Consider the following 57,145-nt stretch of genomic DNA (forward strand, 5'->3'; position numbering starts at 1 on the left):
AAGCTAAGTAAATACCAGAATATAAAATGTAGAAAACTAATTGCAACATATATATATAAATTATTTAAAAGAAAGAGGTAACATATGAAAACAACAGTACTGCTTATAAGGCATGGAGAAACAGAATGGAATACTTTAGGCAAGTTTCAAGGATGTACAGATATCGCGTTATCTGAAAATGGTATTAAACAAGCTAGATTGTTAAATGATAGGATTAAGGGAAATTTCGATTGTATTTATGCAAGTCCGTTAAGCAGAGCACTTGAGACAGCTAATATATTAGTGGGAAATACCAGTAAGGAAGTAATAATAGCGCCTGAAATAAGAGAAATTAATTTTGGGGAGTGGGAAGGTCTTACAGTGAAGGATATAAGAGAAAAATATCCAGAAGTTTTTAAGACTTGGAGAACTGATAAAAAGGAAAGCAAAATTTGTGGGGGAGACTCTAGTATTCTTAATGCTTCTAATAGAGCTAGAAACTGTATACTTAATATAGTTTCAAAACATAAAGGAGAAAAGATAGTAATTGTTGCTCATGGAGGGATTATTAAAGCAGGCCTTATAGGAATATTTGAGTGGGATATGACTATGTATCATAAGATTGCACTTGGAAACACATGTATTAACACAATTGTTTTTAATGAAGAGTTAAGTCCATCATTAATAGGATTAAATGATACTAATCATCTAGATTATGATGCAAAAACTGTATAGTTTAATAATTTTTTATTATGTAAGGTATACTTGACATGAAAAAAATAAAAGCTTATATTAATTATGTAAGGTTAACATTACAGGAGTGGGTTTAATGAAAAATAAATTGAAAGAATTAAGAGAGTCTTTTGGCTTAACTCAAGAACAATTGGGAGAGCTTGTGGGAACTTCAAGGCAGGCAATTAATGCTATTGAAACTGAAAAATATGAACCATCAATATGGCTGGCTTATGATTTATCACAAATATTTCATTGTCAAATAGAAGAAATATTTCTTTTTGAAGAAAGTGAAAGAAAATCAAGAGCACAGCAAAGCAGAGGTGTGATTTAAATGGCATTAAGAAAAATTAGGCTTTTTGGTGATGAGATATTAAGAAAAAAAAGTAGGGAAGTTGAAGTTGTAGACGATAAGATAAGACAAATTCTAAATGATATGGCTGAAACAATGTATAATACTGAAAATGGTGGTGGTCTTGCGGCACCACAAATAGGAGTATTAAGAAGGCTTGTTGTGATAGATATGGGGGAAGGATTAATAAAATTAGTAAACCCAAAGATAATAAGTGCAGAAGGCAGGCAGGAAGTTATAGAGGGATGTTTAAGTAATCCTAATGTGTTTGGAAAATTAATTAGACCAGAGAAGGTAACAGTAGAAGCACTTAATGAAAATGGTAAGAAAATTATACTAACAGGAACTAAAGATTTAGCAAAATGTTTTTGTCATGAAATAGATCATTTAGATGGAATTCTTTTTACAGATTTAGTTACGGAATATGTCAAGTAATTTTAGTAGATGCAGCATTAATATAAAAGTTGTGTGAAATTTAAATTTTTGATAACTAACCGAAAGGCAGGAGGCTTCTGCTATTTCAGTTAGTTATATTAATATATAGCTATATTAATTAATTTAAGAAAAATTTTTTAATATAAATCTAAGAAGCAAAGAAGTTGCGAATTAAGCATAAAAAGTGTATAGTGTAAAGACTGGAATAGATGGCAAGGAGGTTTATTCATTATGAATAATATTTATAATAAGGAATTATTATTATGTCCTATTTGTAAGGATAAAATAATCAAGGATGATTTAAAGAAGACATATAGATGTAATAACAATCATTCATACGATATAGCAAGAGAAGGCTATGTAAATTTATTAATCAGTAATCAAAAACGAAGTAAAAATCCAGGCGATTCTAAAGAAATGGTACTATCGAGAGTAGAATTTTTAAATAGAGGATATTATAAGCCAGTTTCTGATAAAATTAATGAAATTATTGTTGAAACTTTAGAAAAATCTGATGATAATAGATTTAATGTTATGGATTTAGGATGTGGGGAAGGTTATTATTTAACTAATTTGAAAAATTATATGAATAAAGGAAGTATAGCAGCGAATTTCTATGGCATGGATGTATCCAAAGAGGCTGTTAGATATGCGAGTAAAGCTAATAAAGAATGTATCTTTGTGGTCGGAAATAATTTTAATATACCTGTAGATGATAAATCCATAGACTGCCTTCTTTCTGTATTTAGTCCTATAGATATAAATGAATGTAATAGAGTACTAAAGAATAATGGAATTTTTGTCAGAGTACTGCCTAGAACAAATCATTTAATACAGTTAAGAAATATTATATATTCAGAAGTGCATTTAAATGATAAAGTGTATAAAGCAGACGAGCAGGATAATGACTATATTAAGGAAGCAAATGTTACCTTTGATGTTAATTTAAACAAAGAGGAAATATTAAGTTTATTAAAGATGACACCTCATTATTGGAAATCCACCCAGGAGAACAAAGAAAAATTAGAAGCATATGATTCAATGATTATTACTATAGATATGCGTATTGGTGTTTTTAAAAGAAAATAGCTTGGATATGTACTTAATTTTTAGTATAAAATTTAATTAAAAATCGTAAAATATTATACTTTTGTATAATATACTTCTTCATTATGTTAAAGTATAATAATTCTTGTAAAGAGAGATTTTATAGTAAAGAATTTTTATAACTGGTTAAGGGGTTTATAATAGTCAGTTATAAATTAGATAATGTTGATTTTTTAGGGCATTTATTATTATAGAATATTAATTTAATCCGGTATTTATTAATTCCTATATTTACAGTTCTTTAATAATAAATGAAAATCAACATTATCTATAAATTCTCTAAAAAATTAAGAACCTATAATAGATTTAAGGCAAAATCAAAAAATAATAAGTCAATTTGTTAGACTGCTTTTCGTCATACTGTGGCAGCAATGTTTCCTAACACACTAGCTGGGAGGGCACTTTGTCTCTTTGCCTGATGAAAAAATATCCATGACAACTTTGGACTTGTTATTTATTTTCATATAGCTAATAAAAAGTAAAAATAATTAATATTGTATATTGTGACCATAGTGGGGGATAAGTCCTTGTTATGGTCTTATTTTATATGAAGAAAAAAATGATTTTTTCTTTGTTTATTTAAATATTATTTTAATAGAAATATAAAAATGCTTAAGCAGAGAAATTTCCAATAATCATATAAAGCTATGAATATTGGAATATATGTACGAAGTATTACAAAAAAGTGTCAAGCTTAAAGGAAGAATATGAAAAAATATGGACTTATGATATAATTTTGAAGATGAGGAAGTTTAAATTGATTTAACATAAGTACGCTTTTTAGTGAGGAGGGAAATATGGAATTCACAAATTTACATGATAAAATGCAATTTCATAAATTTCAAAGTGAAATACAACAATATAATAATAATTGTTTTTATGATAAATCCACTAAAATATTACTTGGTGCTATAAATTGTTTTAATGATCATCCAGGTCTACATTATCTTCTGGCACTTACTTACTATAATTGCAAGGAATATTTAAAAGCAACTGAGTGCTTAAAAAAAGCTATTTATTATGATGAAAATAATAATAAATATCTAGGTCTTATAGGATGCTGCTTTTTTGAGATAAATGATTTTGAAAACTCTTATAATTATTCAAAAAAGGCCTATGAACTTGATAATTATAACTTAGATGCAATAATAACTCTTGGTAAGATTGAATTGCGCAGGCATAACTTTGATGAAGCATTTCAGTATGCAACTTTAGCAGTAAATATCGATAACGAAACTTTTCAAGCTATAAGATTATTAAGTAAATGCTACATAGCTCAAGGAGAAGATGAACGTGAGATTCTGAAGTTATTAAACAAAGCTAGAGCCTTGGGAAATGATGATGAACTTGAATTCGATATAATAAAGTTTTTATATATTAATGGTGATTATTTTGAATGCTTAAAAGAGTGTAGGAAAAGTATAGTTGAAAATTCAGATTCCTATATTGCTCAAAAGGCAGCAAAATATGTATCAAAAATATATGAAAAAGTTATGATTAATAAAGCTAAACTTAGGCAAGGTTCAGTCCTTAATAGTAAACCAGGTAAGAGTGAACCTAGTATTGGTGAAGACTTTAAAATTAATGAAAGCAGAGTAAAATCATCAATAGATGATATTATAGATATGGGATTGCAAAATGGAGATTTAAATGAGATAAGTGAAAATCATAAGGAAGAATATAAGAAAGATGAAGCTGTTAATTTAGAAAGAAATATAGAAAATAATTTTTCAAATGCAGAAACTGCTCAGAAGGATGAGAAAAATAAAAATTCAGTTTTATTGCAGGAAGCTTTAGATAAACTTGATTCTTTGATTGGATTAAATACTGTAAAAGCTGAAATAAAAAGAATTGTACAGCTTATTAAATATGAAAACAACAGGTCAAACGTTTTAGGAATCGAAAAGAATATCAATCAGAGTTATCATTTTGCTTTCTTGGGTAATCCAGGAACGGGAAAGACTACCGTTGCAAGACTGATTGGAGATATATTTTATTATCTGGGGATTTTAGAAAAAGGGCAATTAATAGAGGTAGATAGAAGTGAAATTGTAGGGCGTTTTATAGGTGAAACCGCAAAACTTACAAAAAAGGCTATAGATAGAGCTATGGGGGGAGTACTTTTTATTGATGAAGCATACTCTTTAGCAAAGGGAGGAGAGGGCAGTAATGATTATGGTGCAGAGGCCATAGAAGTATTAATTAAAGCAATGGAAGATAACAGAGCTAAATTTACTGTCATTCTAGCAGGATATACTGGAGAAATGAAAAATCTAATGAAGTTAAACCCAGGGCTTAGGAGCAGAATTAATTTAGAAATTGAATTTGAAGATTATAATGATGTTGAATTGGTTGAAATTGTAAAAAGTATGGCAAATGAAAATTATTATAAAATAAATGAAGACGGAGAAAAAGCCTTCTTAGAAAAAATAAAGATAGAGAAGGTAGATGATAATTTTTCTAATGCAAGAGCAGCTAGAAATATATTAGAGTCTGCAATAAGGGAGAAAGCATTTAGAATTGGAGATAGTGAAGTTTCAAAGGAAGAATTAGTTACGCTTACTCCTGAGGATTTTGGAATAAATCTTGAATTTTACGCACGTGATAAAATGTCAGAATTACAAGATGAATTAGATGCGCTTGTTGGACTTGACGATGTGAAAAGTATTTTAAAAGGAATAATAAATACTTTGGAGCTTCAACATAGAAAAAAGGAAATGGGAATAAATACTGAGGATATCTCATTAAATATGATATTTACGGGAAACCCTGGTACAGGAAAAACGACTGTTGCAAGAATTATAGGGAAAATTCTTAAAGCTATTGGTGTGTTAAAGAAAGGTCATATGGTTGAAGTTACACGAGCAGATTTAGTTGGAGAATATGTTGGCCAAACTGCACCTAAAACTTTAAATAAAATAAAAGAAGCTTATGGAGGGATATTATTTATTGATGAGGCTTATAGCTTAATTGGGGGCACTAGTAGTGACTTCGGAAAGGAAGCAATAGCAGCATTGATAAAAGAGATGGAAGATAGTAGAGACAAACTTGTAGTGATAATGGCTGGATATACAAAGGAAATGGAAGATTTAGTGAATTTAAATCCTGGAATGGAAAGTAGAGTGAAATTCACAGTAGAATTTTCGGACTATAATCCCGATGAATTAATGAAAATATTCGAAGGATTATGCGAAAAAGAAAGCTATATTCTTTCGAATGAAGCGAAAGAAAATTTAAAGGGTATATTTCAAGAGGAGTATAGTAATAAAGATAAGAATTTTGGAAATGGAAGATTGGTCAGAAAATATTATGAAAAAATAAAAATGAAACAAGCAGATAGAATCATTAAAGATGATATAAGAGATAGAGAAGGGTTACTTACAATTAGTGTAGAGGATATAAAAGCTTCTTATAATTATAAATAAATTTATTAGACTAGTTGACAAAATAGACGAACTGGTCTAATATTTATCTTATGAAGAAGAAAAAATATTTTTTTGAATAAAAAATAAACAAACTAGTCTATTAATATTTATTGAAAATATCAACATGAATTATGTAGGAGGAATAATAGTATGAGAGATGTAGTAATAGTAAGTGCAGTAAGAACTGCAATAGGAGCATATGGGAAAACATTAAAGGATGTACCAGCAGTAGAGTTAGGTGCAGCAGTAATAAAGGAAGCAGTCAAAAGAGCAAATATAAAATCAGAAGAAATTGGTGAAGTTATCTTTGGAAATGTTCTTCAAGCAGGGTTGGGTCAAAATCCTGCAAGGCAGGCAGCAGTTAAAGCAGGACTACCTGTAGAAATTCCAGCGTTAACATTAAATAAAGTATGTGGATCAGGTTTAAGAGCAGTTAGTTTAGCGGCTCAAATTATAAAAGCAGGAGATGCAGATATAATTGTTGCCGGTGGTATGGAAAATATGTCTGGTGCTCCATTTTTAGTGAAAAATGCAAGATGGGGCCAACGAATGGGACATGGAGAATTTATAGATGAGATGATTCAAGATGGATTATGGGACGCTTTTAATAACTATCATATGGGAATGACAGCAGAAAACGTAGCTGAAAAGTGGAATGTAACAAGAGAAGAACAAGATCAATTTTCATTAGAATCTCAACATAAAGCTGAGGAAGCAATAAAAAGTGGACAATTTAAGGAAGAAATAGTTCCTATAGTTGTAAAAACAAAGAAAGGTGAATTAGTTTTTGATACAGATGAATTTCCTAGATTCGGGAATACAATTGAAGCTTTATCAAAACTTAAACCAATTTTCAAAGAAAATGGCACAGTAACAGCAGGAAATGCGTCAGGTCTTAATGATGGAGCCGCAGCCTTAGTTATAATGAGTGCAGATAAAGCTAAACAGTTAGGTATAAAACCGCTTGCAAAGATCCTTTCGTATGGTTCAGCAGGATTAGATCCAGCAATAATGGGATATGGTGCATTCCATGCAACAAAAGCAGCTTTAGATAAAATAAACTTAAACGCTGAAGATTTAGATTTAATTGAAGCAAATGAAGCCTATGCATCACAAAGTATAGCAATAGCAAGAGATTTAAAGTTAGATATGACTAAAGTAAATGTTAATGGAGGGGCTATTGCCTTAGGTCATCCAATAGGAGCATCTGGTGCGCGTATATTAGTTACATTATTACATGCCATGAAGAAAAGGGATGCAAAGAAAGGACTTGCTACCTTGTGCATTGGTGGAGGACAAGGAACTGCATTAGTAGTTGAAAGAGAATAAATATAGTTTAATTTGTTAATTAAGATTTGGGAAGAGTACAATTCTTAAATTCTTATAAAGACCTATAAGATAGAAAACAAAAAGTTATCTATTTTATTAGGTCCTTTTGTTTTGAGAAACTAAAAAGTGAAATAACATTAAAATTGACATATTTATGAATAAAAACTATAATTAAGAAATGTTTGATCTATAAATATAAAAAACGAAAGAAGATTGAAAGAAATGGTTGATGATTATATTTTAATTTGAAGATAATGTTAGATTAAATTTGGTATATAGTTTACATAAGGGGGGGAAGAGTAGGAGATGAATATTAATGTTAGTAGAAGTTTTATACAGAAGGATCTTAATGCAGATAAAAATAAAAAAAGAGATATTGATAAAATAAGAACACTATTTGATATAGAGGCCAAAAATGAATTTACTTTAGATAATCAAACTTGGGATGACTTAATTATGGATGAAGTATTTTATAAATTAGATAGAACTTATTCAGCAGAAGGAGAATCTGTATTATATACAATGCTTAGAAATCCACTTATAGAGGAAATGGAATTAAAAGAAAGAGGGAAGTTAATAGAGATATTTAAAGAAAGTATTGATTTAACAGTGGAGATAAGAAGGATATTTTGTAATATGATTTATGATAAAAAAAATAGATTAATAGAAATGATGAATGGAATCCTTCACGTGAATAAATCAAAGTTCTTTATTTATTCTTTTTTGGGTGTATTGCCTATCTTATTGATAGCAGCAGCCATTATTCTTAAACAACCAGATTTAATGATGTTGGTAATGATAGATATTTTTGTTCAAATATATATTCATACAAAAGAGCATGAAAATATAAATGCTATTGGTCTTATATATTTAAGGGACTTAATTAGTGCGGCAAAGAAATTATCCAAAATTGAAAATGAGGAAATTCAATCATATATAACTAGGATTAGAGAAGTGTTACGAGAAGTAAAAAGTATTGATAAGTCTACTTGCTTAATTAGTATAGTAAATTCCTTTGATGGATTATTTGAACTAATTTCCATTCCGTTTTTAATAGAAGAAATTACGTATTATAAAGCTAATGAAAAGTTATTGGAGAAGAAAGATAAAATACTAAATTTATATTATATGATTGGAGAGCTTGATGCACTAATTTCTATTGCTATTTATGAAAATGAAAATAAAGAAAAATGCACTAGTCCTAAATTTATTAAAGAAACATCATTAAAAATAAGTGATGGAATACATCCACTTCTTAAGGAACCTGTTGGAAATTCTATTGATATAGCAAAAAAGGGAATTGTTTTAACAGGTACAAATATGTCAGGAAAATCTACATTTTTAAGAATGGTAAGCACCAATATACTTTTGGCACAAACTTTCAATTTTGCTTTAGCGAAGGAATATGAAGGTTGTTTATTAAATATTGTATCATCTATTAGCCCAAAAGATGATATTATCCATGGAAAAAGCTATTATTTAGCAGAAGCAGAAGCGATTTTAAGAATAATTAAGGCATCAGAAAAAGAAATTCCTGTCTTTTGTCCAATTGATGAAATCTTTAGAGGAACAAATCCTCTTGAAAGAATTTCTTCTTCAGCTGAGATTCTTAATTATATTAATAAAGGAAAAGCAATATGTATTGTTGCAACTCATGATAGAGAACTTTCAGAAATGCTAAAGGAAAATTATGATTTTTATTATTTTAGTGAAGAAATTGATGAGAAAAATGGACTTAAGTTCGATTATAAACTAAAAAGAGGTATATCTAAAACGAGAAATGCAATTAAACTTTTAGAGTATGTAGGTTATCCAAAAGAGATCTTAGAAAATTCATATAAGCGAATCGAGAGTATGGAAGGATATATTTAAAAGATTTTTAAATGAAAAATAGTAAACTTTAAATTTTATTTTATAAAATAGATGATTTCAAGTCATCTATTTTTTTACGTGAAAATAAGAATTTATTAGTCATCTCCAGAATATAATTTATTTGAATTAAGTAAAAGAAATGGAGTGACATAAGTGAGTAATGAGCCCCAAATAATCAAAAAATTAATTAAAAGAGACTTTAATAAACTTGGACTTACAATTTTAATGAAAGAAATAATTGCATATGTAGTTGCTATAGTATTTGCAATGATTGTTATGGCAGAGCAGACCGTAAGAAATCCAAATACTAGCTATGACCAATTAACAGGGATTTTAAACAATGGAACTTATAGCGGAGTAATGAGTATAGTTGCAGTTATGCTTTCATTCATTCCATTCTTAATCTATAGAGGAAGAAAGTTTTTTGAATATGACTTGAAGATAAAAAACAAAGATTTTACAATGAGAACTGTAATAATAGGACTAGTTATAGTATTATCAGCAAATAGCTTATTGGTGTTTTTTTCAGATATACTAGAATTAGGACTTAATTTTATGGGATTAAGTGCTAATTCAGCTCTAGAAGATTTAGAATCTTTAAATGAATTAGCGATTCCAATGATTATTTACTCATGCATACTAGGACCAGTAATTGAAGAATTTATTTATAGGGGAGCAATTCTTAGGAGTCTTGAAAAGTATGGAAAAAAAGTTGCTATCTTGGGTTCAGCAATATTATTTGGGTTAATGCATGGAAACTTTTTTCAAATATTTATGGCAATAGGACTTGGAATTGTATTAGGATATTTAGCTATGGAATACTCAATTAAGCTGACTATATTACTACATATTATTAATAATATTTCTGTTCAAATTATATCACAAATGGCTATTGGCTTAAATTCAGAAACAGAAAAGCTTGTAAATTATAGCTTTATAAATATTGGCTTATTTATATTGATTATATTTCTTTTATATTATAGAAGTTCCATTAAGAAATGGCTTCAGGCAAATAAAATGCAGGACGGTATTATGTCAAAATTCTTTACATCTATTTTAATAATAGTAGTAGTTGCACTTGATTTGTTTAAAGTTATAAATGGTATTAGTATAATTTCATAAGTAAAATAAAAGGCAATTTGAAAATTGTAATAAACTATAGACAAGTTAGACAATTACAATTTTGACTCAAAAGAGTAGTAATTTATAAATTTAAATAGTTTTAATAAATAGTAGGGTGAAAATAAAAAGTAGTATCCCTCCAACTATAGATAAAAGATATGATGGAACTTGATTTATCAAGTATCCAGAAATAATTAGGGCAATTGGAAGAACTATTTTAGCTATGCTTATTACTAAGCCTAAGACTCTGCCTCTAAATTCATCTGAAATTGTCTTTTGTAGAAAATAGAAAATAGGGATATCTATAAATGAAATTGAAAATCCAATTAGTATAGTTACTAAAACAAAATATATTAATATAAATGTTTCATCAGATATTTTAGCTTGTATTATGACTGAAAAGCCGAGAGCAATCATGCAGGATGACAATAATATAGTTGCTGATTTTATTATTTTTTCTAAGGAGAAATTTTTTATAATCTTCTTTATTATAATAGCACCTAAAATTGCCCCTATTGAGTAAGTCGATTGAATTAATCCATAAAGTTTCGTATTCAATTGCATTATGTTATTTATTATATAAGGCATTGGAATATTTATTGAAAGGCCAATAAAAAAATTTATAGCAACAAAAATTATAGTCATTTTAATAATATCTTCTCTTTTATTTAGGTAAATAAAGCAGTCATTTATATCAGCGTAAAAACTAAGTTTTTTGTTATTACTAGAAACTTCAGAGTAATTTAATCTAAAATCTATGAGCAGCTGAAGACAGGCAGAAATAATAAAAGATATACTATTAATGAAAATAAAATATTTTATATTTAATATCGCAAAAAATAGCCCACCAACCATTGGCCCCGATATAGATGCTGAGGATTCAATAACTTTACTTATTGAATTTAAAGAAATAAGTTTGTTTTCGTGAACCAAGTTTGGTTTTGCAGCTTCAATACTTATACCATATATGGTAGAAAAGAAGTTTAAGAAAAATGTGCTAATATAAATTAGCTTAAGGTCTAAAGTGTATCCATTACGGATTAATAAATATATAAACATAAGTAAAAAGCCATTAAGTATATCTGCGGTGATAGAAATTAATTTTTTATTGAGCTTATCAGCAAGGACTCCGGCAAAAGGAGTTACAGCTATGACTGATAAAACACCTAGTATAAGTGTTGTTGCAAAATTTAAACCAGAGTTTGTGATTTTTAATACATATAGGCTTATGGCAAAATTATATGCAGAGGTTCCAAAGATGGAAATAGAACTTGCCAAAGAAAACAGAGACATATTTAGTAAATCTCTATTTTGAGTAACCTTGTTGAACTTAATTTTTGTTTCGAGCATTTTATCATTCCTTAAAAGATAGTATTTCTTTAGTTAAAGTAACACTTATACTAAATCAATAATCAATAGCTTAGATTTAGCATGAACATTTCTCTAGCTTTAAAGATAAATAAATTCTAAATCATGGTCATATGGCTACATCAAGATATAAATTTAAAATTTATTCTATGAAAATAGAACAAAGATGGGGGTAACCCTATCTTTGTCCTAATATATAACAAGAATATACTTTTTCACCAACTTTAAAATAATTTTCGTATTTACCCCCCCTTTTCTACATAATTAGATTTATTTTCTTCTAAAATATTATACTTAAGTTTAGAAATCTCTTCTTTGATATTAGTTAAAATAAAGTTCTTTTTATATTTATCAGCTATCAGGCTGTTTAAAGTAAAGTTTTTAAATAGAATATATGCCCCTATAAAATAAGCAGTATCTTTTATAAGATCATCTATTTTTGATAATAAGAAATCTTCATTAGAGAAGCTGTAATTGCTCGTACCAGATAGATCTAATAGTATGTCAACAGATTTATCTTTTATTGGAATTTGAAGAAAGTCTGAGCAGATAAAGACTATATTTTTTTTACAATTAGCTATTTCAAGGACTTTCTTTAAAAATTTATGCTTATTAATATCATGGTCTACTGCTATATATGTCATGTCATCTGGCAGATCGTTATAGATATATCTTAGGGTGAAGCCAAAACCAGAGCCTAATTCGAGCATTACTTTATTTTTGAAGCTTGAAAAATCTACTTTTTTATATATCCATTCCATTCCTTTGTGCAAATTATCGAGGTAATGGATATCTGTATCAGTTATATATTCAATAATGGAGTTAAGATTAAATTTAATTTCGGTAGATAGAGTATTTTTTCCGATTTTAAGTATTCCTTCTTCAACAAAATATTCTTCGCCACAATGGCAAGATAATTTTCCGTTAATAATTTGATTGTTTATTATATTTGCTTCACTTAGCTCTAAATCACTACCACATTTACAGCATTTAAAAAGATTAAGTGATTTTAGATTAATACCAATGATGGATTCATTTCCAGTTTTAATTTGTGAAAGCTCATCCAATTTTCCTTCAAGTCTATGCTTTACTTCAGTAAGTTCTTTAATTTGATTTTTAATTTGCTTATCTTTGTTTATAAATAATTCTTTATAACATTCTTTTTCTTGGTAGTGGGTGAGTTTTGCAAAATGCTTAAATAGAAAAATAGATTTTATTTCGCCAAGAGTAAAACCTAATTCTTTAAAAGAAAGTATATCGTCTAAATCCTCCTGGCATTTCTCATCAAAATCATATTGACCTCCTAGTTTTTGAGGAACTATTAAGCTTAAATCCATATAATGTCTTATTGTATCTATAGTTAGATTGTTAGATTCAACAAATTTACCAATTTTCAAAATATCACCTTCATAAATATAGAAATTATTATATTCAATAATTATATCATAGATAACTATATATATTGCAATTTGTAATGCACAGTTCACAACGTCAACAATTTTTGAAGAAATCTTATAAGAAAAAGTGAGAGCTCAAATCTTGAATTTTTACATTAAAATTGTAGAGGAGTTGTAATTGGAATGTAACAGAACTGTGACAATTAATTATTACAATACAAATATAGATTAAAGAAAGCTAGAGATAGTATTTTTATTTAAATAATTACATAATTTGAGGTGATAAAAATGAATGGAAAAGTAATTTATTCTATTATAGTACCCTTATATAATGAAGAACTTGTTATAGATGAAAGTTATGGAAGATTAAAAGAAGTTATGGATACAACAAAAGAGACTTATGAAATTGTGTTTGTAAATGATGGAAGTAAAGATAAGACAAGAGAAAAAGCAGAAAGAATATGCAACAATGATGAAAATATAAAACTTATTAATTTTTCAAGGAACTTTGGTCATCAAGCTGCAATAACAGCAGGAATGGACTTAGCACTTGGAGATGCCGTCATAGTAATAGATGCAGACCTTCAAGATCCGCCTGAAGTTATGCTTAAGATGATTGAAAAGTGGAAGGAAGGCTATGAAGTAGTTTATGGAAAAAGAATAAAAAGAGAAGGAGAGACTTTCTTTAAAAAGGTTACAGCTAAAATGTATTATAGACTTCTAAGAAGTATGACAAGCGTTGATGTTCCAGTAGATGCAGGGGATTTTAGACTGATAGATAGAAAAGTATGTGATGCTTTAATTGCACTTCCAGAAAAGAATAGATATGTAAGAGGACTTGTAAGCTGGGTTGGATATAAACAAACTTATGTGGAATTTGTAAGACAAGAAAGATTTGCAGGGGAAACTAAATATCCTTTGAAAAAAATGCTGAAATTGGCTTCTGATGGTATAACTGCTTTATCATATAAGCCTCTTGTAATTGCAGGATATTTAGGAGTTTTAGCTTTTATACTAGGAATTATTTTAATAATTTCAGATTTTGTGAAGGATATTTTTAATAAAAATGGCATTATAAATTTTACACTAATGATTGGAATAAACATGATGATGTTTGGTGTAATACTCGGATGTATCGGTATAATGGGACAATATATAGGAAGAATATTCGATGAAAGTAAAGGAAGGCCTATTTATATAATTGACAGTACAAAAAATTACACTAGAAGCGATAAAAAGTTCAAAATTGTTAACTTAGAACAAAAGACGCTGTAGGAGGATAAATGAGGAATAATATAAAATTAACTAAGGAAAATATAAGTGTTTCATTAATTTTAATATTATCTGCAATACTTAATTTTGCTAATATAAGTATTGACGGGTATGGAAATGAATATTATGCTGCTGGGGTAAAGAGTATGACTATGAGTCTAAAGAACTTCTTTTTTGTATCTCTTGATCCAGCAGGATTTGTAACAATAGATAAACCACCAATGGGATTTTGGATACAGGCAATTTCTGCTAAAATATTTGGGTATAGTGGATGGAGCATACTGTTGCCACAAGCATTAGCAGGAGTAATTTCGGTTTACCTTATATATTATCTTGTTAAAAAATCATTTGGAAAATTAGCAGGACTTATTTCAGCATTATGCCTTGCAGTTACACCAGTTTTTATAGCTGCAAGCAGGAATAATACAATAGATAATTTACTTGTTGTGACATTACTTTTTGCTTGTGTAGCTCTTGAAAAAGCTACTGAAAAAGGAAAAGCTAGGTATCTATATATAAGTTTATTACTTGTAGGCATTGGATTTAACATAAAAATGTTAGAAGCTTATATGATTGGACCAGCTATTTACATTACATATCTGCTTTCTTCAACAATATCATTTAAGAAGAAAATAGGGCATTTTATTATTGGTTCAGTTATATTAATAGCAGTATCTTTTTCTTGGGCTATGATTGTAGATTTAGTGCCAACACAAAATAGACCATATGTAGGAAGCAGTACAAATAATAGTGAAATGGAACTAATAATTGGACATAATGGGTTAGAAAGACTTGGTCTTAGTAGTACATCAAATAAAGGTTTTGGTGGAGGCAGCAATAAAGATGATGGAAAAAGACAAACACAAAATACAACAGATGTAAGTGATAGCAGCAATGATAATATCAATCAACAAATGCCGCAAGGAGCTCCTAATGGAAATAATCAAGGAGGAACAGCAGCGCAAGGTGATAAGAATAATCAAGGAATGCCGGGGGCGCCATCAAATGGAGAAAACCAAGATGGCAACAATATGCAACCACCTAGTGGAGGACCAAGAGGTGGTCAAGGTGGCGGACCAGGAGGAGGCCAAGGCGGTCTTCAGGGTTCTTTTGGATCACAAGTAAAATCAGGTCTTACAAGATTATTTGTTAAAAGCAGTTTATCAGATCAAATAGTTTGGTTTTTACCACTTGCATTATTAGGATTTTTAGCAGGTGCAATAAAAGAAAAATTAAGATTTAGATTAGATAATCAAAGAAAAGTGTCTCTAGTATTATGGATTACTTGGTTAGTTCCTGAATTTATATACTTTAGTTATACAACAGGGTTATTCCATCCATATTATTTAACAATGATGGCACCTCCAGCAGCAGCTTTAGCTGGAATTGGAATTACCACAATGTGGGAACTTTATAAAGAAGGCAAATGGAAAGCTTGGCTTTTACCAATAGCTTTTGCTATAACTGGTATTACTCATATGATGATGTTATCATATTTCACAAGTAACTTATCAACAGTTATAAGAAATGTAATTTTAGGATCATTAATATTATGCTTTGTAGCTTCTATTACATTAGCAATATTAAATATAAGGACATTCATTAAGAATAAAAATAATATTAATTTAGACGATAATAAGAATATGAATTTAGAAAAGGTATTACTAGGAATTGCTACAATAGGGATTTTAGTTACTCCATTTATTGGTGCAAGTGCAGCAATAACTCATAGTGTAAATAGTACAATTCCTTGTGCAGGATTAGAGCTTCTTTCAAGTGGAGAAAAGAGTATGGGTGGAATGTCTTTTGGTGGGGGAAATAATGTAAGCAGTTCAAAGCTTATTGATTTCTTAAAGAATAATATAACAACAGAAAAGTATTCACTTGTAGTTTCTTCGTCACAAAGTGCTGACAGCATAATAATACAATCAGGTGAATCAGTTATGGCGCTTGGAGGTTTCTCTGGTTCAGATAATATACTTACTTTAGATGAATTTAAGGAATTGGTTAAGAATGGAGAAGTAAGATATGTATTAACAGGTGGAGGAGGCCCAGGTGGAAGTAATGAGATTATGAACTGGGTAACTGAAAATGGAAAAGTGGTTCCAGAAAGTGAATATAAAGATACTACTACAAATATGCAAAATGAAGACTTGGGTACTGATAGATCAAATGATAAAGGTTATAACAGAAATTCAAACTCAAATGTGCAGAATTTTGGTAGAAATAATTCAGAACAATTATATGATTTGAAAGATTTAGCAGATACTTTAAAGTAAAAGCATATTTAGAATATAAACTATTGAAGTGAGGGGAAGTATTTGTTGTAACTCTTATAGCTTAGGAGTAAATTAGCAAAAACTAGCCCCCTTATTTTAATAATTTTGCTGAAAGGAAACAGGAATAATGGAAAATAGAAGATATAAGAAGTATATACTTAGAGTTATTTTAATATTTGTATTAGGATTATCAATAGTTACATGTGTATATGCTCTTCAGAATTATAAAATTAATAATAGTAATGAAATTATGCAAAATAGTCAGGTGAATTTTGGTGGAAATAATTCTATTTCTAGGGATGATAAAAGTAAATCTGGAGATAAAACTATAACATCAGATAGAGCAAATACAGATAGTAGTAATAAGATGCAGGACAACCAAGAAAATGGGAGTAAGGATATGGAGATTCCAAGAGTAGGAAGATCTGGAGATAATAATCAATCGCAGCAGAATAGAAATAATCAAGGTGACTTTAATAATAATCAAAGAGAAAATAATGGAAATGGACAATTAGCACAGTTTAGAGGTAATATGCAAAGGGGCGGTGGTGAAAATTTCAAGTATGTTCTAGAGCTCAACATATATGGAGGGATATTTTTAATGGTATCTTGTTTGGGGTATTATCTATTTAGACGTAAAAGGATAGAAATTAATTTAAAAGATGAAAAATTCTTGATATTTACAGTATTATCAGTAGGTTTTCTATTAAGAGTTGCAGCAGCAACGCTTATGCAGGGATTTAGTGGTGATATTGCCTTATTTAGAGATTGGGCACAATCTGCAGCAAATAGTTTCTCTAATTTCTATTCTAGTGCTAGGCAGGCAGATTATCCGCCATTGTATATATATATATTGGGGCTAATCGGAAAAATTGCAAGTTTATCTACTGTTAATCCATATTATACATTGATACTAAAAATGCCATCAATAATAGCAGATATTATTACATCATATTTTATATATAAACTTGGAAAGAAATACTTAAGCGTATATATAAGTATTTTATTAGGAGCATTTTATATTTTTAATCCAGCCGTGTTTATTGATTCTACATTTTGGGGACAAGTCGATTCATTCTTTACATTGCTAATTGTTATAGCATTATATTTATTATCTGAAAAGAAATATATATTATCGTCAGGAATGTTTGCAGCTGCAATACTTATGAAACCACAAGGAATAATATTTCTTCCAATACTTTTTTTTGAATTAGTAAGGCAAAGAACAATAAAGAACTTTGTATATTCGGCAATTTCAGCATTTATTACTGCCTTAATAATAATTATTCCTTTTTCATTAAACTCTCAAAATCCTTTATGGATTATTAATTTGTATACAAAGACTATATCAGAATATCCATATGCTTCAATAAATGCGTTTAATTTTTTTGGTTTAATTGGAGGAAACTACAAAGATTATAATACTGAATTATTTTCGATAAGTTATCATACACTAGGAATGATATTTATTGTTTTAACAACATTAATTGGCTGGTTCATTTACATAAAAGGAAATGATAGAAAATATGTTTCGGCCATAGCTTTGCTTCAAATATCAGGAGTATTTACTTTTTCAGTTGGAATGCATGAAAGATATTTATTTCCAGCAGAAGCAATAGCCATATTAGCATTAATATACCTGAAAGACAGAAGATTTTTTCTATTGGCTATAGGATTCAGTATCACTAATTATATCAATATTTCTACAGTTTTATTTAGAAACAATACAACAATTTTTAACAATTGTCTTGAAGTTACTTCGATATTAAATATGTTTCTAGTTGCATATTTATTAAAAGTTCTTTTTGATAATGCTATTAAAAAATTTTCTTTAAGATTTGAAAAAGAGGAGAGTGAAGCACTATGAAAGTACGAAAGGCAGTAATACCGGCAGCAGGTCTTGGAACAAGATTTCTGCCAGCTACAAAAGCACAACCTAAAGAAATGTTGCCAATAGTAGATAAACCCACTATTCAATATATAGTAGAAGAAGCTGTAGCTTCTGGAATTGAGGAAATATTAATAATTACAGGTAGAAATAAAAGAGCAATAGAAGATCATTTTGATAAGTCTGTAGAGCTTGAAGATGAGCTTGAGCATGCGCATAAAGAAGAATTACTTAATCTTGTGAAAGATGTATCAAATATGGTAGATATTTATTATATACGTCAAAAAGAGCCTAAAGGTCTTGGTGATGCAATAAAGCATGCTAAAACTTTTGTTGGAAATGAACCTTTTGCAGTAATGCTTGGAGATGATGTTGTAGATAATGAAGTTCCATGCCTTAAGCAGTTAATAAATTGTTACGATCAATACAAGACTTCTATATTAGGAGTACAGGAAGTTGAAGAAGCAAATGTATCTAAGTATGGAATAGTTAAGGGAATAGAAATAGAAGAAAGATTGTATAAAGTTAGTGATATGATAGAAAAACCGAAGATTGAAGAAGCTCCATCTAACATAGCCATTCTTGGAAGATACATAATAACACCAGACATATTTGATATATTAGAAGTAACTAAACCGGGTAAAGGCGGAGAAGTGCAATTAACCGATGCGTTAAAAGAATTAACAAAGCATGAAGCAGTATATGCTTATTGTTTTGAGGGAAAAAGATATGATGTTGGAGATAAACTAGGCTTTTTGAAAGCAAATATAGAGTTTACTTTAAAACGCGATGACTTAAGAGAAGGTTTTATAAATTATCTTTTGAGCTTAAGGGATGAAACTAATATGGAAAGAGAAGAAATTAAAAGTAAGCTCTAGAGATGAGTGTAGAGTAAGAAAGTATTATATTTAAAAAGAAAATCTGCGGATTACTATAGTAGTACGTGGATTTTTTATATTAATTTTTTATTAGTATAGGATAAATAATAAAAATATGGTATAGTTTACATAGTATAAAAAATACCAATTTACGTTATTAAAAGCAAAAAAATCAAAGGAAAAATCAAGGGGGATTATTTATGAGTTATTGGAAGAATAAATGTGTTGTTGTTACAGGAGGCACTTCGGGTCTTGGAAAAAGCTTAGTTTTAAAGTTAATAAAAATGGAAGCTAAGGTTGCGTTTTGCGGCAGATCAGAAGAAAAAATGAAGTGTGTTTTAGATGAAATAAATGAAGGAGATAGAAAAAATATATTTTATGAAAATTTTGATATTGCAGATGAAAATAAGATTATTTCATTTGTTAATAATGCAGGAGATAAATTTGGTACGATAGATGTGCTAATTAATTGTGCTGGAGCAAACACTGCACGAGGTTTAGTAGAAAGTATTAAAATCGAAGATATGAATTTAATGTTAAAGGTAAATACTATAGCACCATTAGTATTTATAGAAGAGTGCTATAAATATATGAAAGTGAAAAAAGAAGGGGTAATTATAAATATACTTTCAACATGCTGCTTATTTTCAAATGAAGGTAATGGAGCTTATACGGCAGCTAAAAGTGCTTTAGATGGTTTGACTAAAGTATTTAGAAAAGAAGCGAGAAAGAATAATATAAGAGTATGTTCTGTATATCCAGGTGGAATAAATACTCCATTTAGAGCTCAGGAAAGAGAGGATTATTTAAGCCCAGAAAATACTGCAGATACGATATTAAAGACACTGGATATAGATACGAGTGTCGCTTTAGATGAAATTGTATTAAGACCATTTGTAGAGACGAATTATTCTTAAAATAGAGGATATACTTAAAAAACTGCAATATTCAAAAAAATGAATTTGCAGTTTTTTATTATTTATAATAAAAAAGGCTTAGATGTGAGAAAATTTTATAATGAAATTAAAAAAATATGTCTAGGTGCAGGATTTATCTGGATTTTTAAGTTGATTTACTAATGAGTTATTAAAAAAGTACCAGAAGTGGTATTCTATATTGTATTATATAGTGGAAATACAGTTATACCATATCAATGAAACTTATAAAGTAGTCACCGGTGCAAGAGTAATAAGATAAGTTGATATTTATAAAGTTAGAGGAGTGACAATATGAATAAAAACTTAAAAAAAGTGATTGCAATTGCACTCACAGTTAGTGCATTTGGTGCAGTTATACCGGGAACAAGCTTTGGTTTAATTAGCACAAAGGCATATGCAGCTAGTGGAGATTTAACTAGTGTAAAATTAAAAACATCTGATGGGAGTACAATAAAAACTTATGATGAGGATGACTATAAAAGTAAGAATGAAGTAGATGATGATAAATTAGAAGATAATGGGATTTATTATGCAAAAACTTCATCGGATACAATAAAAGTTACTACAAAAGGTGTTAGCTCAAGCCATGTTAGAATATTTAAAAGCAAAAGTAATTCAGCGAAAGGGATTAAGATAAGTAGTTCCATTGATTTGTCAAAGGATTCAACAACAACGCTCATTATAAGAACATATGACGATGATCCTGGAACTGTGAAATATAGTGATGATTCTTATACTAGCCAATATACTATAAAAGTAAAATGCACTGCGACTTCTTCAAATGACGATGAAGATGATGAAAATGATGATGTGTATTTAAAGAGCCTTTCTTTAAGTGATGGAAATATTAGTTTCTCAAAGAATACTTCCAGCTATAATGTATATGTAGCTGAATCTGTAAATAAGATTTCAATTGCAGCAAAACCCGATTGTGATAGTGACGAATATGACGATTACACAGTTAGAATAGATGGATCAAAAGTTGATGAAGATGATAAATTTAAAAAAACAGTATCGTTAGATAAAGGTAATAATGAAATAAAAATAACGGTTGAAGATGATGATGATAATAAAAGAACATATACATTAGATATAACTAGAGGCAATACAAATAATAATAATACAAATAATAATGAAACTGCAGCTATAATTAAAGCTAATCAATGGGTGTTAGTAAATGGGCAGTGGCAATATAATGATACTTTAGGCAAACCAGTAAAGAATATGTGGGAGAATAATTACTATCTTAATTATGATGGAAATATGGCAACAGGTTGGAAGTATATTAATGAAAATTGGTATTACTTGGGCTATGATGGAGCTATGAAAAAAGGCTGGCAATTTATAAATGGAAGTTGGTACTATTTAGATAAACAGGGGAAAATGCTTACAGGCTGGTTTAGAGATATTAATGGTAAATATTATTACTTATATACTAGTAGTGGGGCTATGGCCCATAATACTATAATTAATGGGTATAAAGTAGGTTCAGATGGAGCGTGGATCAGTTAATAGAATAATGTCATGATTACTAGAGAGGTGTCTTTTGGAAAATCAAAAGATACCTTTTTTATGTAACTAATAAAAAAACATTTTCTAGAGTTCTTTGAAAAATTTTCTGTATTCTATAAAATTTAAGAAAATATATGTATAATGGTATATATTGTGATTATTAAAAACTAAATTGTGATATTTTTAAATTAAAGTATAAATTTTGATTGGTTAAAAAAGGAGGAGATTTAGTGAAGGTATCAAACTCAAAATTTTTAGTGAGCAGTAAACCAGTTATAAGTAAGTTAATCACTATGCTATCTAAAAATTATAAATATGTTTCAGTACTTGGAACAGATACAAAAGGAAAAAGCTTTAGAGTATCAAAAGCAGGAATAGATGTGAATGATTCTATGTTAGTTGAAAGGGGATTTGTTATAAGAATACATAATGGAATAAATTACTCAGAGTATTCATTTAATGAATTAAGTGAGGAAAAATTGGATTCTATTGTAACAAATATTAATAATAAACTCAATAAAGCTTCTGAGGATATATCCATAAATTCATATGAAGTAATAGAAGAAGACGAGATTAGAGACAACCTTTTAGGTGAAGTTAAGATAAATCCAGAAGAAATAGGATCTGATGTGATTATAAAATCCTTAGTAGAGATAAAAGATGATGCTTTAGATTATTCAGATTTAATTGTAAATGTGGATGTGATATATAATACTTATCATATATCAAAGCTATTTATGTCTAATAAGAAAGAATTGGAACAATCATATATGCTAGGAGAGGGATATATATTTTCTGTAGCGAGAAGGGAAGAGAAAACAAAATATTGCTATAAATCTTTTTCAGGATTAAAGGGCTTTGAAATAATTGATGAACTTAAAGAAAAGTATAGGAGTATTGTAGAGCAAAGTATAAAGTTACTTGATGCTAATACGGTAGAACCTGGTGAATATGATGTAATATGTGCTCCGGATGTATCCGGATTAATTGCTCATGAAGCTTTCGGACATGGAGTAGAAATGGATATGTTTGTGAAGAATAGAGCTAAGGGTGCAGAATATATAGGAAAGCAGGTAGCTTCTGCTTCAACTACTATGCATGATGGAGCAGCAGCAACTAAGCATATGTCCTCATATTTGTTTGATGATGAAGGAACCATAGGAACAAATACTGTAATAATAGAAAATGGAATATTAAAGAATGGTATATCAGATTTGTTGTCTGCAATAAAACTTGGAACTATTCCAACAGGAAACGGTAAGAGAGAGTCTTTTGAAAGAAAAGCCTATGCAAGAATGACAAATACATTTTTTGAAGCTGGAAATGATAAAGTCGAAGATATGATTGCTTCAATAAAATATGGTTATCTCCTTGAAGGAGTATTTAGTGGAATGGAAGATCCTAAAAACTGGGGGATTCAATGTATAGTCCTTTTAGGTAGAGAAATTAGTGATGGAAAACTTACCGGGAAGTTAATATCTCCAGTAGTAATTACAGGTTTTGTTCCTGATTTATTAAAATCAATTTCTATGGTCTCTGAAGAGGTTCAGCTAGATGGAGCAGGATATTGCGGTAAAGGCTACAAAGAATTTGTAAAGACTTCATCTGGTGGGCCATACATCAAAGCGAAAGTGAGGTTAGGATAATGCTTAAAAGAATAAAGCAAATTCTTATAAATAATAAAGAAATTGATGGTTATAGGATAATTGAAAGTAAAGTGGAGTCAAATGAGCTTTTCTTTGTAAAAAAGAATATTGACATGGATAGAGCTAAAGATGTACATCATTTCAAAATAACAGTTTATAAAGATATTAATGAAAATGGAAAAATATATAGAGGTTCAGCAACAACAAATATACATCCAACAATGAGTGATGAAGAAATAGAAAAGTCAGTTGATGATGCTTTATTTGCAGCACAATATGCTAAGAATCCGTATTATCCTTTAGTGAAACCAGTATCAAAATATAAAACAATGAAAGCAAGTGAATTTGAAAGAGAAAGTCTGCCATATTGGATGAATGAAATAACAAAAGCAGTTTATAGAAACGATAATTATGAAAAAGGTGGAATTAATTCCTGTGAAATTTTTTTGAACAAAGTATATACTCATATTGTAAATTCTGAAGGAGTAGATACAGAATCTATAAATTATGACTGTATGGTTGAATTTATTACTACATGGAAAGAGGCAAGTGAAGAAGTAGAATTATATAAATGTTTGAATTTTTCTGAGTTAGATAAAGATAAAGTGGCTAAAGAAGTAGAAAAGATAATTAATATATGTAAAGAAAAAGCTATAGCAAAAAATACCCCTAAGCTTGAGAAAACAAATGTATTACTTACTGATGAAGCAGTTAAAGATATATTTTCTTTTTATTATTCAAAAAGTAATGCAATTACAGTTTATAGAAATGAATCTACATGGAAAATAGGTGACAAGATTCAAGGTGAATGTGTTACTGGTGATCTTATAACAATGATACTTGATCCATTTATGAAAAATTCAACTAGTTCGGCAAGTTTTGATGAAGATGGATTTCCTTTAGAGTCTGTGACTATATTAGAAAATGGTATATTAAAAAGATACATTGCGGATAATAGATATGGTCATTATTTGAATGTACAACCGACTGGAACAATAGATAATATAATAGTTTTGGGTGGAAGTAAAACAATCAGTGAATTAAAAAATGAACAGTATATTGAAATAGCTGCATTTTCAGATTTTACTGTAGATGAACTAACTGGAGATTTTTGTGGGGAGATAAGACTTGCTTGGTATTTCGATGGCGAAAATTCTACTTCCGTTACAGGTGGCTCTATTTCCGGGAATATAAATGAATTGCAAAATGAAATGTTTCTATCCAAAGAAGTCCAAAAGCATAATAATTTTGAAGGACCCAAAATGGTAAAATTATTAAATGTAACAGTGACTGGAATTGAATAAAAAATTCATGTTAGAAAAGAGACGTGCGTTTCTTTTGCATCTTTATGCTAGTCATAATAAACAATAACTATATCAGCCCTTCTTTAGCAAAGATTAAAGATAACTTGATTTTATATATTACATGTAATAGAATTAAGAATATTTTTCATATAAAAGTTGATTCCCCATATTCAAACATTGCGTTGTCTAAATATGGGGAGATTTAATTATTATTTTTATGCATATAAGTTACTATTAATAGATATTATTGAAAAAGGCACTTACTAGACTTTAAATTTAGAAAGAGTATCTTGTAATTTTTCTGATAGTTCTGCTAAAAAATTCATTGATGATGATATTTCTTCAAAAGAGGCTGAGTGTTCTTCAGTTGCAGCTGCAATTTCTTGTGTATTTGACGTATTTTGGTTAACTATATTTACAATATTGTTAATTGAGTTTTCTACATATATTGCATTTTGATTAATACCTTTAGTTTCAGTAACAACCTCTTTTATTTTTTGGGTAACTTCAAAAACAGATTTTTCAATAAGCTTAAGTGAATTATCTGTTTCATTAAGTGACCTTGTCTGCTCTTCTATTGAAACATTTGTATTACTAACTTCTACAACAGCCTTTTCTATATCAGCTTGTACTTCATTTATTAAATTGCTAATTTTTTGTGTTGATTCCTTTGAAAGTTGTGCTAGGTTATTAACTTCATTAGCTACAACAGTAAAGCCTCTGCCTGCTTCTCCAGCTCTAGCTGCTTCAATAGAGGCATTCAATGCAAGCAGATTAATTTGTCCCGTAATTCCATTTATAAATTCAATAACTTTTCCTATTTCATTTGACTTTGCAGATAAATTTGAAATTACAATGCTTACGCTTTTAGAGGCATCTTTAGTAATTGACATGTTTTCAATTTGATTGTAAAGATCTTTTGAACCATTGCTTACGGTATTAATTGCTTTATCTGCAAGATCCATTATCTGTACTGTATTTTTAGTTATATTATCTAAACCTTTCGCAACATCTTTAACGGCACTATTGCTTTTTTCAATTAAATTGTATTCTTCGGAAGCACTTTCAGCCATATTAGAAATAGCTGATCCAACTTGTTCAGAGGCCTTACTAACTTCTGCAGAGGTTCTCATTATATCATTTGAAGAAGATACTACGTTTTTAGTAGTACTATTAGCTTCAGAAATTAAAGCTCGTATTTTATTTATAAATGAATTAAATTTTTGAGTCAGCTCACCTAACTCATCTTCTTTATGAATTATTCCATTAATTGTTAAGTCACCCATTTCAGCTTGTTCCATTAACATCTTAAATTGCTCTATAAATTTTGTAATTCGTTTATATGTAAATGAAATTAACACTGCAAAAAAGATAGTCAAAATAATACCTATAATAACAATAGAAATTAAAGTTTTATAAAAATTTCCGCTATCAATATTAGATTGAGCAATCATATTTTGACTTTCAGTATTAGCTTTATCTTGTATGTCTTTTACTAATGCATCCATATCATCTGTAGGTTTGCGATCAATACCAGTAACTAAGCCGTCTACTATGTGGTAGCTTTCTGGATTATTGGAATCATAGTTTTTAAGGGCTTCAGTATATTTAACATAAAGTTCCTTATGAGTGTCTAATAATTCTTCTACTGAAGAAGTATCTAATCCCTGCTTAGTCATATCTTTTTTAAGAGTAGAAAGTTGATTTTGAACATTTTCATTTTCTTGTGTAAATTCAGAGTGATATTTATTAAAAGATTCAATATTATTGCCCCTTAGTAAAGTATCCTTCCACCCCTGAACTTGTTTTTTAAAATTTACCTGAGCTTGTCGTGATTCATCAACTAGTGCTATATATTCTGTTGTTCTTTGTAGCCTAGCTTTATTTTTTTCGCTATAGTTTTGAAATGCAATATATGAAAAGCTTGTAATGCTAATCACAAATATCATGACAAAGCCGATTAGGCAATATAATCTTATTCCTATACCTTGGCTGTTTTTCATTGTGTTTGTATCCCCCTTAAGTAGTGTAATAAAATTGTTAAAATTGCAACTATATTATATTACTATAAATTTTGGCAGATGATAAGACATATATACAAAAAGTAACAAAATTAAGGTAAGGAAATTTTATTCAACTAATCTTATAAAAAGATGTTAATATATAATTTGTGACATAATTGTAACAAAAAATGCTTATAATGAATATATTAGGAGTTTTCGGAGGTATAGAATGAAGGAAAATAAAATACTAGTAGTAGATGATGAACCTTTAATAAGAAAGTTGGTGACGGATTTCCTTAAAAGACAAGGTTATATTACCATTGAGGCAGAAGATGGTAAAAGAGCTATGGACTTGTTTTGGAAAGAAGAAAATATAGATTTGATAATTCTTGATGTCATGCTGCCTGAATATGATGGATTTACTGTATGTAGAGAAATAAGAAAAAAATCTAAAGTTCCAATAATAATGTTAACAGCAAGAGGAGAAGAATTTGATGAGGTATTTGGATTAGATATTGGAGCAGATGAATACATCTCAAAACCTTTTAGCCCTAACATATTGATAGCCAGGGTAAATGCTGTACTTAGAAGAACAAGCTTAACGAATGACGATGTGAAAAAATTTAGTGGATTAACAATAGATCATAATGCACATCAAGTTACAATTGATGATTCTATAATTGATTTAAGTCCAAAAGAGTATGAACTATTGACTTATCTTTCAGAAAATTATGGAAAGGCATTAAGCAGAGAACAAATACTCGATAAAGTATGGGGCTATGATTATTATGGTGATTTAAGAACAGTTGATACACATATAAACAGATTGAGAATAAAACTAAATGAAAAAAGTGATTATATACAAACTGTGCGTGGTTACGGTTATAGATTTGAGGAATGAGGATGAATAAATCAATAAGATCAAGACTTTTTTTATCAATAACAGTTTTGTTGATACTATTTATTGGAGTTTTATGGCTAGTTAATAATTTGTATCTTCAGCAATATTACATTCAAAATAAAGAAGATATACTAAAAGAAAATGCACAAAATTTGGTTAGCATGTATACAGGAGATCCTGATGATATTCAAGATGAATTGGATAGGGCAGCTAATATAACGGGTGGTAGTATTGATATCTTTGATAAAAATGGGAAGCTTGTTTATAAATCTTCAAGAAGAGCACCAATGGAGAAAAATGTTGTTGACAATATGAAAAAAGGATTTAGAGGAAATATAGATCCACCACCAAATTCGCCAGAAGAGATGAATAAACTTAAAGATTCGAATGAATATGATGAAGGAAAGTTTTATTTTGAAAATAGGTGGGATATGCAGTTAAAAATAGATTTTTTGACACTTGTAACTAAATTAAATAATGGTGATCTGCTTACTCTAAGGGTTCCTTTAGTTTCAATAAAAGAAAGTGTGGATGTAGCAAACAGATTTATACTTATGATAGGTGGAATAATTGTAGCACTAGGAAGTATAGTAGCATTTTGGTTTTCAAAAAGATTCACAAAACCCATACTTGAAGTAAATAATATTGCTCAAAATATGGCTAAATTTGATTTTAGCAAAAAGTGTAGAATAAGTGGTAGAGATGAAATCGGCCAGCTTGGCCAAAGCATTAATTATTTATCAGGAGAGCTTAATAGAGCAATTACGGAATTAAATATAAAAAATCAAAGGCTTGAAGAAGATATAGAAAAAGAAAGAAAGATAGATGAAATGAGAAAGGAATTTATATCAAGTGTTTCACATGAGTTAAGAACACCACTATCTTTGATACAAGGATATGCAGAAGGTCTTGCAAGTAATGTAAACGAAAGTGATGAAGATAGAAATTTTTATTGTAATGTTATCATGAATGAAACGAATAAAATGAATAAGTTAGTTAGAGATCTATTAAATCTTTCGCAAATAGAATCGGGTTATTTCCATATAGAAAAAACTGAGTTTAATTTAACCGCCTTAATAGGATATGTAATTAATAAATATGGATCAATTTTTGAAGAAAAAGATATTAAAGTGCAGTTTGAAAATAATGAAGAGATAATTGTATCTGGAGATATGACTAGAATTGAACAAATGCTTACTAATTATATTAATAATGCAATTAATCATTTAGACTATAATAAAGTTATTAATATAAATAAAGTAGTTATTAATGAGAAAGTAAGGGTAAATGTATTTAATACAGGAAAGCATATACCAGATGAATCCTTAGAAAAAATATGGGATAGCTTTTATAAGGTGGATAAAGCAAGAACAAGATCTTATGGAGGATATGGTCTTGGCCTTTCGATAGTAAAGGCTCTTGTGGAACTTCATAATAATGCCTGCGGAGTGGAAAACATACAGAATGGAGTGAATTTTTGGTTTGAACTTGATATGGTAAACACTGCAACATAGCTAAAAAGAGCTGTCGCACAAAGAATAAAACTACAATAATATTGTATTAAATTTTATTACAAAATATTGTGGTTGAATTTCTTAATGCGGTAGCTCTTTTTAGTTGAGAGTAAATTTAACGTTTATCATAGGCATATAAAATCTTAATAAAAAAGAGAAGTATGAATAGAAAAAGTGGGTAGCGGTTATAAAAATGTGATATAATAGTTGTAATAATTTTCCATAAAATATAGACATATTTAGCATTAAAGTAAATTAAAGGAGGTATAAGATGACAAGGAAGTTAAAAATAACTTCGATTAAGTTACCATCAAAGACTATACTAATATGCATGATGATTATAATTATATCATTAGGGAATGGACTAATGGCTAAAGGTACAGAAATAAATATCGCTTCCTCAAATGTTATTTCAAATGATAAGGTGAATGAAAATGATTTCATCGTTGATCCGCCAATTAAATTTTATGAGAATATAAAAAAGACAGAGAAAATAGCAAATATAAAGTTTAAAGTACCTGATTTTTTACCAGATGAAAGTAAAGTAAATGGCTTTGAAATAATAAAACTATCTGATAAGGATAATGCAGTAGGAATTTTATTTGAAAGTTCTGAAAGTAATTTTTCATTTTTAGTTTCAGCAAGTGACCCTGTAGAAACCTTAAAAAAAATAGAAAATAATAGGACAAAAGCTATTGAGAATATTAAAGTTGATGGCCAGAAACAGCCTTTGAAATTAGGAGATATTAATGGATTAAATGTTACAATAATTACTACTTTACCAGCAAGGAAGATAGGGGATAAGTATTTAAAAGAAAGCCAAAAAGTAAGCAAGTATTATATATGGAAAAATGAAGGTTTATGGTATAGCTTGGAATATAATTCAACTTCTAAGAGTGAAGAAAATAGTAACATTTTAGTTAACATATCAAAAGAAGATACTATAAATATAATAAAATCTTTAAACTATCCAGAGAAAGTCAAAAACGTAGATTATTCATTATTTAGAAATACTTCAACAGGAATTTCTGCACTAAATATTTATGATATGGAGGATTTAGAGAAGGCTAAGACCTTACTTCATTTTAACCCTAAATTCCCATTAAATATTGGAGAAAATATAAAAATAACTGGAGCAATAGTTGGAATATCAAAAGAATGCAATAAAAAAGATGATATATCCGAGTATAAGCTTAATAATTTTTATTCAAATAAAGATGGTTCAATTATTTTTACGGAACAAAAAAAATCAAATATTTATGAGGAGCTAAGTAAGAATGGATTAATATCTTATAAGGAAGATAATGCAATTCAACAAATTAAAGCAGAGAAATTAAATATTAGCAATAATGAAGTCTTTAAATATTTAAGTGAAGGTTGTATCCCTCAAGTGAACTATGTTTGGAGAGAAAAGGATATATATTATTCGTTAAATATTTTTATAAATATTTTAAATTCTGATGAAATAGCTAAAAGCTTCATTGATTCTAAATCCATATAGTGATTGGAAAGTTAAGTGATTAAGAGCTCTAATAGAATAGTATTCCCATCGTTAAGGTATTTCTTTTAAGAAAATATCTTGATGGTGAGAGTACTATTATTTTATTGTTTCCAAAATTTGGGGGAATATTTTTAAAAACATAAGTGGAAAAATAATTTTACGATGTAACTTGAAAATAATGAAATAGAAAAGAAAAGTAATATAAAAATAATGTTATTATACGACTAATAGGAGACTTTTATGTAATAAGATGATAAAATTATATACAATGGAGGACGATTATGTATAATTTATCGATTAATCAGAAAAAACTTATAGAGTTTTTTATTTTAGCATTTTTATTTTTGAGCTTGAATTTTATAGGAAAGCAAAATTACATATTATTTAATAATATTATAGAAATAATGACTGTCATTTTAGGTTTTACGCTAATAGTAGTTTCCATAAATACAATTAAAACTGGTGAAAATAATTACTTTCACATTTTGGCAATTATTTTTGGATTTGTCAGCATAATTAATTTATTTTATATATTACTGTCAGGTTATTATAATAGAGGTATTCAATTAAATATATTTGATGAATACTATGAATGTGTTATGTTAATTATATCCTTTAATTATATTAATAAAAAAATTTATTGGCATAAGATGTTATACCTTCATATAATAATAGCAATTTTTATAGTTCTAGGCATTATTGGATTTAACTTTATTATAATAAATTCTATGGATAAATATTTTTTGACTTTATTATATCAGATAAGTAAAGGATTGCTTGCGATATGCTTTACTGTTACCTTTCTGAGTATTATGAAGTGTAAGGTAAATGTTTTGAATAATAATAAATATGGCTTATTAATGGCAGTAGTATTTGAGATATTATCATGTATATCGTTTATTATTTATGGTAATGTCTATGGAGCAGGTAATATATTAGGAAATTTGTTTAAGCTTATAGCATGCTATTATGCATTTAAAGCAACGTTAAAAGGTATAATAATAGATCCATATACCAATTTATTTGAAAAATTTGAAAACAAAGCTTATGAATTAGAAAATGTTAATGAAAAGCTTTATGAAGCAAATCATAAAATTCAAAATATAGAGAAACTGAATGAAAGATTCATTAATTTGATTCCAGATGGACTTTTGATAGTGAGGGATAGAAAAATTGAATCCGCAAATAAAAGATTTTTAGATATGTTAGAAATAGATAATGAAAATGAATTAAAAAATAAGCTCTTTATTGAAATTCTTGATAAACAATATCATGGAATATTTTTGAATAGGATAAATTCACCAGATAAAGGCGTATTAGAGAGGCAGCAAGAGTATGAATTTGTTTGGAAAAATAGAAAGAAATGGGTTGAAACAACATCATTAATTGTTAATGATGAAGATGGAGAATACATTATTTCAGCAATAAGGAATATTGAAGATAGAAAAAAGGCTGAGGAGGCAGTACAATTATTAGAATTAAAGAGAAAAGAAGAAAATATGAAAAATGACTTTTTTGCCAATATATCTCATGAGTTGAGAACTCCAATAAATGTAATATATTCAGCACTCCAAGTAGAGAATAACTATTTAGAAGATGATAGTGCTAAAAAATTGATTCTTAAATATAATAAGATTATTAGGCAAAATTGTTTAAGACTTATGAGATTGATTAATAATATTATAGATATCACAAAAATTGAAACAAGCTTTTTTAAACCAAATTGTAAAATAGAAAATATTGTTTCTGTTGTAGAAGATATAACAATGTCAATTATTGAATATGCAGAAAGTAAAAAAATTAAATTGATATTTGATACCGAAGTTGAGGAAGCTTATGTAAGTTGTGATTCGGATTTAATTGAAAGAATTATGTTAAATCTATTGTCAAATGCCGTAAAGTATGGGAAAGAAAATGGCGGCATAGAGGTTTATATATGCAAAAGCAGTGAAAACAGTATATCTATTTCGGTAAAAGATGATGGGATAGGGATACCGGATGAAATGAAAGTAAAAATATTTGATAGATTTTTAAAAGTAGATAATAGTTTATCAAGAAGGACAGAAGGTAGTGGTATTGGACTATCTCTTGTAAAGCAGCTTGTAGAAATTCATAAAGGTACTATTACTTGTAATAGTAAATTAAATGAGGGATCTGAATTTGAAGTAATATTTCCGACAGTTGAATATTCCATAAATACCCCTAATACTGAAGAAATTAACCAACCTAAAAATGCGATAAAACCTACAGAAATAGAATTTTCTGATATATATTATTAGTTTATAACTAACAATTTAATTTAGACTAAAGAAGAAGGATAGTAGTTATTAATGAAACTACTATTCTTTTATTATTAAAGAAATTAATTTTTATGTAGAAATTTGTATAAAAACAAAAATGTAAAAAAGTAGAATAATATGATATAATTATATAAAATATTAGCATTAGAGGTATATTACAAGTTTATTTGTAAATTTTGATATTAAGCGGAAAGGGTCACAGGATGCATGTTTTTATTTAATAAGAAGCAAGTTATGACAAACGAGGAAAAAATATTGGGATATTTAAAAAAAGCAATTCCAAGCAGTAAAATTAATGGTAATGGTGTATATTTATCCAAATATAAGCTGACAATTGAGCCTCATATAGGAAAAATAGATAATAATAGTTTGGCTAAGGTAGTGGATTTATTCTTTAACATAAAACATGAACTATTTTGTGAATCTTTTATAGAATCAGCTACAGGAATAGGAAAAAATCTGGAGGAAGCATTTCAACAATGTGTAGATCATTTCTTAGTGGGACCTCTCTATGTTATTAAAAATTGTATAAGTGGTAAAAGCAACGAAAATTTTGAAACCACTTTTTTAGGGAAAAGAAAAGGCTGGCAGTTGTTTCAAGGTTCTATTCAAGGTATTAGAGATGAGGAAGAAAAAAAGTATATACGGATTTGGAGTATAATTGGAGAAAAAGCAAAAGCTAGATTAGGAAATAAGAAAATTTATTGGATTAAAATATATATTGGCAAATTTTCAAATGGTGAAATTATTTCTAAGTGCCGTATTAATGGAGTTTATAATAATGAAATCAGTGATGATATTTCGGAGTATATAAAAACTTGGAAGGGTAATAGAGATATCTACTCTTTAAAGCAATATTTTCTAATAAAGCAACATAGTGAAACGTATAGTGAATATGAATTCTCAGAAGAAACTGTTAAAGAATTCACGAAAAGGGCTGTTAAGGTTCTTGGAGTTTGTAACTCAGAGGAAAAACTCCGAGAAGTGAATGATGATATTTATAAAATTACTGGAGATTTAAATTTAGCTTATGAAATAAAAAGTTTTATACCAGAAATGCTTTGTGAACTAGTATTTAGCAATGTTAAATATGGTGATAGAATTAGTATAATTAAAGATAACAATAGAAGTTTAGAATTTTATAAAAATCAGTTTACAAGTTATTATTGGATCTATAGTGAATTGGCAAACAATTATTATCATAGTAATGTTTTGGAAGAAGAGATTAAAACGATAATTTTATTAAGTTCAAGTTATGAAGTGATTAACAATGCACTAGATACTGGAACTAAGATTCAAGATTTAAAAAATTTAGAAATAACGCTATATGCTTTTAAAGAATATATTCCAGCATGATTTTGAGAAAGCTAATTAGAAGGTTAAAATAATATTTAACGTTAACAATGTTATAGGTTATATTAATTTAAAAGCTAGCAGTAGAATGAGCAAATTATAAAAAAGTACTCATCATTAATTTAAATATAAATCTCAAATAAGACTTATTCTCATATTGAATGAGTCTTATTTGATGTGAGATGTAAATAAAAAATATTTACATTAATTAGAAAGATGTGGTATAATTTTCTTAAATAATTATTATTAATTAACAATAGTTAAAACTAAAACATAAATAATATTTAACTTCTTAAAAATTAGGATTATTAAAAAAATTTCATATATTTTAATAATATAAATAAGTGAAAATACGCACACTTATTTATAGAAAGTGTGTGTAAAAAGGTATAAATAAGAGTATGTTAATGAATTAAGAAAGGAAGCTGAAAAATGAGTAAAGTATTGTATATAAAGGTTAATAATAAACCAGAAGGGCAGTCACGAACTTTTAAAATTTCAGATAATTTTATAGAAGAGTATAGGAAGAATAATCCAAATGATGAGATTGTAACTTTAGACTTATATAAAGAAAAGATAGATTTTTTAAAGGGAGAAGATTTAGGTACAATATTTGGACCTAAGAATGAGCAGAGCCGCAATCATCCAGTTTTAAAATACACATATGAATTTGTTGAAGCTGATAAATATGTAATAGCATCTCCAATGTGGAACTTGAATATCCCATCTATTTTAAAAGCGTATATAGATTATGTTAGCGTAGTAGGAATAACTTTTAAATATACAGAACAAGGTCCTATAGGACTTTTAGAAAATAAAAAGGCTTTGCATATAGCATCAAGAGGTGGTGCGTATTCGGGAACTCCATATGAAATGGATGGAATATATTTGAGAAATATTCTAAGTTTCTTTGGTATTAATGATGTAAAAACCATTGCAGCAGAAAAGTTAGATGTTGCAGGTGAAGATACAGATAAAATTTTGCAGGATGCAATAAACGATGCATGTGAAATTGCCAAGGATTTTTAAAGAAAATAAATTACTTTTTATAGTAGTATATATCGAATAGAAACCATAAGTTTTGAATAATTACTTATGCGTTATTTTAATAAATTTATGATATTTTTGCTTTGTAAAACATAATTTATACTTTATGTAATATTGACGTATAAGTTATGTTTTATTTTGTTTATATATATAATGTATTAGAGATGATGAAGTGATTTGTTAAAAAATCACACTAGATATAGGAGGAAATATGGATAAGAAAAGTATAGAAATGATGAAAAAACTAATAGAAGAAAAGAAACAAAAGGGAAATAATATTAAAAATAGTAAGAAGGCTTCAAAAGTAATTGGGAAAGCATCAAAGGGTGTTAAAGTAGGTAATGGTGGCGGACTGTTTGATAAATAGTAATTAATATGAACATAATATTATAAATAAAGGATAGAAAAACTATATTCTATTTTACCTGAGAAAAAATCACATAGATTTGTATTAAGAAAGGGGATTTAGGCAGATGGTTGATTTGCTTTTATTAGGTTGTGGTGGTGGAATGCCTATGCCTAATAGATTTTTATCATCTACATTATTAAGTTATAAGGGAAGAAAGATTCTTATTGATTGTGGAGAAGGAACGCAGGTATCTATGAGGATATCTAATACAGGATTTAAAACTATTGATATTATATGTATAACTCACATTCATGGGGATCATATTGTAGGTCTGCCAGGCCTCCTTGGAACTATCGGCAACAGCGGAAGGACAGAGCCAGTGATAATAATAGGACCAGAAGGAATATGTGATACAGTAAATAAATTAAGAGTTATAGCAAATTGGCTTCCATATGAAATTAATATAATAGAAAATCCAAAAGAGCGCCTTGAAATGAATAAATACTCAAATTTAGATGTTCAGATTTCAACTATTGAATTAGAACATTCATCACCTTGTATAGGCTATTGTTTCAACTTTAAAAGACAGCGCAAATTTTGTGTAGAGAAAGCTGAAAAAAATAATGTTCCTAAGATTTTATGGGGGAGACTACAAAAAGAAGAGGAAAAGATTAGCCTAGATGGGGTAGAATATATTAAGGAAATGGTACTTGGAAATGAAAGAAAAGGAATAAAAATCAGCATTATAACAGATACAAGACCAATTGCAAAAATACATAAATTCATTGAAGATAGTGATTATTTTATTTGTGAAGGTACTTATGGAAATAATGAAGATTTGCCTAAGGCAATTAAAAATAAGCATATGACATTTAGGGAAGCAGCTGCTTTAGCCAAAAGCGGAAAAGTTAAAAAGCTATTACTCACTCATTTTGGAACTGCCATGAATATGCCAGAAGAGTATTTAAGTAATGCAAAAGAGATTTTTAATGATACTATAATAGGTTTTGATAGATATAACATAAACTTAAATTTTGAAGAAGATTAATGAATAAGTAATTTTAATTTCTAGGAATGGAGATCAGTAAATATAATATTTTATAAGTAAAAGACCTACTCTAAGATAAGATGTGAGGTCTTTTCTATATAGTATAGTTAAAATTAAAAACTAGGAGCAAAGAAGATTAAAATAATATTTGCAGCAGCTTTAAAATAAATATGGTTACTTAGTAAAAAATATAGTGTTAGCAAATAAGTAAAAAAAAGAGTATAATATTTTAGGAATTTACACAGATAGGCAAAAAAACAGTAATTATGTATGTTATTATAAAGAGAAACTAAACTATGAAATTATATTAGTAAAGACGAAAGAAAAAGGAGAATTAAGGGAATATGTTTTTAAAAAAATTACATTATGGTTTTTATATGATATGGCTGAGGATTAAAGGCTTTAAATTTGAATTTCTTAAGAAAACAAAAGGTGAAAAGTCAGCACTTATTTATTTACAAAAGGTTGCATATAATTGGAGCAAGTTTACAATGAAGATTATTGGAATAGATTTGGATGTACAAGGCTTAGAGAATATTCCAAAGGAAACTTGTGTTTTTATTGGGAATCATTCAAGTATATTAGATATTCCAATATTACTTTATACTACAAATAGAAATTTGGCCTTCATATCTAAAAAAGAAATTCTTAAAGCTCCAATAGTAGGATATTGGCTTAGAAGAAATAAATCTGTAACTTTAGATAGGGAAAATCCAAGAACAGCTATTGATACAATTAATAAGGCTGTCAAAAATATAGAAGAAGGAACTACCATGGTTATATTTCCTGAGGGAACTAGAAATAAGGAAGGAAAAGTTGGAGCGTTTAAAAAAGGTAGTCTAAAACTAGCTACAAAGACTAAGGTTCCAATAGTACCGGTAAGTATAGATAGGGCATCAAGAGCATTTGAGGACACAAGAGAGTTTATACCTACAAAAATAAAAGTTGTCTTTGGAAAACCTATAGATACTAAGAAGATATCAAAGGATGACGAAAAAGATTTGGTCGAAAATATAAGAAATATAATTATATCAAATTTGAAATAAAAATAAGGATGATTTTATGAAAAAGACAATAGGAATATTAGCACATGTTGATGCTGGAAAAACTACTTTTTCTGAACAGATACTTTATCATACTAATAGCATAAGAAATAGAGGAAGAGTAGATCATAAGGATTCGTTTTTAGATAGCCATAGCATTGAAAGAGAACGTGGAATAACTGTATTTTCAGATCAAGGAATATTTGAATTTAATAACTCTAAATATTATCTAGTTGATACTCCTGGACACATTGATTTCAGTACTGAGATGGAAAGAGCAATTGAAATTATGGATTATGCTATAATTGTTATAAGTGCGGTTGAAGGTGTTCAGGGACACACTCAAACAGTATGGAATTTACTTAGAAAATATAATGTTTCAACTATATTTTTTATTAATAAGTTGGATAGAGTTGGAGCTGATAAAGATAGAGTTATTAAAGAAATAAAAAAAGATTTGACAAAAGATATATGCTATTTAGAGAATGATTCTTTAGGGCTTAATAATAATTTCAGTGAAGAATTAATTGAGTTTATAAGTGAGTATGATGATGAGCTTTTGGAAAGATATTTAGAAGGAAATTATGATTTTGGTATCTGGTTAAACACATTTAAAATTCTTATAAAAGAAGGTAAAGTATTTCCTTGTTTTGGAGGTTCAGCCCTTAAGGATGAAGGAATTGTGGAATTTTTAAATGTTTTTGATAAGCTAAGTTTTACTAAATATGATGAAGGTAAAGAATTTTCAGGGCGTGTATATAAAATTCGCCATGACGAAAACGGTAATAGAATAACGTTTATAAAAGCTCTATCAGGAACTTTAAAAATTAGGGATGAAGTTAAATATGGAGGCGAACTTAAAGAAGAATCAAATTTAGAATCGACTTCTAAGTATATTAATGAAACTTGTGAAAAAATAAGCAGCATTAGAATATATAATGGAAGTAAGTTTAAACCTGTAGATATTGTAAAAGCAGGGGATTTATTTGCTATTTCAGGTCTTTCAAAAGCAGTGGCTGGAGATGGAGTTGGAACACTTAAAGAAAAGACGCACTATGAAATGATTCCAACTTTAATGTCTAAAGTTATATTTGATAATACTTGCAATGTACGTGAGATTTTAGGTTATTTTAAAATATTAGAAGCTGAAGATAACGCCTTAAATATAATATGGAATGAAGCACTTCAGGAAATTCATGTCCATATAATGGGTAAAATTCAATTAGAGGTTTTAAAAGAAATAGTACAGGAGCGATTTAATTTAAGTGTTGAATTTGGTCCATGTCAAATTCTTTATAAAGAGACAATAGAGGGGGAAACTATAGGATGTGGTCATTTTGAACCTTTAAGACATTACGCTGAAGTTCATTTGAAACTTGAGCCACTGCCAAGAAATAGCGGAATTGTTTTTGAAAACAAATGCCATAGTGATGACTTGACTTTTGGAAATCAAAATTTAGTTAAAACTCACATTTTTGAAAGAGAACATCATGGTCTTTTAACTGGAGCATCAATAACAGATATAAGAGTCACTCTTTTAACGGGGAGAGCTCATAATAAGCATACATGTGGCGGAGATTTTAGGGAGGCAACTTTTAGAGCATTAAGACAAGGACTTGAAAAGGTAAAAAATATACTATTAGAACCATATTATAAATTTGTGATTGAGATTTCCAGTGAGCATATAGGGAGAGTTCTATCGGATATACAAAGATTAAATGGAATCTTTGAACCAGCGGAAATAGAAGGGGATAGAGCGAGAATAAGTGGAAGAGGACCAGTTGCAACATTTATGGACTATAGTATGGAAGTTATAGCATTTACTAAAGGAAAAGGAAGTATAAATTTGATGTATGATGGATATGATGTTTGCCACAATAGCGAAGAAGTAATACAAAACAAAGGATATAAGAAAAATGCAGATATAGAGTATACGTCGACATCTGTGTTCTGCTCACATGGCCAGGCATATCTAGTGCCTTGGGATGAGGCAGATGAAGCAATGCACTGTGAAGTGAATATATAAATAAATTTTATAGATTATAAATCCTAATTAAGTTTGGGGTTAGAAATTAAATTTGAAACTTTAGGAGAAAGTATGAAGCTGAAATTTAATTATAAAGGGAATGAAATAGAATTTAGTATAATTCGAAAAAAGAGAAAAACTATTTCTATCAAAATTGAAGAAAATGGAGATATTGTTGTTGGAGCCCCTTTAAAAATAAGCAGTGAGTATATTTTACTTGTTGTAAAGAATAAAGCTGCTTGGATTATAGATAAGCAGAAAGAATTAAAGCTAAGGGGGACTAAAAGAGCTAAAAGAGATTTTTCAAAAGATAGCACTTTTATGTATTTAGGAAAAGAATATCCGTTTAATTTGATTTTTGAAGAAAGAAGGAAAGATATATTAATTGAATTATGTGATGAATTTAAAATATATACAAATACATTTGATGTAGAAAAATTGAAATTAGAATTAGAGAAATGGTATAGAGAAGAAACTTTTAAAATTGTAACGAGAAGAATAGAATGTTATTCAAATAATTTTAAAGATAAGGTGACAGCTATAAAAGTAAAAGAACAAAAGAGAAGATGGGCGAGCTGTACTGGAAAAAACGCTATTTTATTTAATTGGAGAATCAGTATGGCTAGAGCCGATGTCATAGATTACATTGTAGTACATGAAATGTGTCATATGGATCATAGGAATCATTCAAAGTATTTTTGGAATAGAGTTGCGGAGATAATGCCAGATTATAAAGAAAAGCATGAATGGCTTAAATTAAATGGAATGAATCTATTTATATAAACCTATTTTGTGTCAGATTAAATTAAATGCAGAAGTTTTTTTCTGCATTTAATTTGGTTCGGATGATTTTTCAGCTTCTGAATCAACGTGAAGGTTATACGCTAGCCCTGCAACTACAAGGAATCCACCAACAATCTTAGCAAAAGGAAGTGTTTTAAAGGTTATCCAATCTATAATTATTCCTGTAAAAAGCTGTCCAATAAATATTATTAAAGTTGCATAAAAAGACGACATTTTCGGAGTTATAACACTATTTAATATTACGATAACCACACCTAATATACCACCTAAATAAGCATAAGCTGGAATATTATAAAGCTGGCTGAGTGTAATCGTATCTCTAAAAATTAAAAACAATATTAAAGCTGCAAATATGCCAGTTAAATAATTGAAAAAACTTGATTCTATTAAACCAACAGTTTCTGAAAGCTTGGTGTTAAGTATCCTGGAAATCACAACAATAGCACCAGCAGCAATTGAAATTAGTACATAAAACATAAAATCCTCCTTTTTAGGCAAAAGCCATAACAAAAATTCCCAAAGTAATTATTAGTAACCCAATAAATTTTTTCTTATTAAAAGATATTTTCGGCATACCTAAGAAACCATAATGATCAAAGGCCAATGAAGTTAAGAGTTGCCCCAAAAGCCCTAATGCGACAGGGAGAGAAACGCCAAGAACTGTGTAGCTTAAATTGTTAAACATAACTGTAAATACACTAATGGCACCGGCAATATAAAGATATAAAGGTAAGTTGTTTCTAAAAGAAATTCTTATTCTTTTATAGAGCATTATTACTATTACACTTGCAAATCCAATAAGGTGAATTATAACTAAAGAAGAGTAAGTGTCTAGTCCATTTGAGAGATTTCCATTAAAAACTATCATAATTGCAATAAGTATTCCGATTAATAATGATAAAAAATTGTACATACGTTTCTCCTAAAAAATAAATTATTATTTATTAGCTAACTTCAACATATTAGTTAAATATAAATTAAACATGAAGAGTTGCTGTTTATATTTTAAGCGATTATAATAAAATATAAATAGGACATAGGTCATGTTTTGAAATTATACTTGGAATTTCTTAAGGAGAATATGATGATAAAAATAGATGATAGTAAAAAAATTGAAAGATACGTCGAGAAATATAAACTCAATAATATATTCTCTAATGATATGGGAGAACATATGATGTTATATATGTTTAATAAGGGAGATTATATATGCAGGGAAGAAGAATATTTAGATAAGATGTTTTTCCTAGTTGATGGAAAGGCAAAGGTCTCCAAGCATCTAGAAAATGGCAAATCATTGCTGATATCATTTTATAGACCATTCACAATAATAGGCGATGTTGAATTTATAAAAAATAATACAACAGATTGCAGCGTACAAGCAATAGAAGATACTTATTGTATAGGTATAAGCTTTGATATTGTAAGAAGCGAATTAATAGAAGATTGCAAATTTTTAATTAAAATATGTGATTATTTAGGTGAAAAGTTAACAAGTAGCAGTAATAATAGTTCCATAAATTTGTTATATCCATTTGAAAATAGGCTTGCAAGTTATATAGTCGCATTTGCAAATATAAAAGATGATGAAAATAAAAAATTTATGTTTAAAGAGAATTATAACGAAATAGCTGAACTTCTCGGAACGACGTATAGGCATTTAAACAGGACTTTAAATAAGTTTTGCCAAGATGGTATTTTGGAGAAGAACAATAAAGAATACATAATACAAGATTATGATAAATTGCTGTATTTAGCAGGAGATTTGTATAAGTAAATTTTGGGTATAAGTTTTTCAATATATATGTTGAAATTAGTTTTTTGCATTTTACATTTGGATATGTACGTAATATACAGATGTAAAATGCAATTTTATTATTGCAAAATATATATTTAATATAAAATTAAAAATGGACACTAGATTTCATTAAAATATCCAGTGCCTCTAGTGCGTATTTGCAACTTTTTTTTATACTTCTATAATTCGTCTACTTATTTTAAATCCAATTGTATCTTCAATTTCTCTCAAAGATGTCATATTCTTTGGATCAATAAACATACAGGTATATCCGCTTTCACCAGCTCTTCCTGTTCGGCCTATACGATGAATGTAGTTTTCCACATTTTCAGGAATATCATAGTTATAAATATGAGTAATACCACTTATGTCTATACCTCTAGCTGCTACATCTGTAGCAATTAGATACTGAATATCTGCATTTCTAAAAGATTTCATTATTCGTTCTCTTTTATTTTGAGGAATGTCACTATGCAATTTTACACAATTATATTTACGTGTATGTAAGACGGCTTCAAGTTCATCAACTCTTCTTTTGGTTCTACAAAAGATGATAGCCATAAATGGGTTATCTTCATCCAATACTTTGCATAAGGCTTCTCTTTTATTTCTATCAGTAGTTTCGACTACATCTTGTTTAATTGAACTTAGAGTTACTTCTTCCTTTTGAACTGATATTTCAATAGGATTTGTCATAAATTTATAAGCTAATTTTTTTACTGCCGAATCCATAGTCGCAGAAAAACATAGCATTTGCTTTTTCTTAGGCATTTCTTTTATTATTTCTTCTACTTCATTTTTAAATCCCATAAATAACATTTGATCAGCTTCATCTAAAATAAATGTATTAAGATTACTTAAATCAATGGACTTTCTTCTTAAATGATCTAAGAGTCTTCCAGGAGTAGCAATAATTAGCTGGACATTGTTATTTAATTTTTTTAATTGGCCGGCAATGTCTTTTCCGCCGTAGGTAGCTAAAATATTGATTCCACTGGCTTCGTTGAGTTTGTTAGCTTCATTAGTGATTTGAATAGCTAATTCTCTTGTTGGAGACAATATAAGAGCCTGGATGGTGTTGGATTTGGGATCGATTTTTTCAAAAAGCGGAAGTAAAAAAGCAAGAGTCTTTCCAGTACCAGTTGCTGCTTCAGCTATTATATCTTTTCCTTGTTTTATAATTGAGATACTTTGTTCTTGTATCGGTGTAGGGGAAGTAATTCCAGATTTTTCTAATATATTTAATAAATCTTCTTTTAAATCTAATTGTTTAAAATTCATTTTTTCATACCTTTCATAACTGACAATAAAATTGATTCTTATATATTTTGTTAAATACTATTCTTTATAATATAATTATTAGTTATTAAAAGTCAACTAATATGAAAAAATATGTTTACAAACAAAGTGTGTTAAATTAGAATAATAGGATATAATGTACTAATAATATAGGTATACTATAACCTGGAATAATTATGTCAGAAAAAAGAAAAGTTATAGAAAATTAAGTATTACTGCTAAATATATATAGTTGATTTTCTATAAATGTCTTAATATAATTAAATATAGAAAGAAAGGTTGGATATGGTGATTTTATGAAAATTTCAACAAAAGGTAGATATGGATTAAGAGCATTAATAGATATATGTATATATTCATCTTCTGAAATGGTTACAGTAAAAAGTATATCAGAAAGACAAGGAATATCAGAAAGGTATTTAGAGCAAATATTTTCATCTCTAAGAAAAGGCGGAATAATAAACGCGAAAAAAGGAGCACAGGGAGGATATTTTTTGGCTAAAAGTCCTAGGGAATTTAGAATAGGAGATATTTTAAGTGTTCTTGAAGGAGACTTACTTTTAATTGATATAGAAAATGATGACAATGAAATTGAAAATTTTATGAGTGAAAATTTATGGAATGTTATAAATAATAAAATAATAAATTTCTTTAACTCTATTACATTAGAAGATTTAGTTAATGATTATAAGAAACATAATAAGGAAGATATGTATTATATATAATTATCAATTAGACAAAACTTAAAATATATTGTGTTAATGTAAAAGTTTATGTAAAGGCCTACTATTATTGTAGGCTTATTTGATTATAGTTTGATACTTTTTAATTTATTTTTTAATTCATACATTTTAACTTCTAAAGCATCTATTTTTTTATCTAATAATTCAATATTCCTAGCATCAGTTACTTTTGATTTTTCATTTAAAGTCCTGTCAATGTCTGTCATAACCTCAAGTAACTTTCTAAATAAGTCATACGCTGTTTCCATTTTATCAAATCCTTTCAATAATAAATTTAATAACTCGATCGTAATCAATATATTCAAGTTATTAAAAAAGGTTACAAACATTAAAAGTGATTTCATTTTTGTTGAAATTTTTTACTTATTGTAGATTATAAACCATGATGAATTATTACAATGATCAATACTATACCTAACATGCTATAAAAAGGCTTATAATGAAATTTTAGTATTTTTTTAGAAAACACTTGTAAAATATATTAGAATGTGTTATATTTTTATAAATAAAAGTTTTAAATTAAAGCCTTCGATAAGAATAGTAGATGATAAAGCTTAGTGTAAAGAGAGTTCGATGTTTGGTGAGATTCGAATACTGTAGATATTATTGAATGGGTCTTTGAGGTGACATTTTGAAATATTTAGAGTAGGAATGTACGGGAAGTCAGCCGTTAAAATGACAGGATATAATTTTATGAAAACTTATTTAACAGTGAGGTAAGAAATTCTGTAGAGTTTCAACATTAATTGTTAGTTGTAAATTGATGTAAGTTTATCATATTACGTATCTGATAAGAAATATGCATTAGGTGGTATAGCGAAATTTTAGCATTTCGTCCTATTTTGGACGGAATGCTTTTTTTGTTTATTTTATAATTAGAAAATACCATTTGAGTGCATGTGTATTTGGGTGGCATAACGAGTCACTTCGTCCCAAATTTTGGGATGGAGTGGCTTTTTTTATATTCAAAGATAGAATAAAAATTTGGGGGTGTCCAAATAATATCTAGGAGTATTCAAGATAATAATAAGCCATATGCAATGTGAGCAAACGCAAATTTATAATTTTATGGAAGTTAAGGGGGAAGAAAGTATGATTAATATTTCAAAAGAAAATTTTAATGAAAAGAAGAAAGACAAAGCTGTATTTTCATTAATAAGCGAATTTAGAGGAGATGAAATTACTCCAATAAAAATTTTTAGAGGTTTTAAAGGAAGCAGAAAGTTTATATTTGAGAGTGGAACAAAAGAAAACTATTTTGGGAGATACTCATTTATGGGAGAAGACCCATATAAAGAAGTCTGTGGAGATGGCAAAGAAGAGATAGATGAACTTAAAAAGGAAATTAGAAGAAAATTTGATAAAGATACTAATTCTTTTTCATTTAAAGGTGGGGCAATTGGATATATTGGTTACGACTCAATACAGTTATATGAAAAGAAGCTCAATTTTAAAAATCCAGATGAATTAAAATTACCCATTATAAGGTTTAATTTTTATAATAGATATATTTGTTATGATCACTTTACTCACAAGGTTTATGTTGTAGATAACATTTTGGACAATGATAAAAGGGAATATGATGAAATAATTTTGTCACAAAGAGAATATATTAGCAGTCTGATACATGGAACAACTCTAGCTGAGGAATCAGAAGAGAAGAAAGATATATCTTTTGAATTTAATACGTCTAGAGAGAATTTTATTGAAAATGTTAAGAAGGCAAAAGAGCATATTTTAGCTGGAGATATTTTTCAAGTTGTATTATCTCAGAGAATGAAGTGTATGACTGAAAAATCCTATTTGGAGATTTATAGAAGGCTTAGAGAAGAAAATCCATCGCCTTACATGTATCTAATTGATTATGAAACTTACCAAATTGTAGGTTCTTCTCCCGAAAGTCTTGTGTCGGTTAGAAACGGTAAGGTTATAACTAATCCTATAGCTGGTACACGAGGAAGAGGAGAAACTCCAGAAATAGATAGTGCTCTTGAAAAGGAACTGCTAGAAGATAAAAAGGAATTAGCAGAACATATTATGCTAGTGGATCTTGGAAGAAATGATATAGGAAAAGTAAGTAAGGTAGGTACAGTTAATGTTAATGACTTTATGAAAATTGAAAAATTCTCTCATGTAATGCATATAACAACAAAGGTTGTTGGCGAAATAGAAGATAGTAAGGATGGCTTTGATGCACTTGCAGCATGCCTTCCGGCAGGAACTGTATCTGGTGCACCAAAGATAAGGGCAATGGAAATAATAGAAGACCTTGAAGATTGCATGCGAGGAATTTATTCAGGCGCAGTTGGTTATTTCTCATATGAAGGTGATATGGATGTGGCAATTACCATAAGAACTATTATCTTAAAAGATAAAATAGCTTATCTTCAGGCTGGAGCAGGTATAGTCTACGATTCAATTCCAGAAAAAGAGTTTGAAGAAATTCAAAATAAGTTAATGGTTTTAAAGGAGGTATTAAGATGATAGCGCTAATTGATAATTATGATTCATTTACATTTAATCTATATCAGTATTTAAGTGAATTTGCAGAAACCAAAGTATATAGAAATGATGAAATAACCATTGAGGAATTAGAAAAATTAAATCCTAAAGGCATAGTAATTTCTCCAGGGCCTGGTATTCCAGAAGATGCGGGGATTTCAATAGAAGTTATAAAGAAATTAGGCGAAAGTATTCCTATTCTAGGTATATGTCTTGGGCACCAAAGTATTGCAGTGGCATATGGAGGAAAGGTAATTAGAGCTAATGAAATTTTTCATGGTAAGACTTCAAAGGTTCAGGTTAAAGGGAAAGATATATTTGAAGGTATTCCAAGGAAATTAGATGTTATGAGATATCATTCTTTAATAGTTGAAAATAGTTCACTCCCAAGTTGCCTTGAAGTTATAGCTTCAACGGCTGAAAGCAATGATATTATGGCAGTTAAGCATAAGGAATATAATGTATTTGGACTTCAATTTCATCCAGAATCCATATATACACAAAAGGGCAAGCATATGATTGGGAATTTCGTAATTAACATTTGTAATGATAGTTTTTAGCAGCAGCAATAAAAGTAGAAGTAAGGAGATTTGTTTTAATGGTTATTAGAATGAAAATAAATGCTAATGATGCAGAAATTAAAAAAGTAAAATCAATTATTGAAGGAAAAGGATTAAGAACGAATGTATCTAAAGGTAAAGAATACTGTATCATTGGTGCTATTGGAGATACATCAATGTTAGATATAGATGAATTTCAAGCTTTAAGTGGTGTAGAACGCTGCATGAAAGTACAAGAACCATTTAAGAAGGCAAATAGAATGTTTAAAGAACAAGATACTATAATAACTACTCATAATTCAGTTATAGGAGGAAAGAAACTTGGAATAATAGCAGGTCCGTGTTCGGTAGAAAATGAAGAGCAGATTGTTGATGTTGCAAGGAGAGTAAAAAATGCTGGAGCTAATTTTTTAAGAGGTGGAGCTTTTAAGCCCAGAACTTCACCATATAGTTTTCAAGGTTTAGAACTTGATGGATTAAAATTATTAAAAACAGCAAAACAGGAAACAGGGCTTCCAATAGTGACGGAGCTTATGTCAACAGATTATATTGATGAATTTATAGAAAATGTTGATGTTATTCAGATTGGTGCTAGAAATATGCAAAACTTTGATTTATTAAAACAGATAGGAAAAACTAATAAAATAATATTATTAAAAAGAGGCTTATCTGCAACAATTGAGGAATGGCTTATGTCAGCTGAATATATAATGGCAGGAGGAAATTCAAATATAATTTTATGTGAAAGAGGAATAAGAACCTTTGAAACAATGACAAGAAATACGTTAGATTTGCAAGTTATTCCTGTAATTAAAAAGTTATCACATCTGCCGATAATAATTGATCCAAGTCATGCTGGTGGTTCTGCTTACTTGGTGGAACCTATGGCAAAGGCGGCTATAAGTGCAGGTGCAGATGGTCTTATGATAGAGGTTCATAATGATCCGGAAAATGCATTAAGCGATGGACAACAATCACTAACACCTGATCAATTTGATTCATTGATGAATAAAGTAAAAAGAATTGCTGAATTTGAAGGAAAACAAATTTAAAAGAATGTTGCAGTGGATGTGCATTGATAGGCACAAAGATAATAAATAAATTTATAAAAATATAATTTAAAGGGGGTATAAATAATGACAATAGATTATGCAATTAAAAAGTTGTCCTTAAAGGAAGCATTAACAGAGGATGATGTAAGAGATGTAATAAATCAAATAATGAAAGGTGAAGCAACATCTGCTCAAATTGGAGGATTCTTAATAGGTCTTAAAATGTGTGGAGAAACACCAAGTCAAATTTTAGGTGCAGTTAAGGCTTTAAGAGATAATTTTATTCCAGTAAAAATTGAAAATCCAAAGCATCTAATAGATACCTGTGGAACTGGTGGAGATGGGGCAAAGACTTTTAATATTTCCACAGCAGTTGCAATTGTTGCAGCAAGTGGTGGTGCAAAAGTAGCTAAACATGGTAACCGTGCAGTTTCAAGTAAAAGTGGAAGTGCAGACGTGCTTACTGAACTTGGAATTAAGATTGATTTTGATGATATTCAAAGCAGAAAGATAATAGAGGAAAACGGAATGGCATTCTTATTTGCACCAAAATACAATGGAGCAATGAAGAATGTAGCAAAGGAAAGAAAAGAACTTGGTACAAGGACTATATTTAATATTATAGGACCCCTTTCTAATCCAGCACCGCTTACTGGGCAGCTTCTAGGGGTATATGATAAATCATTGGTTAAACCAGTTGGGGAAGTATTGCTTAGGCTTGGATTAAAAAGGGCACTGGTTGTGTGTGGTGATGATGGCTTGGATGAGATAACAACAACAACAACTACAACTGTATGTGAAATTAAAGATGGAGAAATTAAGGAGTATAAGTTAGAACCAGAGAAGTTTGGTATTAGTAAAACTAAGCTTGATGATATAAAGGGAGGAGATGCTAAAGAAAATTCAGAAATAATTCTAGATATTCTGAAGGGAAAAAAAGGTGCACCTAGAGATATAGTAGAAATAAACACTGGAGCTGCACTTTATGTAGCAGAGCTTGCTGAGTCCATAGAAGAAGGGATTAAGAAAGCAAGCAAACTTATTGATTCAGGAGCAGCATATGAAAAATATAAAGAACTTATAAGTTTATAAGATGAGGTGATATATTTTGATTTTAGATGATATCGTAAAAAAGAAAAAAATAAGAGTTGAAAAAAGAAAAACAGAAATTCCTATAAAAGAATTGGAGAAGCAAGCTTTAGAAAAAGTTAAACTTGAAAAAGAATCAAATTATATAAATCCATTTAATGTAGCACTAAAGAAAAAAGGTTTATCAGTAATTGGAGAATTTAAAAAAGCATCTCCATCAAAAGGACTAATAGTAAAAGATTTTAATGTAAAAGAAATTTTAAATTATTACACTTACTTAGGTATTGATGTGTTCTCTATATTGACAGAAGAAGATTTCTTTTTAGGATCAGATGAATATTTAAAGGAGATAAGAAAAGTTTCACATATTCCGATTTTGCGAAAAGATTTTATAATAGATTTTTATCAAATATACGAAGCAAAGATCTTAGGAGCAAATGGAATTTTACTTATTGCAAGCATTTTGGGCAATAAATTGGGGAACTTTTACAATGAAGCTAAGAAATTTAATCTGGAGCCTTTAGTAGAAGTTCATAATAAGGAAGAGTTAGATTTAGCATTAAAATATGATTGTGAAATTATAGGCATTAATAATAGAGATTTAAAAACCTTTAATGTAACTCTAGAAACTACAAAGGAGCTAATAAAACATATCCCTAAAGATAAGATTATAGTTGCAGAAAGTGGGATCATGAGTATAGACGATTTAGAAATGATAAAAAACTTTGGAGCAGATGGAGTGTTAATTGGAGAGTTATTTATGAGAAATATAGATAATACAGAATTCAAATCAGAATATAAGAAATTTAGAAATAATAAGTAGTGAGCATAAATTAGTAGGCAAGTTTGATTTTGTGTTAATGATAATAAGAAATCTTGAGAAAATTTTTTAAAGCTTTAATTGTGATTATCATATTGCTAAGTGAAATAAGCGGGGATTTAATATGATTGAAATTAAAATATGTGGAATAACTAATGAAAAAGAAATCGAATTTTTGAATATTTTAAAGCCAGAATATATAGGCTTTGTATTCACTAAAAGTAAAAGACAGGTGACACCTAAAATAGCAAAAAAATTATGTCTCAATTTAAATAAAGATATAAAGATAGTTGGAGTATTTAAAGATAATCCTTTAGATGAAATTTTAGATATTATTGCAGAAGTACCGTTAAATGTTATTCAGCTTCATGGAAAGGAAGATGAAAACTATATATCGTTACTTAGGAGCAATGTAAATGAATCAATAAAAATATGGAAAGCTTTATCTATAAATGATATAGAAAACATAAATAAATACGTAAAGATTACTCAGAAGCACTTGATTGATGGTTTTCTTATAGATGGAGATAAGCCGGGAAGTGGTGAAGTCTTTTCATTAGATAACTTAAAAGAGTTATTCATTAAAGAAACTTATAATTTAGGTTTTGATACTGAAACTGTTAATATGCGAGATACTTTCTTTCTAGCAGGAGGAATAACCCCTGAGAATGTTGTTGAACGAATAATTAAGGCAAGGCCTAGAGGGATAGATGTTTCATCAGGTGTAGAGATTATCATGGAGAATGGAGTTAGAACAAAATCTTTTGAAAAAATGAAAGATTTAATTGAAAATGTTAGAAAAATTATTGATTAATAATTCACAACATAAAAAGCTATTAGTTGAATAAAAGAAGGGATGGAAAAATAATGAAAGGTAGATTTAACGAATTTGGGGGACAATATGTTCCAGAAACTGTAATGAATGCACTGATAGAACTTGAAGATGCATATAAAAAAGTAATTGATGATAAAGAATTCATGGATGAATATATGTATTACCTAAATTATTATACTGGAAGGCCAAGTCCTTTATATTATGCTGAAAATATGACAAAGGACTTGGGGGGAGCAAAAATTTATTTAAAGAGGGAAGATCTAAATCATACTGGTGCCCATAAAATTAATAATGCTCTTGGTCAAGTCCTGTTAGCTAAAAGGATGGGGAAGAAGAAAGTTATTGCAGAAACTGGTGCAGGACAGCATGGTGTTGCAACAGCTACAGTGGCAGCGAAATTTGGCATGGAGTGTAAGATATTCATGGGAGAAGAAGATATAAAGAGGCAAGCTATGAATGTTAAAAAGATGGAACTTTTAGGTGCAGAAGTTGTTCCAGTATTAAATGGAGTAAGAACGTTAAATGATGCAGTAACTGAGGCAATTAGATATTGGGCTACAAATGTAGAAGACACATATTACGTTTTAGGAACAGCTGCCGGACCGCATCCATATCCAACTATGGTAAGAAATTTTCAAAGAGTAATAGGTGATGAAGCAAGAAAGCAAATTTTAGAGCTCGAAGGAAAATTGCCAGATTATATTTTAGCTCCAGTAGGTGGTGGAAGTAATGCAATTGGAATATTCTATCCATTTATTGACGATAAAGAAGTAGGCCTCATCGGAGTTGAGGCAGCTGGTAAAGGTATTGAATCTGGAGAACATGCAGCAACTATTACAAAAAAAGAAAAAGGAATTTTACATGGAATGTTAAGTTATGTGCTTCAAGATAATGATGGAGGGGTACTAGAAGCATATTCAATATCTGCAGGTCTAGATTATCCAGGCGTTGGGCCAGAACATGCATATCTAGCTGAAACTAATAGAGCAGAGTATGCAAGTATAACAGATGAAGAAGCAGTAGAAGATGGATTTATGTATTTGACGAGAATAGAGGGAATAGTACCAGCACTAGAATCATCCCATGCTGTAGCATATGCTAAAAAACTAGCACCAACACTTGATAGTGATAAAATCATAATTATTAATATTTCAGGGAGAGGAGATAAAGATATGGATGCGGTGCTTGCATATCTAGGTGAAAAATAATGAATAGAATAGATATATCATTCAATAAGGAAAAAGAGAATAATGAAAAAGCTCTAATACCATTTGTAACATGTGGAGCAGATTTCACAGTTGAAGAAACAGCTGATTTAGTAGTGTCTTTAGAAAAAGAAGGGGCAACTGTAGTTGAAATTGGTGTACCTTTTAGAGATCCTCTTGCTGATGGTCCAGTAATACAAAATGCATATACTAAAGCACTACAAAATGGAACGAAAGTAAAAGATATATTTAGATGTGTAGAGCTAATAAGAGAAAAGTGTGAAGTACCAATTGTATTAATGGTGTATTTTAATGTTGTATATTTTAATGGAATAGAGAATTTTCTTAAAGCTGCAGCAAAAAGTGGCGTAGATGGACTTATAGTTCCAGATGTTCCACTTGAAGAAAGAGGCGACCTTGATAAAGTTTGCGAAGAAAATGGTATTTATCTAATTCCATTAGTAGCTAGAACGTCTAGAGATAGGATAGCAGCAATAACCAAAGGGGCAAAAGGTTTTGTATATTGTGTATCCACAAATGGTATAACTGGTGAAAGAAAATCTTTGGATAAAGGAACTCATGAATATTTAGCTGAAGTTAGAAAAATTGTTGAGATTCCAATGTGCATTGGGTTTGGAATTTCTTCAAAGGAAGTAGTTAAGGAAGTAAAAGATTATTGTGATGGGGTAATTGTAGGTAGCGCAATAGTTAAGAGAATGGCAGAAGGCAAAGAAGTAGTAATTGATTTTGTAAAAGATTTAAAAATGGGGTTTAATTAAATAAATTTTTAAATAATAGCAATAAGTGTATAACTAAAATGGGCTAATTAATTATAAATATAGTTTAAGTATTAAAATTTAAATGCAGAAGATCACTTCGTTCAATACTTTAGGGACGAAGTGATTTGCTTTATTATCAGAATGTAAAGATAATTAACAAATCAAAATAATTTAGATCCATATATAATTGAAAATGTATATAGAGAAATGATAAATTGCCTCGTAAATTTTTGAATTAAGGATAAAAAAGGAGTGAAGAAAAAATGTCATTTGAGTTATCAAAAGTAGTTCCATGGGGGAGAACATTAGAGGAATATAAAACAATGTTTTCATTAACAGATGATGATTTGAAAAAATCTATTGCAAGCTTTGGCGATGGACCTGCAAGTTTTAATGCTGAAATGAAAAAATTAAATAATACTGTAATATCATTTGATCCAATTTATGAATTTAATAAAGAACAATTATTGAATAGAATAGAAGAAACAAAAGATGTTGTAATGAAACAAACTAAAGAAAACAAAAAGAATTTTATTTGGACAAGTATAAGAGACGTAGAAGATTTAGAGCAGATTAGAATGAGAGCAATGTATGAATTTCTAAATGATTTTGAAAAAGGAAGACAAGAAAATAGGTATATTTCTCATGAGCTACCGAATAAAACTAATTTTCAAGATAAATATTTTGATATTGGACTTAGTTCACATTTTTTATTACTTTATACTCAGCTGGGGCTAGATTTTCATATAAAAGCTATTGATGAAATGCTTAGAATATGTAAGGAAATTCGCATATTTCCAATTTTAGATCTTGATGCAAATGAGTCAAGCTTACTTCAGCCAATCATTAATCATTATAATGCAGCTTATACAGTTAAGATAGAAAAAGTAGAATATATATTTCAAAAGAATGGGGATAAAATTTTAGTCATAAAATGATAAATAAAGAAGCAAAAAAGAAACTTGAAGCAATAGCTTTAGTTTCTTTTTATATACGTAAATCTATGTTATAAGCTCCATGAGTCTATCTGATCTTTTATAATATTTTCACTACATACTCCATTTTTATACCAATTGCATGAATTACATATTTTATAAAATTTATTACTATTAAAATTCTTATAAATATTTTCCAAAATTTCATTAAATGTATATTCTCTATATTCTTTGAGTCCATATACCTCTAAAGCATTATAATCTATCTTTTCTACATTTTCCTCTGTTATACAAGTATTATCTTTTTGCTTATTAGGGCAATTAGAACATAAAACATCACATTTGATAATAAATTTGATCTGAGACTCATGATTATTTTTTAGAAAATTTAAAATCATATCCATTTCAGTGACAAATTTTTTATTGTAACCTAATCCTCTGTAAAAAAATATGCAATTTATATGATGCGGCCTAAGCAATAACATTTCTAGTAAATCTACCTTTAACTTTTTTTCTTACTTTTAATCCGAGGAAGATAGCTACAGAAAGAATAATAATATCTTTACCTATAAATGGATATACACCTGCAATAATTGAGGTTTTTAAACTTATGCCTGTTACAATTTTTAGCTGTAGTGTTCCGATAATATAGTCAATACATAAACTAATATACGATGCAATAAACAATATTACAGTATTTTGATTATTTGAGGCATGTCCAACTAAAAATGCCATAAAAACAAATCCAAGTATATATCCACCTGTTGGTCCTAAAATTATGCTAAAACCACCGCTAAAGTTTGCAAAAACAGGTAAGCCGATAGAGCCTAACAGAATAAAAATGATTTGAGAAATTGTTGCGATTTTAGCACCTACAATTATTGAAATAAGTACTAATCCAAAGATCTGAAAAGTAATTGGTACTGATGTGAATGGAAGTGGAACTGAAAATTGAGAAAAAATAACCATAAGTGCTGCACACATCCCTATTAGTGTAATTTCTATTGGTAATAATTTGAGATTCATATAAATCACTCCTTTTTATTAATAATATATATATCAAAAATGATTGTCAACTTTAATTTTTTAAGTAAAGTTGACAATATTAGAATACAAAATATACTAATTAAAGAGATAAAGAATTTGTGAAACGCCTTGAATTAACTGGCCTTGTATTTGTAGATAATATTAAATAAGAATAATGAAATCAATAAATTTACAAATTAATAATATAGTTATTTAAGTAACTATATTAGTTAGTAATGGATAAAACTAAATTCATGTTGTTTATTTCTAGAAAAATATAAATTTGAATGTTATAATCGTCTAGAAATGAGGTGTTTATATTTATGGCAAAAAAAACGAGTAGAAATACAGATATTTTAAAGGATACTAAAGCAACAACTTCTCCTAAGATATATTCTTTATTAGTTGAATTAGTTAATGAAGATAGAGAAGATTTAGCAGAAGATGTTTTAAAAATAGATTATTTGCTAACTTATACAAGTAATTGCATTAAGGATAAAGATTTTAGTGAAGCAAAGGATACAATGAAAATAGCAAAAGCCAGGATCGATAAGCTAATAAATAATAATGTAAATGTAGAATATTTGAAATATCTTTATGATGGAATTAATGTGAAAATAAAGTAGGTTTATAAAATTATGAAAAACTCTCACTAAATATATTATTGTAAGGGTGACATATTTTTGATATTATAAATTTTAAATAGATATATAGCAAAGTTTAGTGTTATAATAAGTTGACTTTTATTAAGCAATTAAATGAATAAATAAGAAAAGTGAGTAATATACGATGAGATTTGAAAAATTAGAAAAAACAATAAATAAATTAGATAGTGATATAGAAGCTTTACGAAGAGCTAAACATTACTTATCTAACAAGGATGAAATTAATGAAATAAGTGATTTGTTAAATAAGGAAAGGCAAGTATATGCTGATGAATTATATTTAGGAGATGCTATAGCTTACACGGAATCTTTAGAAATTATAAAACAATTATTAAATAAAGAATTAGAAAAGGAAGAACAAACAAAATTATTAGAAGATATTAAAGAAATACATGGTAGAAAATCACCAAATGTAAGTAAAAAAAGTTATGGGCTTAATGCTTGGCTTAAATTTCTAGATATCCAATGCGATTGGATTGAAAATTCCAATAGCGATTGGGCAACATTAATCATAAAAGGATTTACCTTAAGAAATAATAATTAAATAATTATATAGAAAAGAATTTTTGTATCACACAAAGATTCTTTTTTATTAATAAAATTTAGTAGGGAGTATGACTAACTATGCATTTATTAAGCATCAAATATTAATGCTTAAAGTGCAGTAAGTTGTAGTGACAATTTAAATCATCAATAATTAGTTAAGAAGCAGTCATATCAGAAACTTTGTGCGACAACTAATTCTAGCGTATCTAGATACATAAATATTAGAAAGTTGAAGAATTATTGCGAAATATAAAAATAAATATATTTGATAGTATAAATAAAAAATAACAGGATATATTATTAATGTTAAGATAAACAACGTCGCTGAGTGAAAGAAAAAGTGGCTGAAAAAACAAATCAAACAAAGGTTTAAAAGTTGTTTGAAAAAATTGTTGACAGAGTTAAAAAGCGATGATATACTAAGTAAGCTGTCAGAAACGGCAGACAATAAAAAAGCTTATAACGTGGTTATAAGAAGAATGGTCTTTGAAAATTGAACAGAAAACAATAAATACATTTAAGTAAACCAGCAATTTTTATTTGAGTAAGCTAAGATTAAACTTTTTA

49 protein-coding genes are annotated in these 57,145 nt (G+C 28.6%); 40 read left to right on the top strand and 9 right to left on the bottom strand.

All coding sequences use genetic code 11. The features are described 5' to 3' along the window. The first annotated feature begins 84 nt into the window (after positions 1–84). The 8 genes from CLOBL_RS12900 to CLOBL_RS12935 all read left to right on the top strand — a co-directional run bounded on the left by CLOBL_RS12900 (position 85) and on the right by CLOBL_RS12935 (position 10,353). On the top strand, positions 85–714 hold the full coding sequence (locus CLOBL_RS12900) for a histidine phosphatase family protein (RefSeq protein ID WP_077859418.1): 630 nt from the start codon (positions 85–87) through the stop codon (positions 712–714). 94 nt (positions 715–808) lie between these two features. Continuing rightward, positions 809–1,045 carry a helix-turn-helix transcriptional regulator gene (locus tag CLOBL_RS12905; RefSeq protein WP_009170453.1) on the top strand — a complete coding sequence of 79 codons (237 nt, stop codon included), beginning with the start codon at positions 809–811 and terminating at the stop codon, positions 1,043–1,045. Then, positions 1,046–1,498, top strand: a complete 453-nt coding sequence (gene def, locus CLOBL_RS12910) for a peptide deformylase (protein WP_077859419.1) — start codon at positions 1,046–1,048, stop codon at positions 1,496–1,498. Positions 1,499–1,729: 231 nt separating this feature from the next. Beyond that, positions 1,730–2,587, top strand: a complete 858-nt coding sequence (locus CLOBL_RS12915) for a putative RNA methyltransferase (protein WP_077859420.1) — start codon at positions 1,730–1,732, stop codon at positions 2,585–2,587. Positions 2,588–3,402: 815 nt separating this feature from the next. Continuing rightward, a complete protein-coding gene (locus tag CLOBL_RS12920) occupies positions 3,403–6,030 on the top strand; it encodes an AAA family ATPase (RefSeq protein ID WP_077859421.1) in 2,628 nt (875 codons plus the stop codon). A gap of 150 nt (positions 6,031–6,180) precedes the next feature. Continuing rightward, a complete protein-coding gene (locus tag CLOBL_RS12925; RefSeq protein ID WP_077859422.1) occupies positions 6,181–7,359 on the top strand; it encodes an acetyl-CoA C-acetyltransferase in 1,179 nt (392 codons plus the stop codon). A 306-nt stretch (positions 7,360–7,665) separates the two neighbouring features. Further along, complete coding sequence (locus tag CLOBL_RS12930; protein WP_077859423.1) at positions 7,666–9,231, top strand: DNA mismatch repair protein MutS; 1,566 nt, start codon at positions 7,666–7,668, stop codon at positions 9,229–9,231. Between the two features lie 153 nt (positions 9,232–9,384). Then, positions 9,385–10,353 (top strand): type II CAAX endopeptidase family protein, encoded by a 969-nt coding sequence (locus CLOBL_RS12935; RefSeq protein WP_077859424.1) that lies wholly within the window; start codon positions 9,385–9,387, stop codon positions 10,351–10,353. Between the two features lie 90 nt (positions 10,354–10,443). On the opposite strand, the gene CLOBL_RS12940 is transcribed toward CLOBL_RS12935, so the two are convergent. Together CLOBL_RS12940 and CLOBL_RS12945 are read right to left on the bottom strand one after the other, a co-directional pair. After that, positions 10,444–11,703, bottom strand: a complete 1,260-nt coding sequence (locus CLOBL_RS12940; protein WP_077859425.1) for an MFS transporter — start codon at positions 11,701–11,703, stop codon at positions 10,444–10,446. A gap of 260 nt (positions 11,704–11,963) precedes the next feature. Further along, entirely contained in the window at positions 11,964–13,118 is a 1,155-nt protein-coding gene (locus CLOBL_RS12945) for a MerR family transcriptional regulator (RefSeq protein WP_242953835.1), read from the bottom strand. A 288-nt stretch (positions 13,119–13,406) separates the two neighbouring features. Here CLOBL_RS12945 and CLOBL_RS12950 point away from each other — a divergent pair, with 288 nt between their 5' ends. From CLOBL_RS12950 to CLOBL_RS12985, 8 genes are all read left to right on the top strand, one after another. Beyond that, positions 13,407–14,393 (top strand): glycosyltransferase family 2 protein, encoded by a 987-nt coding sequence (locus CLOBL_RS12950; protein ID WP_077859426.1) that lies wholly within the window; start codon positions 13,407–13,409, stop codon positions 14,391–14,393. Positions 14,394–14,401: 8 nt separating this feature from the next. Then, a complete protein-coding gene (locus tag CLOBL_RS12955; protein WP_077859427.1) occupies positions 14,402–16,669 on the top strand; it encodes a glycosyltransferase family 39 protein in 2,268 nt (755 codons plus the stop codon). Between the two features lie 127 nt (positions 16,670–16,796). Beyond that, positions 16,797–18,536 carry a glycosyltransferase 87 family protein gene (locus CLOBL_RS12960; RefSeq protein WP_077859428.1) on the top strand — a complete coding sequence of 580 codons (1,740 nt, stop codon included), beginning with the start codon at positions 16,797–16,799 and terminating at the stop codon, positions 18,534–18,536. Continuing rightward, on the top strand, positions 18,533–19,435 hold the full coding sequence (gene galU, locus CLOBL_RS12965) for a UTP--glucose-1-phosphate uridylyltransferase GalU (RefSeq protein ID WP_077859429.1): 903 nt from the start codon (positions 18,533–18,535) through the stop codon (positions 19,433–19,435). The genes CLOBL_RS12960 and galU overlap by 4 nt, the downstream gene beginning before the upstream one ends. 200 nt (positions 19,436–19,635) lie before the next feature. Beyond that, a complete protein-coding gene (locus CLOBL_RS12970; protein WP_077859430.1) occupies positions 19,636–20,352 on the top strand; it encodes an SDR family NAD(P)-dependent oxidoreductase in 717 nt (238 codons plus the stop codon). 312 nt (positions 20,353–20,664) lie between these two features. Further along, positions 20,665–21,885, top strand: a complete 1,221-nt coding sequence (locus CLOBL_RS12975) for a cadherin-like beta sandwich domain-containing protein (RefSeq protein WP_077859431.1) — start codon at positions 20,665–20,667, stop codon at positions 21,883–21,885. Between the two features lie 230 nt (positions 21,886–22,115). Continuing rightward, a complete protein-coding gene (locus CLOBL_RS12980; RefSeq protein WP_077859432.1) occupies positions 22,116–23,531 on the top strand; it encodes a TldD/PmbA family protein in 1,416 nt (471 codons plus the stop codon). After that, positions 23,531–24,835 (top strand): metallopeptidase TldD-related protein, encoded by a 1,305-nt coding sequence (locus tag CLOBL_RS12985; protein WP_077859433.1) that lies wholly within the window; start codon positions 23,531–23,533, stop codon positions 24,833–24,835. The genes CLOBL_RS12980 and CLOBL_RS12985 overlap by 1 nt, the downstream gene beginning before the upstream one ends. 263 nt (positions 24,836–25,098) lie before the next feature. Here the strand turns inward: CLOBL_RS12985 and CLOBL_RS12990 are convergent, their stop codons facing one another. After that, a complete protein-coding gene (locus CLOBL_RS12990) occupies positions 25,099–26,838 on the bottom strand; it encodes a methyl-accepting chemotaxis protein (protein WP_077859434.1) in 1,740 nt (579 codons plus the stop codon). Positions 26,839–27,067: 229 nt separating this feature from the next. On the opposite strand from CLOBL_RS12990, the gene CLOBL_RS12995 reads away from it, so the two are divergent. From CLOBL_RS12995 to CLOBL_RS13040, 11 genes are all read left to right on the top strand, one after another. Further along, on the top strand, positions 27,068–27,739 hold the full coding sequence (locus CLOBL_RS12995; RefSeq protein ID WP_077859435.1) for a response regulator transcription factor: 672 nt from the start codon (positions 27,068–27,070) through the stop codon (positions 27,737–27,739). A 2-nt stretch (positions 27,740–27,741) separates the two neighbouring features. Beyond that, on the top strand, positions 27,742–29,253 hold the full coding sequence (locus CLOBL_RS13000) for an ATP-binding protein (RefSeq protein WP_077859436.1): 1,512 nt from the start codon (positions 27,742–27,744) through the stop codon (positions 29,251–29,253). Positions 29,254–29,524: 271 nt separating this feature from the next. After that, a complete protein-coding gene (locus CLOBL_RS13005) occupies positions 29,525–30,754 on the top strand; it encodes a hypothetical protein (protein ID WP_077859437.1) in 1,230 nt (409 codons plus the stop codon). Positions 30,755–31,035: 281 nt separating this feature from the next. Further along, positions 31,036–33,033, top strand: coding sequence for an ATP-binding protein (locus CLOBL_RS13010; protein WP_077859438.1), 1,998 nt, complete (start codon positions 31,036–31,038; stop codon positions 33,031–33,033). Between the two features lie 276 nt (positions 33,034–33,309). Further along, positions 33,310–34,410, top strand: a complete 1,101-nt coding sequence (locus tag CLOBL_RS13015; RefSeq protein ID WP_143323867.1) for a DUF6348 family protein — start codon at positions 33,310–33,312, stop codon at positions 34,408–34,410. Between the two features lie 429 nt (positions 34,411–34,839). Then, entirely contained in the window at positions 34,840–35,436 is a 597-nt protein-coding gene (locus CLOBL_RS13020; RefSeq protein WP_077859440.1) for an FMN-dependent NADH-azoreductase, read from the top strand. A 229-nt stretch (positions 35,437–35,665) separates the two neighbouring features. Next, positions 35,666–35,821 (top strand): hypothetical protein, encoded by a 156-nt coding sequence (locus tag CLOBL_RS28010; RefSeq protein WP_179117751.1) that lies wholly within the window; start codon positions 35,666–35,668, stop codon positions 35,819–35,821. 106 nt (positions 35,822–35,927) lie between these two features. Then, positions 35,928–36,851 (top strand): ribonuclease Z, encoded by a 924-nt coding sequence (locus CLOBL_RS13025; protein WP_077859441.1) that lies wholly within the window; start codon positions 35,928–35,930, stop codon positions 36,849–36,851. A 344-nt stretch (positions 36,852–37,195) separates the two neighbouring features. After that, the gene (locus tag CLOBL_RS13030) at positions 37,196–37,897 is read left to right on the top strand and encodes a lysophospholipid acyltransferase family protein (protein ID WP_077859442.1); all 702 of its coding nucleotides are present in this window, start codon (positions 37,196–37,198) and stop codon (positions 37,895–37,897) included. A gap of 16 nt (positions 37,898–37,913) precedes the next feature. Beyond that, positions 37,914–39,920, top strand: a complete 2,007-nt coding sequence (locus CLOBL_RS13035) for a TetM/TetW/TetO/TetS family tetracycline resistance ribosomal protection protein (protein ID WP_077859443.1) — start codon at positions 37,914–37,916, stop codon at positions 39,918–39,920. 72 nt (positions 39,921–39,992) lie between these two features. Further along, positions 39,993–40,703, top strand: coding sequence for a SprT family zinc-dependent metalloprotease (locus CLOBL_RS13040; RefSeq protein ID WP_077859444.1), 711 nt, complete (start codon positions 39,993–39,995; stop codon positions 40,701–40,703). Positions 40,704–40,751: 48 nt separating this feature from the next. Here CLOBL_RS13040 and CLOBL_RS13045 read toward each other — a convergent pair whose 3' ends face one another. Next, positions 40,752–41,201, bottom strand: coding sequence for a DMT family transporter (locus CLOBL_RS13045; RefSeq protein WP_077859445.1), 450 nt, complete (start codon positions 41,199–41,201; stop codon positions 40,752–40,754). 13 nt (positions 41,202–41,214) lie between these two features. Then, positions 41,215–41,637 (bottom strand): DMT family transporter, encoded by a 423-nt coding sequence (locus CLOBL_RS13050; RefSeq protein WP_077859446.1) that lies wholly within the window; start codon positions 41,635–41,637, stop codon positions 41,215–41,217. A gap of 171 nt (positions 41,638–41,808) precedes the next feature. Between CLOBL_RS13050 and CLOBL_RS13055 the strand changes: the two genes are divergently transcribed. Then, positions 41,809–42,501: a cyclic nucleotide-binding domain-containing protein gene (locus CLOBL_RS13055; protein ID WP_077859447.1), complete on the top strand. Its 693-nt coding sequence runs from the start codon at positions 41,809–41,811 to the stop codon at positions 42,499–42,501. Positions 42,502–42,693: 192 nt separating this feature from the next. On the opposite strand, the gene CLOBL_RS13060 is transcribed toward CLOBL_RS13055, so the two are convergent. Beyond that, complete coding sequence (locus CLOBL_RS13060; RefSeq protein WP_077859448.1) at positions 42,694–43,803, bottom strand: DEAD/DEAH box helicase; 1,110 nt, start codon at positions 43,801–43,803, stop codon at positions 42,694–42,696. Positions 43,804–44,117: 314 nt separating this feature from the next. Between CLOBL_RS13060 and CLOBL_RS13065 the strand changes: the two genes are divergently transcribed. Beyond that, positions 44,118–44,546: an Rrf2 family transcriptional regulator gene (locus CLOBL_RS13065; protein WP_009170485.1), complete on the top strand. Its 429-nt coding sequence runs from the start codon at positions 44,118–44,120 to the stop codon at positions 44,544–44,546. An 83-nt stretch (positions 44,547–44,629) separates the two neighbouring features. On the opposite strand, the gene CLOBL_RS13070 is transcribed toward CLOBL_RS13065, so the two are convergent. Beyond that, positions 44,630–44,812, bottom strand: a complete 183-nt coding sequence (locus CLOBL_RS13070) for a hypothetical protein (RefSeq protein ID WP_077859449.1) — start codon at positions 44,810–44,812, stop codon at positions 44,630–44,632. Positions 44,813–45,656: 844 nt separating this feature from the next. Here CLOBL_RS13070 and trpE point away from each other — a divergent pair. The 9 genes from trpE (at position 45,657) to CLOBL_RS13115 (ending at position 54,344) form a co-directional block, all read left to right on the top strand. After that, on the top strand, positions 45,657–47,048 hold the full coding sequence (gene trpE, locus CLOBL_RS13075; protein WP_077859450.1) for an anthranilate synthase component I: 1,392 nt from the start codon (positions 45,657–45,659) through the stop codon (positions 47,046–47,048). Further along, the gene (locus tag CLOBL_RS13080) at positions 47,045–47,626 is read left to right on the top strand and encodes an aminodeoxychorismate/anthranilate synthase component II (RefSeq protein WP_077859451.1); all 582 of its coding nucleotides are present in this window, start codon (positions 47,045–47,047) and stop codon (positions 47,624–47,626) included. The genes trpE and CLOBL_RS13080 overlap by 4 nt, the downstream gene beginning before the upstream one ends. Before the next feature lie 38 nt (positions 47,627–47,664). Further along, a complete protein-coding gene (gene aroF / locus CLOBL_RS13085; RefSeq protein ID WP_077859452.1) occupies positions 47,665–48,678 on the top strand; it encodes a 3-deoxy-7-phosphoheptulonate synthase in 1,014 nt (337 codons plus the stop codon). 84 nt (positions 48,679–48,762) lie between these two features. Further along, positions 48,763–49,770, top strand: a complete 1,008-nt coding sequence (gene trpD, locus CLOBL_RS13090) for an anthranilate phosphoribosyltransferase (RefSeq protein WP_077859453.1) — start codon at positions 48,763–48,765, stop codon at positions 49,768–49,770. A 16-nt stretch (positions 49,771–49,786) separates the two neighbouring features. Beyond that, positions 49,787–50,590, top strand: a complete 804-nt coding sequence (trpC, locus tag CLOBL_RS13095) for an indole-3-glycerol phosphate synthase TrpC (RefSeq protein ID WP_077859454.1) — start codon at positions 49,787–49,789, stop codon at positions 50,588–50,590. 121 nt (positions 50,591–50,711) lie between these two features. Beyond that, positions 50,712–51,401: a phosphoribosylanthranilate isomerase gene (locus tag CLOBL_RS13100; RefSeq protein ID WP_077859455.1), complete on the top strand. Its 690-nt coding sequence runs from the start codon at positions 50,712–50,714 to the stop codon at positions 51,399–51,401. Positions 51,402–51,454: 53 nt separating this feature from the next. Then, a complete protein-coding gene (gene trpB, locus CLOBL_RS13105) occupies positions 51,455–52,630 on the top strand; it encodes a tryptophan synthase subunit beta (RefSeq protein ID WP_077859456.1) in 1,176 nt (391 codons plus the stop codon). Further along, positions 52,630–53,406: a tryptophan synthase subunit alpha gene (gene trpA, locus CLOBL_RS13110; RefSeq protein ID WP_077859457.1), complete on the top strand. Its 777-nt coding sequence runs from the start codon at positions 52,630–52,632 to the stop codon at positions 53,404–53,406. Before trpB ends, trpA begins: the two co-directional genes overlap by 1 nt. A gap of 263 nt (positions 53,407–53,669) precedes the next feature. Beyond that, complete coding sequence (locus CLOBL_RS13115) at positions 53,670–54,344, top strand: SAM-dependent methyltransferase (protein WP_077859458.1); 675 nt, start codon at positions 53,670–53,672, stop codon at positions 54,342–54,344. 68 nt (positions 54,345–54,412) lie between these two features. Here the strand turns inward: CLOBL_RS13115 and CLOBL_RS13120 are convergent, their stop codons facing one another. Further along, positions 54,413–54,826 (bottom strand): DUF1284 domain-containing protein, encoded by a 414-nt coding sequence (locus CLOBL_RS13120; protein WP_077859459.1) that lies wholly within the window; start codon positions 54,824–54,826, stop codon positions 54,413–54,415. Next, positions 54,813–55,367, bottom strand: a complete 555-nt coding sequence (locus CLOBL_RS13125) for a biotin transporter BioY (RefSeq protein ID WP_077859460.1) — start codon at positions 55,365–55,367, stop codon at positions 54,813–54,815. The genes CLOBL_RS13120 and CLOBL_RS13125 overlap by 14 nt, the downstream gene beginning before the upstream one ends. Before the next feature lie 323 nt (positions 55,368–55,690). Here CLOBL_RS13125 and CLOBL_RS13130 point away from each other — a divergent pair, with 323 nt between their 5' ends. Together CLOBL_RS13130 and CLOBL_RS13135 are read left to right on the top strand one after the other, a co-directional pair. Further along, positions 55,691–55,993 (top strand): hypothetical protein, encoded by a 303-nt coding sequence (locus CLOBL_RS13130; RefSeq protein WP_077859461.1) that lies wholly within the window; start codon positions 55,691–55,693, stop codon positions 55,991–55,993. Between the two features lie 163 nt (positions 55,994–56,156). Next, the gene (locus CLOBL_RS13135) at positions 56,157–56,576 is read left to right on the top strand and encodes a hypothetical protein (RefSeq protein WP_077859462.1); all 420 of its coding nucleotides are present in this window, start codon (positions 56,157–56,159) and stop codon (positions 56,574–56,576) included. Positions 56,577–57,145 lie beyond the last annotated feature (569 nt).

Origin of the sequence: Clostridium sp. BL-8 (assembly GCF_002006495.1) — a bacterium.
GTDB lineage: Bacteria > Bacillota > Clostridia > Clostridiales > Clostridiaceae > Clostridium.

Excerpts from the sequence above, each read along its gene's own strand:
- CLOBL_RS12900 (WP_077859418.1), top strand. The coding sequence starts at position 85 with ATGAAAACAACAGTACTGCTTATAAGGCATGGAGAAACAGAATGGAAT.
- CLOBL_RS12905 (WP_009170453.1), top strand. The coding sequence starts at position 809 with ATGAAAAATAAATTGAAAGAATTAAGAGAGTCTTTTGGCTTAACTCAA.
- def (WP_077859419.1), top strand. The coding sequence starts at position 1,046 with ATGGCATTAAGAAAAATTAGGCTTTTTGGTGATGAGATATTAAGAAAA.
- CLOBL_RS12915 (WP_077859420.1), top strand. The coding sequence starts at position 1,730 with ATGAATAATATTTATAATAAGGAATTATTATTATGTCCTATTTGTAAG.
- CLOBL_RS12920 (WP_077859421.1), top strand. The coding sequence starts at position 3,403 with ATGGAATTCACAAATTTACATGATAAAATGCAATTTCATAAATTTCAA.
- CLOBL_RS12925 (WP_077859422.1), top strand. The coding sequence starts at position 6,181 with ATGAGAGATGTAGTAATAGTAAGTGCAGTAAGAACTGCAATAGGAGCA.
- CLOBL_RS12930 (WP_077859423.1), top strand. The coding sequence starts at position 7,666 with ATGAATATTAATGTTAGTAGAAGTTTTATACAGAAGGATCTTAATGCA.
- CLOBL_RS12940 (WP_077859425.1), bottom strand. The coding sequence starts at position 11,703 with ATGCTCGAAACAAAAATTAAGTTCAACAAGGTTACTCAAAATAGAGAT.
- CLOBL_RS12950 (WP_077859426.1), top strand. The coding sequence starts at position 13,407 with ATGAATGGAAAAGTAATTTATTCTATTATAGTACCCTTATATAATGAA.
- CLOBL_RS12955 (WP_077859427.1), top strand. The coding sequence starts at position 14,402 with ATGAGGAATAATATAAAATTAACTAAGGAAAATATAAGTGTTTCATTA.
- CLOBL_RS12960 (WP_077859428.1), top strand. The coding sequence starts at position 16,797 with ATGGAAAATAGAAGATATAAGAAGTATATACTTAGAGTTATTTTAATA.
- galU (WP_077859429.1), top strand. The coding sequence starts at position 18,533 with ATGAAAGTACGAAAGGCAGTAATACCGGCAGCAGGTCTTGGAACAAGA.
- CLOBL_RS12970 (WP_077859430.1), top strand. The coding sequence starts at position 19,636 with ATGAGTTATTGGAAGAATAAATGTGTTGTTGTTACAGGAGGCACTTCG.
- CLOBL_RS12975 (WP_077859431.1), top strand. The coding sequence starts at position 20,665 with ATGAATAAAAACTTAAAAAAAGTGATTGCAATTGCACTCACAGTTAGT.
- CLOBL_RS12985 (WP_077859433.1), top strand. The coding sequence starts at position 23,531 with ATGCTTAAAAGAATAAAGCAAATTCTTATAAATAATAAAGAAATTGAT.
- CLOBL_RS12990 (WP_077859434.1), bottom strand. The coding sequence starts at position 26,838 with ATGAAAAACAGCCAAGGTATAGGAATAAGATTATATTGCCTAATCGGC.
- CLOBL_RS12995 (WP_077859435.1), top strand. The coding sequence starts at position 27,068 with ATGAAGGAAAATAAAATACTAGTAGTAGATGATGAACCTTTAATAAGA.
- CLOBL_RS13000 (WP_077859436.1), top strand. The coding sequence starts at position 27,742 with ATGAATAAATCAATAAGATCAAGACTTTTTTTATCAATAACAGTTTTG.
- CLOBL_RS13005 (WP_077859437.1), top strand. The coding sequence starts at position 29,525 with ATGACAAGGAAGTTAAAAATAACTTCGATTAAGTTACCATCAAAGACT.
- CLOBL_RS13010 (WP_077859438.1), top strand. The coding sequence starts at position 31,036 with ATGTATAATTTATCGATTAATCAGAAAAAACTTATAGAGTTTTTTATT.
- CLOBL_RS13020 (WP_077859440.1), top strand. The coding sequence starts at position 34,840 with ATGAGTAAAGTATTGTATATAAAGGTTAATAATAAACCAGAAGGGCAG.
- CLOBL_RS28010 (WP_179117751.1), top strand. The coding sequence starts at position 35,666 with ATGGATAAGAAAAGTATAGAAATGATGAAAAAACTAATAGAAGAAAAG.
- CLOBL_RS13025 (WP_077859441.1), top strand. The coding sequence starts at position 35,928 with ATGGTTGATTTGCTTTTATTAGGTTGTGGTGGTGGAATGCCTATGCCT.
- CLOBL_RS13030 (WP_077859442.1), top strand. The coding sequence starts at position 37,196 with ATGTTTTTAAAAAAATTACATTATGGTTTTTATATGATATGGCTGAGG.
- CLOBL_RS13035 (WP_077859443.1), top strand. The coding sequence starts at position 37,914 with ATGAAAAAGACAATAGGAATATTAGCACATGTTGATGCTGGAAAAACT.
- CLOBL_RS13040 (WP_077859444.1), top strand. The coding sequence starts at position 39,993 with ATGAAGCTGAAATTTAATTATAAAGGGAATGAAATAGAATTTAGTATA.
- CLOBL_RS13045 (WP_077859445.1), bottom strand. The coding sequence starts at position 41,201 with ATGTTTTATGTACTAATTTCAATTGCTGCTGGTGCTATTGTTGTGATT.
- CLOBL_RS13050 (WP_077859446.1), bottom strand. The coding sequence starts at position 41,637 with ATGTACAATTTTTTATCATTATTAATCGGAATACTTATTGCAATTATG.
- CLOBL_RS13055 (WP_077859447.1), top strand. The coding sequence starts at position 41,809 with ATGATAAAAATAGATGATAGTAAAAAAATTGAAAGATACGTCGAGAAA.
- CLOBL_RS13060 (WP_077859448.1), bottom strand. The coding sequence starts at position 43,803 with ATGAATTTTAAACAATTAGATTTAAAAGAAGATTTATTAAATATATTA.
- CLOBL_RS13065 (WP_009170485.1), top strand. The coding sequence starts at position 44,118 with ATGAAAATTTCAACAAAAGGTAGATATGGATTAAGAGCATTAATAGAT.
- CLOBL_RS13070 (WP_077859449.1), bottom strand. The coding sequence starts at position 44,812 with ATGGAAACAGCGTATGACTTATTTAGAAAGTTACTTGAGGTTATGACA.
- trpE (WP_077859450.1), top strand. The coding sequence starts at position 45,657 with ATGATTAATATTTCAAAAGAAAATTTTAATGAAAAGAAGAAAGACAAA.
- CLOBL_RS13080 (WP_077859451.1), top strand. The coding sequence starts at position 47,045 with ATGATAGCGCTAATTGATAATTATGATTCATTTACATTTAATCTATAT.
- aroF (WP_077859452.1), top strand. The coding sequence starts at position 47,665 with ATGGTTATTAGAATGAAAATAAATGCTAATGATGCAGAAATTAAAAAA.
- trpD (WP_077859453.1), top strand. The coding sequence starts at position 48,763 with ATGACAATAGATTATGCAATTAAAAAGTTGTCCTTAAAGGAAGCATTA.
- CLOBL_RS13100 (WP_077859455.1), top strand. The coding sequence starts at position 50,712 with ATGATTGAAATTAAAATATGTGGAATAACTAATGAAAAAGAAATCGAA.
- trpB (WP_077859456.1), top strand. The coding sequence starts at position 51,455 with ATGAAAGGTAGATTTAACGAATTTGGGGGACAATATGTTCCAGAAACT.
- trpA (WP_077859457.1), top strand. The coding sequence starts at position 52,630 with ATGAATAGAATAGATATATCATTCAATAAGGAAAAAGAGAATAATGAA.
- CLOBL_RS13115 (WP_077859458.1), top strand. The coding sequence starts at position 53,670 with ATGTCATTTGAGTTATCAAAAGTAGTTCCATGGGGGAGAACATTAGAG.
- CLOBL_RS13120 (WP_077859459.1), bottom strand. The coding sequence starts at position 54,826 with ATGTTATTGCTTAGGCCGCATCATATAAATTGCATATTTTTTTACAGA.
- CLOBL_RS13125 (WP_077859460.1), bottom strand. The coding sequence starts at position 55,367 with ATGAATCTCAAATTATTACCAATAGAAATTACACTAATAGGGATGTGT.
- CLOBL_RS13130 (WP_077859461.1), top strand. The coding sequence starts at position 55,691 with ATGGCAAAAAAAACGAGTAGAAATACAGATATTTTAAAGGATACTAAA.
- CLOBL_RS13135 (WP_077859462.1), top strand. The coding sequence starts at position 56,157 with ATGAGATTTGAAAAATTAGAAAAAACAATAAATAAATTAGATAGTGAT.